The sequence below is a fragment of the Acinetobacter sp. 25-47-130 genome (assembly GCF_056779705.1).
In genome coordinates this window covers 1-57,671 of the sequence record NZ_JBWYII010000012.1, presented here as the reverse complement: position 1 = coordinate 57,671, position 57,671 = coordinate 1, and the positions used below count along the sequence as shown (strand labels likewise).

At 39.7% G+C, this 57,671-nt stretch carries 56 protein-coding genes and 2 pseudogenes (1 of these 58 running past the window's edge); 23 read left to right on the top strand and 35 right to left on the bottom strand.

Translation table 11 applies throughout. The features are described from left to right. The 6 genes from rplB to AC1M83_RS12770 form a co-directional block, all read right to left on the bottom strand. Positions 1–293, bottom strand: the 5' portion of a protein-coding gene (gene rplB / locus AC1M83_RS12795) for a 50S ribosomal protein L2 (protein ID WP_035265099.1). Its footprint begins 532 nt before the window's first position; the window shows 293 of its 825 coding nt (coding positions 1–293); it begins with the start codon at positions 291–293; its stop codon lies off the left edge, out of view. A gap of 11 nt (positions 294–304) precedes the next feature. Continuing rightward, positions 305–625, bottom strand: coding sequence for a 50S ribosomal protein L23 (gene rplW, locus AC1M83_RS12790; RefSeq protein WP_035265097.1), 321 nt, complete (start codon positions 623–625; stop codon positions 305–307). Next, positions 622–1,224 carry a 50S ribosomal protein L4 gene (gene rplD, locus AC1M83_RS12785; protein ID WP_035265093.1) on the bottom strand — a complete coding sequence of 201 codons (603 nt, stop codon included), beginning with the start codon at positions 1,222–1,224 and terminating at the stop codon, positions 622–624. Before rplD ends, rplW begins: the two co-directional genes overlap by 4 nt. Positions 1,225–1,235: 11 nt before the next feature. Beyond that, positions 1,236–1,874, bottom strand: coding sequence for a 50S ribosomal protein L3 (gene rplC, locus AC1M83_RS12780; protein WP_035265091.1), 639 nt, complete (start codon positions 1,872–1,874; stop codon positions 1,236–1,238). 59 nt (positions 1,875–1,933) lie between these two features. Next, the gene (gene rpsJ / locus AC1M83_RS12775) at positions 1,934–2,245 is read right to left on the bottom strand and encodes a 30S ribosomal protein S10 (RefSeq protein ID WP_004725677.1); all 312 of its coding nucleotides are present in this window, start codon (positions 2,243–2,245) and stop codon (positions 1,934–1,936) included. Between the two features lie 235 nt (positions 2,246–2,480). Beyond that, the gene (locus AC1M83_RS12770; protein WP_179999267.1) at positions 2,481–3,239 is read right to left on the bottom strand and encodes a type 1 glutamine amidotransferase; all 759 of its coding nucleotides are present in this window, start codon (positions 3,237–3,239) and stop codon (positions 2,481–2,483) included. A 152-nt stretch (positions 3,240–3,391) separates the two neighbouring features. Here AC1M83_RS12770 and AC1M83_RS12765 point away from each other — a divergent pair, with 152 nt between their 5' ends. From AC1M83_RS12765 to AC1M83_RS12740, 6 genes are all read left to right on the top strand, one after another. Next, positions 3,392–4,594, top strand: a complete 1,203-nt coding sequence (locus AC1M83_RS12765) for a PLP-dependent transferase (RefSeq protein WP_481590830.1) — start codon at positions 3,392–3,394, stop codon at positions 4,592–4,594. Between the two features lie 12 nt (positions 4,595–4,606). After that, positions 4,607–6,124 (top strand): helicase HerA-like domain-containing protein, encoded by a 1,518-nt coding sequence (locus tag AC1M83_RS12760; RefSeq protein WP_481590829.1) that lies wholly within the window; start codon positions 4,607–4,609, stop codon positions 6,122–6,124. Between the two features lie 149 nt (positions 6,125–6,273). Further along, positions 6,274–7,035: a globin domain-containing protein gene (locus AC1M83_RS12755; protein ID WP_481590828.1), complete on the top strand. Its 762-nt coding sequence runs from the start codon at positions 6,274–6,276 to the stop codon at positions 7,033–7,035. A 106-nt stretch (positions 7,036–7,141) separates the two neighbouring features. Next, on the top strand, positions 7,142–7,588 hold the full coding sequence (locus tag AC1M83_RS12750; protein WP_481590827.1) for an RrF2 family transcriptional regulator: 447 nt from the start codon (positions 7,142–7,144) through the stop codon (positions 7,586–7,588). Between the two features lie 86 nt (positions 7,589–7,674). Further along, entirely contained in the window at positions 7,675–8,529 is an 855-nt protein-coding gene (gene yihA / locus AC1M83_RS12745; RefSeq protein WP_180028257.1) for a ribosome biogenesis GTP-binding protein YihA/YsxC, read from the top strand. Positions 8,530–8,662: 133 nt separating this feature from the next. Further along, positions 8,663–9,607 carry a metal-dependent hydrolase gene (locus AC1M83_RS12740; protein ID WP_035265065.1) on the top strand — a complete coding sequence of 315 codons (945 nt, stop codon included), beginning with the start codon at positions 8,663–8,665 and terminating at the stop codon, positions 9,605–9,607. Positions 9,608–9,663: 56 nt separating this feature from the next. Here AC1M83_RS12740 and AC1M83_RS12735 read toward each other — a convergent pair whose 3' ends face one another. Further along, a complete protein-coding gene (locus AC1M83_RS12735) occupies positions 9,664–10,917 on the bottom strand; it encodes a dicarboxylate/amino acid:cation symporter (protein WP_481590826.1) in 1,254 nt (417 codons plus the stop codon). 168 nt (positions 10,918–11,085) lie between these two features. Further along, positions 11,086–11,958 carry an acyl-CoA thioesterase gene (locus tag AC1M83_RS12730; RefSeq protein WP_035265059.1) on the bottom strand — a complete coding sequence of 291 codons (873 nt, stop codon included), beginning with the start codon at positions 11,956–11,958 and terminating at the stop codon, positions 11,086–11,088. A gap of 301 nt (positions 11,959–12,259) precedes the next feature. Between AC1M83_RS12730 and plsB the strand changes: the two genes are divergently transcribed. Continuing rightward, entirely contained in the window at positions 12,260–14,833 is a 2,574-nt protein-coding gene (gene plsB, locus AC1M83_RS12725) for a glycerol-3-phosphate 1-O-acyltransferase PlsB (protein ID WP_035265057.1), read from the top strand. Positions 14,834–14,869: 36 nt separating this feature from the next. On the opposite strand, the gene AC1M83_RS12720 is transcribed toward plsB, so the two are convergent. Continuing rightward, positions 14,870–15,667: an NAD-dependent epimerase/dehydratase family protein gene (locus AC1M83_RS12720; RefSeq protein WP_481590825.1), complete on the bottom strand. Its 798-nt coding sequence runs from the start codon at positions 15,665–15,667 to the stop codon at positions 14,870–14,872. A 53-nt stretch (positions 15,668–15,720) separates the two neighbouring features. On the opposite strand from AC1M83_RS12720, the gene recG reads away from it, so the two are divergent. Together recG and AC1M83_RS12710 are read left to right on the top strand one after the other, a co-directional pair. Continuing rightward, positions 15,721–17,766, top strand: a complete 2,046-nt coding sequence (gene recG, locus AC1M83_RS12715; RefSeq protein WP_481590824.1) for an ATP-dependent DNA helicase RecG — start codon at positions 15,721–15,723, stop codon at positions 17,764–17,766. 67 nt (positions 17,767–17,833) lie between these two features. Continuing rightward, positions 17,834–18,466, top strand: coding sequence for a ComF family protein (locus tag AC1M83_RS12710; protein ID WP_481586779.1), 633 nt, complete (start codon positions 17,834–17,836; stop codon positions 18,464–18,466). Between the two features lie 17 nt (positions 18,467–18,483). Here the strand turns inward: AC1M83_RS12710 and AC1M83_RS12705 are convergent, their stop codons facing one another. Beyond that, on the bottom strand, positions 18,484–18,885 hold the full coding sequence (locus AC1M83_RS12705; protein WP_481590823.1) for an NUDIX hydrolase: 402 nt from the start codon (positions 18,883–18,885) through the stop codon (positions 18,484–18,486). Next, on the bottom strand, positions 18,882–19,481 hold the full coding sequence (locus AC1M83_RS12700; protein ID WP_092768108.1) for an LOG family protein: 600 nt from the start codon (positions 19,479–19,481) through the stop codon (positions 18,882–18,884). Before AC1M83_RS12700 ends, AC1M83_RS12705 begins: the two co-directional genes overlap by 4 nt. Before the next feature lie 155 nt (positions 19,482–19,636). Here AC1M83_RS12700 and AC1M83_RS12695 point away from each other — a divergent pair, with 155 nt between their 5' ends. Continuing rightward, complete coding sequence (locus tag AC1M83_RS12695) at positions 19,637–20,650, top strand: CorA family divalent cation transporter (protein WP_035265042.1); 1,014 nt, start codon at positions 19,637–19,639, stop codon at positions 20,648–20,650. Between the two features lie 110 nt (positions 20,651–20,760). On the opposite strand, the gene AC1M83_RS12690 is transcribed toward AC1M83_RS12695, so the two are convergent. The 8 genes from AC1M83_RS12690 to dxs form a co-directional block, all read right to left on the bottom strand. Then, entirely contained in the window at positions 20,761–21,048 is a 288-nt protein-coding gene (locus AC1M83_RS12690; protein WP_092768110.1) for an STAS domain-containing protein, read from the bottom strand. Between the two features lie 12 nt (positions 21,049–21,060). Continuing rightward, entirely contained in the window at positions 21,061–21,693 is a 633-nt protein-coding gene (locus AC1M83_RS12685) for an MlaC/ttg2D family ABC transporter substrate-binding protein (RefSeq protein ID WP_035265038.1), read from the bottom strand. Between the two features lie 19 nt (positions 21,694–21,712). Further along, the gene (gene mlaD, locus AC1M83_RS12680; protein ID WP_180028249.1) at positions 21,713–22,393 is read right to left on the bottom strand and encodes an outer membrane lipid asymmetry maintenance protein MlaD; all 681 of its coding nucleotides are present in this window, start codon (positions 22,391–22,393) and stop codon (positions 21,713–21,715) included. After that, positions 22,393–23,172 (bottom strand): lipid asymmetry maintenance ABC transporter permease subunit MlaE, encoded by a 780-nt coding sequence (mlaE, locus tag AC1M83_RS12675; protein ID WP_035265034.1) that lies wholly within the window; start codon positions 23,170–23,172, stop codon positions 22,393–22,395. The genes mlaD and mlaE overlap by 1 nt, the downstream gene beginning before the upstream one ends. Continuing rightward, positions 23,169–23,987 carry an ABC transporter ATP-binding protein gene (locus AC1M83_RS12670; RefSeq protein WP_035265033.1) on the bottom strand — a complete coding sequence of 273 codons (819 nt, stop codon included), beginning with the start codon at positions 23,985–23,987 and terminating at the stop codon, positions 23,169–23,171. Before AC1M83_RS12670 ends, mlaE begins: the two co-directional genes overlap by 4 nt. A 424-nt stretch (positions 23,988–24,411) precedes the next feature. Further along, complete coding sequence (locus AC1M83_RS12665) at positions 24,412–26,226, bottom strand: DEAD/DEAH box helicase (RefSeq protein WP_481590851.1); 1,815 nt, start codon at positions 26,224–26,226, stop codon at positions 24,412–24,414. 408 nt (positions 26,227–26,634) lie between these two features. Beyond that, complete coding sequence (locus AC1M83_RS12660) at positions 26,635–27,465, bottom strand: inositol monophosphatase family protein (protein WP_035265030.1); 831 nt, start codon at positions 27,463–27,465, stop codon at positions 26,635–26,637. Between the two features lie 118 nt (positions 27,466–27,583). Next, the gene (gene dxs, locus AC1M83_RS12655; protein WP_481590822.1) at positions 27,584–29,488 is read right to left on the bottom strand and encodes a 1-deoxy-D-xylulose-5-phosphate synthase; all 1,905 of its coding nucleotides are present in this window, start codon (positions 29,486–29,488) and stop codon (positions 27,584–27,586) included. Positions 29,489–29,805: 317 nt separating this feature from the next. Between dxs and ribA the strand changes: the two genes are divergently transcribed. Continuing rightward, positions 29,806–30,408, top strand: a complete 603-nt coding sequence (ribA, locus tag AC1M83_RS12650) for a GTP cyclohydrolase II (protein ID WP_180028265.1) — start codon at positions 29,806–29,808, stop codon at positions 30,406–30,408. 87 nt (positions 30,409–30,495) lie between these two features. Here the strand turns inward: ribA and hemN are convergent, their stop codons facing one another. Continuing rightward, positions 30,496–31,866, bottom strand: coding sequence for an oxygen-independent coproporphyrinogen III oxidase (hemN, locus tag AC1M83_RS12645; RefSeq protein ID WP_481590821.1), 1,371 nt, complete (start codon positions 31,864–31,866; stop codon positions 30,496–30,498). Positions 31,867–32,111: 245 nt separating this feature from the next. On the opposite strand from hemN, the gene hemF reads away from it, so the two are divergent. The 5 genes from hemF to AC1M83_RS12620 all read left to right on the top strand — a co-directional run bounded on the left by hemF (position 32,112) and on the right by AC1M83_RS12620 (position 37,365). Next, positions 32,112–33,053 carry an oxygen-dependent coproporphyrinogen oxidase gene (gene hemF, locus AC1M83_RS12640; protein WP_179999238.1) on the top strand — a complete coding sequence of 314 codons (942 nt, stop codon included), beginning with the start codon at positions 32,112–32,114 and terminating at the stop codon, positions 33,051–33,053. A gap of 245 nt (positions 33,054–33,298) precedes the next feature. Continuing rightward, positions 33,299–33,511 carry a hypothetical protein gene (locus AC1M83_RS12635; RefSeq protein ID WP_035265018.1) on the top strand — a complete coding sequence of 71 codons (213 nt, stop codon included), beginning with the start codon at positions 33,299–33,301 and terminating at the stop codon, positions 33,509–33,511. An 84-nt stretch (positions 33,512–33,595) separates the two neighbouring features. After that, a complete protein-coding gene (gene aroE / locus AC1M83_RS12630) occupies positions 33,596–34,384 on the top strand; it encodes a shikimate dehydrogenase (protein ID WP_481590820.1) in 789 nt (262 codons plus the stop codon). A gap of 380 nt (positions 34,385–34,764) precedes the next feature. Then, complete coding sequence (locus AC1M83_RS12625; protein ID WP_035265010.1) at positions 34,765–36,588, top strand: acyl-CoA dehydrogenase C-terminal domain-containing protein; 1,824 nt, start codon at positions 34,765–34,767, stop codon at positions 36,586–36,588. Between the two features lie 171 nt (positions 36,589–36,759). Next, on the top strand, positions 36,760–37,365 hold the full coding sequence (locus tag AC1M83_RS12620) for an SRPBCC family protein (RefSeq protein WP_481590819.1): 606 nt from the start codon (positions 36,760–36,762) through the stop codon (positions 37,363–37,365). Between the two features lie 59 nt (positions 37,366–37,424). On the opposite strand, the gene AC1M83_RS12615 is transcribed toward AC1M83_RS12620, so the two are convergent. Together AC1M83_RS12615 and hemW are read right to left on the bottom strand one after the other, a co-directional pair. Continuing rightward, entirely contained in the window at positions 37,425–37,838 is a 414-nt protein-coding gene (locus tag AC1M83_RS12615) for a hypothetical protein (protein WP_092768128.1), read from the bottom strand. Between the two features lie 125 nt (positions 37,839–37,963). Next, complete coding sequence (gene hemW, locus AC1M83_RS12610; protein WP_481590818.1) at positions 37,964–39,118, bottom strand: radical SAM family heme chaperone HemW; 1,155 nt, start codon at positions 39,116–39,118, stop codon at positions 37,964–37,966. A 112-nt stretch (positions 39,119–39,230) separates the two neighbouring features. Here hemW and AC1M83_RS12605 point away from each other — a divergent pair, with 112 nt between their 5' ends. The 4 genes from AC1M83_RS12605 to AC1M83_RS12590 all read left to right on the top strand — a co-directional run bounded on the left by AC1M83_RS12605 (position 39,231) and on the right by AC1M83_RS12590 (position 42,863). Continuing rightward, entirely contained in the window at positions 39,231–39,692 is a 462-nt protein-coding gene (locus AC1M83_RS12605) for a DMT family transporter (RefSeq protein WP_035264998.1), read from the top strand. 99 nt (positions 39,693–39,791) lie between these two features. Continuing rightward, positions 39,792–41,096, top strand: coding sequence for an MATE family efflux transporter (locus AC1M83_RS12600; protein ID WP_481590850.1), 1,305 nt, complete (start codon positions 39,792–39,794; stop codon positions 41,094–41,096). A gap of 144 nt (positions 41,097–41,240) precedes the next feature. Continuing rightward, complete coding sequence (locus tag AC1M83_RS12595) at positions 41,241–42,533, top strand: ABC1 kinase family protein (RefSeq protein ID WP_481590817.1); 1,293 nt, start codon at positions 41,241–41,243, stop codon at positions 42,531–42,533. A gap of 78 nt (positions 42,534–42,611) precedes the next feature. Continuing rightward, positions 42,612–42,863: a type B 50S ribosomal protein L31 gene (locus AC1M83_RS12590; protein WP_035264993.1), complete on the top strand. Its 252-nt coding sequence runs from the start codon at positions 42,612–42,614 to the stop codon at positions 42,861–42,863. Positions 42,864–42,936: 73 nt separating this feature from the next. Here AC1M83_RS12590 and crcB read toward each other — a convergent pair whose 3' ends face one another. After that, positions 42,937–43,317: a fluoride efflux transporter CrcB gene (gene crcB / locus AC1M83_RS12585; protein ID WP_035264990.1), complete on the bottom strand. Its 381-nt coding sequence runs from the start codon at positions 43,315–43,317 to the stop codon at positions 42,937–42,939. 119 nt (positions 43,318–43,436) lie between these two features. On the opposite strand from crcB, the gene AC1M83_RS12580 reads away from it, so the two are divergent. Continuing rightward, complete coding sequence (locus AC1M83_RS12580) at positions 43,437–43,769, top strand: HopJ type III effector protein (protein ID WP_035264987.1); 333 nt, start codon at positions 43,437–43,439, stop codon at positions 43,767–43,769. Positions 43,770–43,793: 24 nt separating this feature from the next. Here the strand turns inward: AC1M83_RS12580 and AC1M83_RS12575 are convergent, their stop codons facing one another. Both AC1M83_RS12575 and AC1M83_RS12570 read right to left on the bottom strand, forming a co-directional pair. After that, positions 43,794–45,020, bottom strand: coding sequence for a TIGR03862 family flavoprotein (locus AC1M83_RS12575; protein WP_180028246.1), 1,227 nt, complete (start codon positions 45,018–45,020; stop codon positions 43,794–43,796). Further along, positions 45,017–45,682 carry a class I SAM-dependent methyltransferase gene (locus AC1M83_RS12570; RefSeq protein ID WP_171260725.1) on the bottom strand — a complete coding sequence of 222 codons (666 nt, stop codon included), beginning with the start codon at positions 45,680–45,682 and terminating at the stop codon, positions 45,017–45,019. The genes AC1M83_RS12575 and AC1M83_RS12570 overlap by 4 nt, the downstream gene beginning before the upstream one ends. Before the next feature lie 84 nt (positions 45,683–45,766). Here AC1M83_RS12570 and AC1M83_RS12565 point away from each other — a divergent pair, with 84 nt between their 5' ends. After that, complete coding sequence (locus AC1M83_RS12565) at positions 45,767–45,946, top strand: DNA gyrase inhibitor YacG (RefSeq protein ID WP_035264978.1); 180 nt, start codon at positions 45,767–45,769, stop codon at positions 45,944–45,946. A 351-nt stretch (positions 45,947–46,297) separates the two neighbouring features. Here the strand turns inward: AC1M83_RS12565 and AC1M83_RS12560 are convergent, their stop codons facing one another. The 5 genes from AC1M83_RS12560 to AC1M83_RS12540 form a co-directional block, all read right to left on the bottom strand. Next, positions 46,298–46,942, bottom strand: coding sequence for an MBL fold metallo-hydrolase (locus AC1M83_RS12560; RefSeq protein WP_092768141.1), 645 nt, complete (start codon positions 46,940–46,942; stop codon positions 46,298–46,300). Between the two features lie 14 nt (positions 46,943–46,956). After that, the gene (gene hemH, locus AC1M83_RS12555) at positions 46,957–47,973 is read right to left on the bottom strand and encodes a ferrochelatase (RefSeq protein WP_481590816.1); all 1,017 of its coding nucleotides are present in this window, start codon (positions 47,971–47,973) and stop codon (positions 46,957–46,959) included. 125 nt (positions 47,974–48,098) lie between these two features. Beyond that, positions 48,099–49,061, bottom strand: a complete 963-nt coding sequence (locus tag AC1M83_RS12550) for a DUF4062 domain-containing protein (RefSeq protein ID WP_481590815.1) — start codon at positions 49,059–49,061, stop codon at positions 48,099–48,101. Positions 49,062–49,133: 72 nt separating this feature from the next. Continuing rightward, positions 49,134–50,018, bottom strand: coding sequence for a glutamate racemase (murI, locus tag AC1M83_RS12545; RefSeq protein ID WP_035264968.1), 885 nt, complete (start codon positions 50,016–50,018; stop codon positions 49,134–49,136). Between the two features lie 49 nt (positions 50,019–50,067). Further along, positions 50,068–50,679, bottom strand: a complete 612-nt coding sequence (locus tag AC1M83_RS12540) for a DUF1285 domain-containing protein (RefSeq protein ID WP_035264966.1) — start codon at positions 50,677–50,679, stop codon at positions 50,068–50,070. 183 nt (positions 50,680–50,862) lie between these two features. On the opposite strand from AC1M83_RS12540, the gene AC1M83_RS12535 reads away from it, so the two are divergent. Next, a complete protein-coding gene (locus tag AC1M83_RS12535) occupies positions 50,863–52,575 on the top strand; it encodes an electron transfer flavoprotein-ubiquinone oxidoreductase (protein WP_035264963.1) in 1,713 nt (570 codons plus the stop codon). 289 nt (positions 52,576–52,864) lie between these two features. Here the strand turns inward: AC1M83_RS12535 and AC1M83_RS12530 are convergent. From AC1M83_RS12530 to AC1M83_RS12510, 5 genes and pseudogenes are all read right to left on the bottom strand, one after another. After that, positions 52,865–53,729: pseudogene (locus tag AC1M83_RS12530) on the bottom strand (PoNe immunity protein domain-containing protein); the annotation flags it as partial. Next, positions 53,710–54,176, bottom strand: a pseudogene (locus AC1M83_RS12525) (hypothetical protein); the annotation flags it as partial. The pseudogenes AC1M83_RS12525 and AC1M83_RS12530, both read right to left, overlap by 20 nt. A gap of 382 nt (positions 54,177–54,558) precedes the next feature. After that, on the bottom strand, positions 54,559–55,347 hold the full coding sequence (locus AC1M83_RS12520; RefSeq protein ID WP_227554596.1) for a hypothetical protein: 789 nt from the start codon (positions 55,345–55,347) through the stop codon (positions 54,559–54,561). Positions 55,348–55,465: 118 nt separating this feature from the next. Next, positions 55,466–56,590, bottom strand: a complete 1,125-nt coding sequence (locus AC1M83_RS12515) for a DUF2515 family protein (protein WP_035270925.1) — start codon at positions 56,588–56,590, stop codon at positions 55,466–55,468. Beyond that, positions 56,590–57,671: DUF2345 domain-containing protein (locus AC1M83_RS12510; protein WP_481590814.1), on the bottom strand; the 1,082-nt coding region annotated here is incomplete at its 5' end. The genes AC1M83_RS12510 and AC1M83_RS12515, both read right to left, overlap by 1 nt.

Below are 57,671 nucleotides of genomic sequence, written 5' to 3'. Positions count from 1 at the left end.
TCAGCATACAAAACTAATGCAATGTGTGCAGTACGGTTAGGATCGTATTCGATACGCTCTACAGTCGCAGGAATGCCATCTTTGTTACGTTTAAAGTCAACAATACGGTAATGTTGCTTGTGACCACCACCAACGTGACGTGTAGTAATGTGACCGTTGTTATTACGACCACCAGTACGTTTTTTAGCTTCTACCAACGGAGCATAAGGCGCACCTTTGTGAAGATGGTCGTGAACGACTTTCTCTACAAAGCGACGTCCTGGAGACGTTGGCTTACATTTTTGAATAGGCATAATTCTCGTCCTTATTCCGCTGTGCTTTCAGCGGTATCGCCCAAGTCAGCCATTTCTACATCTTGGCCAGCTTTCAGGGTGACGTATGCTTTTTTAACATCAGAACGACGTCCGATAGTTTTACCAAAGCGTTTAGTCTTACCTTTAGTGATAGTCGTGTTAACTTTAACAACTTCTACACCAAATAATTGTTCAACTGCTTTTTTGATTTCAAGCTTGTTTGCATCGATAGCAACTTTAAACACTTGAACACCAGCAGTTTCACCTAAAACTTGTGCTTTTTCTGAGAATACAGGTCCTTTTAGGACTTGATAGATACGTTCGTTGTTCATCCGAGTTCTACCTCAATTTTCTTAGCAGCAGCTACAGACATAACAACTTTATCGAACGCGATCAAGCTAACAGGATCGATAGCAGCAGCATCAACCACATCAACGTGTGGAAGGTTACGAGCAGCTAGATACAAGTTCTCATCAACAGCATCAGTAACGATTAATGCACGAGTAGCATTCAAGTCGTTAAGTTTTGCAAGCAATTCTTTAGTTTTTGGAGCAGCTACAGCAAACTCTTCAACTAAAACTAAGCGATCTTGACGAACAAGTTCAGCCAGGATGCATTGCATAGCACCGCGATACATTTTACGGTTTACTTTTTGAGACCAGTCTTGTGGACGAGCAGCAAAAGTTTTACCACCGCCAACCCAGATTGGGCTACGAATAGAACCAGCACGAGCGCGACCAGTACCTTTTTGACGGAATGGTTTTTTACCACCGCCAGAAACGTCTGCACGTGATTTCTGAGCTTTTGAACCTTGACGACCACCAGCTAAATAAGCTGTAACAACTTGGTGTACAAGAGCTTCATTGAATTCACGACCGAACGCAACTTCTGATAATTCAACAGCAGAGCCGGAAACAGTATTTAAATTCACGTTATTTCCCCTCAAGCCTTGATAGTAGGACGAACAGTTACGTCACCACCGGTAGCACCAGGAACCGCGCCTTTAACTACAAGAACTGAACGCTCTGTATCGATAGCAACGATTTCAAGACCCTGTGTAGTTACGCGTTCAGCACCTAAATGGCCAGCCATTTTTTTGCCTTTGAATACGCGACCAGGAGTCTGGTTTTGACCTGTAGAACCTAGAACACGGTGAGAAACAGAGTTACCGTGAGTAGCGTCTTGAGTACGGAAGTTCCAACGCTTAACACCACCTTGGAAACCTTTACCTTTAGACTGACCAGTTACGTCAACGATTTGACCCACTGTGAACAAATCTACACCGATAGTTCCGCCAACTTCACGACCTTCAAGATCAGCTTCTGTAACACGGAACTCTTGAACTAAACGACCAGCAGCAACACCCGCTTTAGCGAAGTGACCTTTCTGAGCATTAGTAACGCGAGATTCGCGACGTTCACCAGTAGTGATTTGAATCGCTTGATAACCATCAGTTTCAAGCGTTTTGATTTGAGTGATGCGGTTAGGATCAACCTCAATCACTGTAACAGGTACAGAAACACCAGCATCTGTAAAGATACGTGTCATACCGCACTTGCGACCGACTAAACCAATAGCCATGTGCATAAACCTCTAAAAAAGCGGCTTAATTAACTTAGAGTGTTAATTAACCGAAAGCCTTAACCCAATGCGATCTGAACGTCTACACCAGCTGCAAGATCTAATTTCATCAATGCATCTACAGTTTTGTCTGTAGGTTGAACGATGTCGATCAAACGCTTGTAAGTGCGGATTTCATACTGATCACGCGCGTCTTTGTTAACGTGCGGTGAAGTTAGAACGTTAAAACGCTCGATGCGAGTTGGCATCGGGATTGGACCACAAACTTGTGCGCCAGTACGTTTTGCTGTTTCTACGATCTCTTGAGAAGATTGATCAATTAAACGGTGATCAAAAGACTTCAAACGGATACGGATTCTCTGGTTAGACATACCAGTAAACTCCAAGCCAAATATATAAAGAATCACCCATGACGCATCTCCCCCTGTCCGAAAACAAGGCAAGTGTCAGAGGCAGTGAAAATCACTAAGGTCGTGATCGATGCCACGACTGTAACGATCTAAACAACAATCAACGTTGTTTAGCCCTTAATATCAAAGGGTCGCCCATTATAACGATTGTTTAACTGTTAAGCAAACCTATTTATCATTTTTTCTCAATTTACGGTTAAGCGTTGGCGGCTTTCTTTTGCACACCCTGCCCGAACCCCAATACGTAATTAATTGCATCGATCAGCAATTCATTCCCTTTTTGGAACCTCGTTTTTTTTGTTTGTTTTAAGGTATCTAAAGATTGTACATAAGCGCCAGAAAATACCTTCTCATGCTCTTCATTCTCAATATACATTTGTAAAACTTTCGGCGTTATTTCTGGATGAAACTGAAAACCCAGCACATTCTTTCCAATTTGGTACATTTGGTTTGCACACACATTATTTTCAGCCAGTCTGACGCCTCCTTTAGGAATCTCAAAAGTCTCACTGTGCCATTGCATTATTTCCAATTCTTTAGGTATTTCAAAGTAATCTGATAAACCATGTTGAGTTCTGAAGACTTTAGTCCAACCTAACTCTTGTTGTTCATTTAAACGTACACTTGCTCCCAAAGCATTGGCTATAAGCTGACCTCCGAGACACAAACCAATTGCAGGCTTGCCTAGTGATAAATATCGACGGATCCATCTTTTTTCTATTTTTAGCCATGGATAATTTGCCTCATCATTTACACTCATTGCTCCGCCCATGATGATTAGTAAATCAATATCTTCAATTGCTGGTAACGCCTCGATTTCTAATGCCATCTCAACAGGTAATGCAAAAAACTCCGTAGCACTAATTTGTGCTCCAATTGATTTTAAATATTCATAACAACTTCCGAACCCTTCACCAGCAATATGCTGAAAGTAATGCACTTTTAATGGCTTCATTTTCCAACCCGAACTTTTCTTATATTGCACTAGCAGTTGCAAAAATGAAGCCAACCTATAGGTTGTTAAATAATTTTAAACAAAGCACAGCTATGCAGTTTTTTAGTAGTATGTTTTGTTAGTTATAAAATGACGGTTTATACAGGTAAATTGTGAAAATAAATACGCAAACTCAACTCATACATAGCCCTAGAAAAGCACCTCAACTTTTAAATAGTATTCAACCCCCTATTTATCGTGCATCAACGATCATTTTTGAAAATACCGATGCTCTTTTCAATCGCCATTGGACCGATGCTTATGACTATAGTTACGGAACGCATGGCACCCCCACTACGTTTACGCTAGGCGACAATATTGCACAATTAGAAGGCGGAGAATACTGTCTACTTGCACCAAGCGGACTCTCTGCAATCAACTTGGTGAATTCTTGTTTTTTAGCACATGGTGATGAAGTTTGGGTCGCGGACAATATTTACGGTCCAAATATGGAGCATTTGCGAAACCTAGAATCACGTTATGGTATTGCCGTTAAGGTCTATAACCCAATTGATGTTGAGAGCTTTAAACCCAGTGATAAAGCTAAGTTAATTTGGTTAGAGGCTGCAGGATCTGTAACACTCGAATTTCCAGATTTAACGAATCTGGTCAAAAAAGCTCAAACGCATAAGATCCTTACCGCACTTGATAATACTTGGGGAGCGGGTCTAGCTTTTAATGCTTTTGATTTTGGTACAGAACACTTAGCAGTCGATATCACCGTCCATGCACTCACCAAATATCCAAGCGGTGGTGGTGACATTCTCATGGGGAGTGTCGTAACAAAAAACAAGGATTTATACCACAAGCTATTTCGCATGCATGCAATTCAAGGGATTTCTATATCAGGCGATGACACCGCACAGATTCAGCGCAGCCTATCCTCAATGGAACTCCGTTATACGCACCAATCTAAATCAGCGCTAACTTTATTAAGCTGGCTTCTACAGCAAAATGAGTTTGCACAAGTATTGCACCCTGCCAATCCAAAATCTGCAGGTCATACTTTTTGGAAAGAAGTTTGCCTATCAGAATTGAGCGCAGGTTTGATCAGTGTAATTTTTGATAAAAAATATAATCTTCAAGATATACGCAATTTTTGTGATGCGCTTAACCTGTTTAAATTAGGTTTTAGCTGGGGTGGCCCAGTGAGTTTAGTAATGCTCTATCAAATTGATCAAATGCGTGAGCTTGCACATACACATTTACAAGAAGGAATATTGGTTCGTTTTTGTATAGGACTGGAACATCCTCACGATTTGATAGAAGATATTCAACAAGCACTCAAAATAATGCAACAACAAAAGATCGAATAAAAAGGAATAATTATGGGCACACCAATTGTCATCGCAAAAAAAACCTCAGATACATCCCAAGAGATTGTTTTACATTCGCAACTGGCAAACCGACATGGCTTGATTGCCGGCGCAACAGGAACAGGCAAAACAGTCACTTTAAAGGTCTTGGCAGAGAGCTTTTCTCGTATTGGTGTGCCAGTATTTTTAGCCGATGCAAAAGGTGATGTCTCTAGCCTTGCCAAAGCAGGTGAAAGCAATTCAAAGTTTGATGAACGCATCAAAAGCCTCAAAATTGAATCAATCCCATTTAACGCATCACCTGTGGTTTTTTGGGATTTATTTGGCGAACAAGGTCATCCGATTCGGACTACAGTATCAGAAATTGGTCCATTGCTTTTAGCCCGAATGCTGAATTTGAATGATACCCAAGAAGGTGTGCTTTCTGCGATTTTCCGCATTGCGGATGATCAAGGTTTATTACTGATCGACTTTAAAGACCTCAAGGCGATGATCACTTATGTGACTGAGCATGCAGCTGACTTTAAAGCAGAATACGGCAATCTTTCTCCTGCCAGCTTGGGTGCAATCCAACGTAATTTGCTAGCACTGTCCGATCAAGGCGGTGATCAATTTTTTGGTGAGCCTGCATTAGACCTCATGGATTTTATCCAAACCGATGCACAAGGTCACGGCAATATTAATTTGCTCGCTGCCGATAAATTAATGAACACACCAAAGCTTTATGCTACTTTCTTACTGTGGATGCTTTCCGAACTGTTTGAACAATTACCTGAAGTCGGTGATATGGATAAACCGAAATTGGTATTTTTCTTCGATGAAGCTCATTTACTGTTTGACAATGCCAGCTCTGGTTTGCAAGAAAAGATCGAACAAGTGGTACGCTTAATCCGCTCTAAGGGAGTAGGTATTTATTTTGTCACCCAAAATCCGCTGGATTTACCTGAAAGTGTTTTAGGACAACTGGGCAACCGTGTTCAGCATGCACTTCGCGCCTTCACACCAAAAGATCAAAAAGCAGTAAAAACTGCAGCTGATACTTTTAGACCCAATCCTGCATTCAAAGTACAGGACGCCATTACGGAGTTGGCAGTTGGTGAAGCGCTAATTAGCTGTCTAGATGAGAAAGGCACGCCACAAATGGTTGAACGCGGTTGGGTTATGCCCCCATATTCATCTTTTACACCTATCACGCTTGAAGAGCGTAAGATGCTCATGACAAACAGTGTGGTTGCGGGTGTTTATGAGCAAGTACTTGATAGAGAAAGTGCTTTTGAAATACTGCAAAACAAAGTAGTTCAGCGTCAACAACAAGCCGAACAAGAGGCCTACGCGAAGCAAATTGCTAAAGAACAAGAACGCCTTGCCCGTGAACAACAAAAAGAAGCAGAACGTGCAGCCAAACAACGCGAAAAACTCACCCAAGATATTGTCGGTACGTTTGCTAAAAGTGCTGCACGAAGCCTCGGCGGAAGCACTGGGCAAAAAATCGTACGCGGTCTACTGGGCTCATTATTTGGAAAAAAATAGTCCTCCCTTTACCCATCATTTTTAACTTCATTATGGGATATTTTAATATCCCATAATTATTTTAAGGTTTTCTATGCAAGTCATATTGCAGCTCGACCCTAAAAGATGTATTTTAAATATATCTTTTAATAAAGCCAAAGTTGAAGCTCATGACGCCACAACATATTGAACTTGTAAAAGCGACTGTTCCCGTTCTGCGTGAGAATGGTGTTGCCCTTACGACCTATTTCTATAATCGCATGCTGAACAACAACCCCGAGTTAAAAAATACATTTAACATGGATCATCAAAGTACTGGTCGTCAGCCACGTGCTTTAGCTGCTGCTGTTTTGGCATATGCTGAAAATATTGAAAATCCTACAGTTTTGGCAAAAGCGATTGAGCGAATTACCACTAAACACGTAAGTTTAGACATTCAAGCGGATCAATACTCGATTGTGGGTGAAAACCTTCTGCATTCAATCAGCGAAGTATTAGATGTGCCAATGGACTCTGATCTGATTGCTGCTTGGAAAGCCGCGTATATGCAATTGGCAGACATTTTAATTGGTGTTGAAAAATCAAAATATGAAGCTTTGACTGCACAAAATGGCGGTTGGGCTGGCTGGCGTGAATTTAAAATTACAGCGATTGAAGCTGAAGCTAACACCAAAACCTTAACTTTAGCTGCCAAGGACGGTCTCACCATTGCGACGGCTGAAGCAGGTGAATATATTTCGGTACGAGTCCAAGTACCGGGGCAAGAGATGCGCCAACCACAACAATTTAGCTTTGATGCTGCACAAGCTGACCAGTATCAAATCACAGTAAAAGCGGTAGATGAAGCAACTGAATATTCTGTGGCAAATATCTTATTAAACCACTATCAAGTAGGTGATGTGGTTGAGGTATCTGCACCACTAAAAAATTAATTCATCTAAATCTTTAACCGAAATAAGATTTTAAGAGATTATTGAAAGCTCCGTTCACGGGGCTTTCAATGTTAAGATGGAAATAAGCTATCTTTTATGATGATCTATGCAACTGAATAAATTTACCGACTATGCGCTGCGTATATTGATGTATGTCGCACAACCTCGCGACTTGCCTTATACCATTGCAGAACTGGCAAACCAATTGCAGGTCTCAGAAAACCATGCCATGAAAATCGTTCACTTTATGGCAAAACAAAATTGGCTAATGACCAGTCGAGGCAAAGGTGGCGGTATACGTCTAGCCCCTCAAACTCTGAATATCTCATTAGGGACTTTAGTGAGAACACTTCAAAGCGATCAGCAAATTGTAGAGTGTCATAACCCGCCATGCGTATTAAGAAGTGACTGTGGCTTGAAAGGCATTTTAGATCATGCAGTCCAACAGTTTTATCAGCATTTAGATCAATTTAAACTGAAGGATGTTATACCCACCTCAGGTATAAAATTCAATTCAGATTCACCCATTCCTTTCATTCAAGTTACACCATAGATTGACTCAATTCGATTGAGTATTCGCTTGCATGCGCGACTTCCTTTATAATAGCTGATTGTAAATTGAGTTATTGAAGTTGAGCTATGCATCACAGCAGAGGAAAGTCGAAAAACAGTAAGGCGTCAAATGCCCCAAAGCAAAAGATCAGCTATGAGAAAAAAGCCGATCCAGCGATTACTGAATATTCGGTTCAAGCGCTCAACTGGTTGCGCAAAGCCGAATTCTTAATGAGTGCACCAAAACTGAATTTATGTGTCGATGACACAGGTTATGAGATTGCTTTTGCAGGTCGTTCGAATGCTGGTAAATCGAGTGCGATTAATGCATTAACCAATCAAAAACAACTTGCACGTGCGTCTAAAAAACCTGGTCGCACACAAATGATTAACTTTTTTAGCATGGGCAATGCCGAACAAAGATTAGTTGACCTTCCTGGATATGGCTATGCTGCTGTACCTGAAAGCATGAAAATCGTTTGGCAAAAAGAGCTTGAAAACTACCTCATTCATCGTGAAAGTTTACAAGGGCTTGTATTGTTAATGGACATACGACACCCTTTACAACATTTCGATGTCATGATGTTAGAATGGGCTTATTCACGTAAATTATTTGTCCATGTTTTATTAACAAAATCAGATAAGTTAAATCGTGGTCCAGCTTCAAAAGCATTGCAAGAAGTCAAAGCTCAATTAAAGAAAATGAAGCTTAACTTCTCTATCCAATTGTTCTCATCCCTCAATAAGCAAGGTCTTGAAGAACTCGCAAGCGTTATTGCTGGTCGTTTAAATTTTACGCTTGAGCAACCTAACGGATTTGATCTAAGTGCAATTCCTGAAGTAAGTGAATCAGACATCGATGAAGATTTTGATCATGATATTCAACAAGATGATGAATCACCAAGCGAAACAACCGAACTAGAATCCAACAAAGCCGAATAGTATCTACCCTACTGAATGGTTAAATCATTACATTCACTAATTGATACATCAATGTCCTCAAATGCTAAGGTTATTTGAGGGCATTTTTTTATACTGAAAAATGATAATCACAACAAAAATTCAGGAAAGTGTGATGAAATTATTGTCTCGATTAAGAAATAGTAAGATTGGATCTTCTATTGAGTATCACATCAAACCTCGTAAAGTTAAATTTGAGTGGGCGGATACACCAGTAGATTGGGTTCCAAATCAGCCTTTCGTTAGTTATTTTATCAATGAAATTAACAATATCTTACCAGCAGGCGAATTTTGGTTTTGTCGTCTGTACAACAAAGTATTACCCAAAATTACTGATGAAAAACTTGCAGAAGATGTGAAAGCTTTTATTCGCCAAGAAGCGATGCACGCTCAAGCACATAATTCAGCAAATAAAGAATATCTCAGCGCACGTCATATCGATATTCAACGTAACCTCGATATCATGGACTTTCTTTTTGGAAAACTTTTAGCGGATAAACCTTTAGGTCTAAACGTCCCAAAAGCCTTAGATCATCAGTGGGATTTATTTAGATTAGGTATTATTGCTACTGTTGAACATATGACTTGTGTCCTCGGCAAATATGCCTTGTACAACAAAAAATGGGGAGAATTGGGTGCTGATGCCAATATGCTCGATCTCGTAAAATGGCATGGTGCTGAGGAAATTGAACACCGTACCGTTGCATTTGACTTATATCGTCATCTTGGCGGTGGTTATATTTCTCGCTATTATCAAAGTGTAGTTGTGATTGCTGCTGTATTAGGTTTATGGGTTGATGGTGCTGCTCATATTATGGGTCAAGACCCTCGCTTTAAATCAATTAAACCAGCTGTTTACAAACCTTGGATTTGGCGTGAATGGGCACGAATTGCCCAAAAAGACAATGGTTTACTTCCTCACCCATTCTGGCTTGTTTCTCAACAACTCGGCTATTTAATGCCTTGGTATGACCCTGTTCATGAAGCAAAAACTGAAGATGCGATCAACTATCTAAATCAGTCACCAGCAGCGGAACGTGCAGCACTGAAAGTTGCATAATGTATTCAATAAAAAAGCAGGGTGATCCCTGCTTTTTTTATATCTGATCTAATCTTTTAAGCTATATTTTTTTCAATAGGTTCATGATCAGGATTCGTGTAACGATCTACAACAACACTAATCATCATATCCCCCTGCACATTCACCACTGTTCTAACGGTATCTAACAAACGGTCAATCGGCAATAATATCGCGATTGCTTCTGCCGGGAGTCCAACTGATTGTAAAACCATAATCATGGTAACCATACCTGCGCTAGGTATACCTGGTGCCCCTAAAGATGCAATCATTGCTGTCGCACACACAATCAATTGTTGTCCTAACGTTAAGTCAAGCCCCATTAAATTCGCAATAAACAGCGCCGCCGCAGCCTCATACAATGCCGTCCCATCCATATTCAATTGTGTCCCGAGAGGGATCACAAATCCTGCAGTCTGGGGTCTTACTCCTAAATTTTCCTGAGCACACTTCATTGATAGCGGCATGGTTACGGAACTTGAGCTAGTAGCAAACGCCGTAATCAAGGCTGCTCGTGTTCCCTTAAAAAATGTAATTGGATTCATTCTCCCGAAAATCCAGAGCAACAAAGGCAAAACAACAAGACCATGAAAGATGGTCGTTCCCGTGACTACTGCTGCAAATTCTGCTAATCGACTCAGAACAGATAGGTCCTCCGTCGCGATTAACTTTGCCAGTAACGCAAAAATCCCTATTGGTGCGAGCTTCATCACCCAACCAATCATCAACATCATGATTTCAAAAAATTGCTGACTCAACGCTTTCACTGTTTCAAATTTTTCACCACCTTTAACAAGAGCCACCCCAATTAAAAGTGCAAAAACGACAACGGCTAACACATTACCTTCAGCAAATGCTTTAAACGGGTTTATTAGTGTATTTTGGATAAAGTTGGTAAAAAAACTCGAGGGCGTCAAAGTATCAGGCGTCTGATGCTGATTCATGGTCTCTTGAAAAATAGTGATGTCTACACCCTTCCCGACCTCAAAAAGATGCGCACACGCAAGCCCCAAAATCAGCGCCAACGTTGTGGTTGTGACACAACAAGCGAGGGTAATTTTCCAAGTTCTACCAAGTTGGCCACCAGTCTGTAGATTGGAAACTCCGACAACAATAGAACTAAAAATGAGAGGAATCAGTAATAGTTTCAGTAGGCCGATAAAGATACTACTGGCAATCCCTAAGCCATATAAACTTCCGTTAAAAAATGCTGTATGAGGGAATACATTTAACAAGAAGCCAAAAGCCACACCTAAAATTGCAGCAATTAAAATTTGCGTATTTAGACTCATGTCATGTGCTTTTCATTTTGATTTATTAGTCGCACTATGCCATGAGCGCCCTCAAGAATCGATCATTTTTTCTTGTTAGCTTTGCAACCGAAACGAATAATTTATAAATACAAATATGAAGTAAAAAGCCAAATCTGAAGATTTGGCTTGAAGCATGGATCAATTATCTTATTGCGTTTCGATTTCACGAATTCGAATTAGACCTTCTTGCACTGTACTACAGACCAATTGTCCATTTTGCCACATTCGTCCAAAGTTCAATCCTCTAGAACTTGCACTAATCGTTGCTTCCATGTCATAGAGCATCCAATCATCTACACGAAATGGTTTATGAAAGTACATGGTATGGTCAATACTGGCACATTGTAAACTCGGTGAAATATAACTGAGTCCGTGTGGTCGTAGTGCAGTTGTCATCAAAGTAAAGTCTGAATAAAAAGCAGCGATCGCCTGATGTAATGCATTTTCATCTACATCATCAGCCAAACGATCGTGTGTACGAATATAGTGCGCGTAAGACGGCGCTTCAGGTTGTGGTTGGAATGGATTGACTGGCATTACAGGCTTAATTTCAACATGACGATCACGCATAAAGCTGGCACGCACATTCTCTGGTACAAAATCCACAATCATTTTCTTGAGTTCAGCTTCAGATTTTAGCCCATCTACTGGCGGGTATTCTGGTTCAGCAACTTGATAATTGAGACCCTCTTCTTGGTCTGCAAAAGATACCATACACATGAATATCGTTTTGCCATGTTGAATCGCACGAACTTGGCGACTCACGAAACTACGTCCATCACGGATTCGATCTACTTCATAAATAATGGGTGCATTAACATCCCCACCAAATAAGAAATATGCATGCAATGAGTGTGCAGGGCGATCAGTTGTATATGAAGCAGCACGTAACGCTTGACCTAGAACTTGCCCACCAAAGACACGTTTGCCAACCAAATTTTGGCTTTTGCCTCTAAAAATGTTTTCTTCAAGTCTTTCTAGCGTGAGTAAATCTACGAGTTCTTGCGTGAGCTGATTCATATCGGACCTATATATTTCATTGCTACGACATTAAATTGGTCCTGTTGAATTTAAACAGATTTTCCAATTTAATGACTCAATCTCTATCTTGCCATAATTTCCGAGTAAACAACTAAACTTTGCTTGACTATATTGTCATAAAACAAATTTGATATTTTGGCTAAAAATACGATTATTAACGAAAATTCATCCAAATTCTGTGCATTTTGTTAGAAAATGACATATTGTTTTGATCACAGATTTAAGAAAATAATTGCCTTCATTCGCGTCATGCGAAATTCGTCTTTGGCTAGGAGTATGTATGTCCAAGAATGGCTTTGGTCAAATGTATCGTCGACTTTCCAGTAAGTTGCTTGACCTCGTAGTAACACCGCATGTTCTTGGAGAGGTTCCTACTGAAACCCAACCTTCAACACCACCCACTGAAAATAACACGACTCACAAAAAAGTGGTGTGCTATGTATTACAAAATTACTCGCGTAGTAATGCGTTAGTGGTTGACGGCGAAACTCGTCGATTAAATCTCGCGCCAGCACTTGACCCACTCATGATCGGGGACCATAAAGAGAAAGCTGCTGTATTATTTTTACAACACCAAGATGAAACAAACTTACTTAATCCGCCACCCCATGCATTTCCACCTCGTCTCCTCAGATTGATCGAGATATTGGATAAGCATCCAGATACTGACATTGAACTTATACCTGTGACTGTATTGTGGGGCCGCTCACCGGACAAAGAAGATTCATTATTTAAATTGCTATTTACGGACACTTGGGCAACGCCAAGTACTGTTAAACAACTGATGAATATTGGTTTACATGGTCGCCAATCTTTTCTTGAATTTCATGAACCAAAATCACTGCGCGAATTGGTAGATTACGCACGTGTAACACATCCAAACTTGTCTCCTGCAACATATATCGTCAATCAACTCAATGATTATCTAGATCGTCAGCGTGAAGTTGTATTAGGTCCAGATTTGTCAGATCGTCGAAACGTGATGCAATCATTGATTAAATCTCAAGATGTTCAGGACGGAATTCGCAAAGAAAGTATTCGCTCTAAAATCAGTTTGATTGAAGCTGAGCGCCGTGCGATCGGCTACGTGAATGAAATTGCATCAGACTATTCTCATGCAACAGTACGTTTTGCAGAACAAGCCCTGACGCGTCTTTGGACTCAACTCTATGACGGCGTAGAAGTACATAATTTCAATACAGTTCGTGAATTAGCGAAAGACTACGAAATTATTTATACACCTTGTCATCGTAGCCATATTGACTACCTATTACTCTCTTATGTGATTTATAAGCGTGGGATGATGGTACCGTACATTGCTGCAGGTGATAACCTGAATATGCCATTCGTTGGTCAGCTTTTACGTGGTGGCGGTGCATTTTTTATACGTCGAACCTTCCGTGGAAATGCGTTATACACCACTGTATTCAAAGAATATCTATACAGTATCCTATCGCGAAACACGCCATTAGAATACTTTATTGAAGGTGGACGTTCACGTACTGGACGTTTATTACCGCCGAAAACAGGTATGTTGGCAATGACTGTGCATAGTCATTTGCGTGGTCGTGCTAAACCTATTGTATTTGTCCCGACCTATTTTGGTTATGAACGCCTGATGGAAGGTGCAACTTACGTCGGTGAAATGAATGGTAAGCCTAAAGAGGCCGAATCTATCTTTGGTATTTTACAAACCTTAAGAAAGATTGAACGCATCTTCGGTAAAGTACACGTAAACTTTGGTGAACCCGTCTTCCTTGATGAGATTTTGAAACAGCATGGTGCTGAACATATCAAAATTGAGAAGAATGATGACCCGATTCCTCAAGAAGTTTCTGATGCAGTCAACACCTCAGCAAATGCAATTCTTGAAAATATTAACCGTGCTGCTGTTATCAACCCAGTTTCGTTATTGTCACTTATTCTTTTATCGACTTCCAAGCACACGCTTGATGAAGAGATTTGTATTAAACAGTTAGATACCTATCGCAATCTTCTAACAGCTTTACCTTATGATCATCGAGTTCAAATCACACCACTGTCTGGTAAAGAAATCATTGCTTATGGTTTAAAACTCAAGTTGATTAAGCGTGTAAAACATGTCCTTGGCGACATCATTGCGATTGAAGATGGTCAAGCAGTATTACTGACATATTTCCGCAATAATATTTTGCATGCTTATGTCTTGCCATCACTGATTGCTGCGATGGTCGAGCACAATGGTAAAATTTCACAGGGCGATTTGATTAATGTCATTCGTACACTTTATCCATTCTTGAAAGCTGAACTTTTCCTTAAGTGGAATACGGATGAGCTTAAAGAACAGATCTGTAACTATGTTCAAGGTCTGGTAGAAGCACAGTTGATTACGATTGATGAACATGGAAATTTATGTAGCCCTGCACCTAACTCTGAACAACACAATCAGTTAGTCGTGCTTGCTGCTCCAGTGAAGCAAAGTATTGAACGCTACTACATGACACTTGCCCTAATTACTCAACGTGGCTCTGGAAATATTACGACCAAGCAGGTCGAAGATTTAAGCCATCTATTAGGTCAGCGTTTATCTGTACTTTATGAGTTCAACTCACCTGAATTCTTTGATAAAGCGCTCTTCCAAAGTTTTATCAAAGTTCTGACTCAACAAGGCTATATCAGTAATAACGAAGAAGGCGCAATAGTCTTCGATGCACAATTCAAAGAGGTTGCTCAATATGCCAACTTGGTACTAGATGATGTAACCTTACAAATGTTGCAACATATCACTTCATTTAACGATGAAGAGCTCAAAGAAGCTTTGGATGCAGTTGCTGATCAACAAGCCAAAAAACGCTTAAAACGCAAGAAAAAATAGTATCTAAAACCCTCCCCAGCGAGGGTTTTTTTATGCCTAAATGAGTTCTCGATAATCCTTAAAAAATTGAGCATGTTTCAATTTAAAACCAGTGCTTAACATTCGAGAGGCATAAATTTTCTTTCCACGCTGTGCCTCACTCAATAATTTTAATGAAGGGATGTTTAACTGCTTTTGGAACCACAGAATAATTTCATGTAATGGAATGGGTTGATTATTACTACAAATATAAGTTTTTTCTGGATGTTCCACGTGAAGTAAATGGACAAGAAAACCCGCTAAATCTTCGATATGAATTCGATTCGACCAATGCACATTGGGATAGTCCATTGTATTTTGAGCAAGCTGCATCATTCTCTTCACGGATACGCCATAAATACCAGTGGGTCTCACAATGATACATTGCTGTGGAAAGGCTTCTTGCCAAAGCTTCTCCATTGTGGCTAACACTAATGCTTTCTCATCTTGCGGATTGATCTCTGTTTGATCATCAATCTCCTCCCCTTGATCTTGTCCGTAAACGCGTGTCGATGAGACAACAATAATCTTTTGGATGGGATGCAATGCAAGCTGATTTCTCATATGTGGAATCGCATCTATGAAAGCTGCTTTATACCCGTTTAGTGATGGGTCTTTGGGTGCAATCAACACGTATACTGCATCAATAGGCGACAATGTCGATAAATCAAGTTGGTGTATATCTTGTTGAAGATGCATAGCACCTGCTTGATCTTTCCTGCTTAAACTGACTGTGGTAATTTGATGTCCTTGTTGAAATAATTGTTTAGCAACATGTTGCGATGTTTTACCATAACCGATAAATAGAATATGCATGTAAGACCTATTCTCTAGTGTTATAAATTCAATTTAAGCAAAGTTGAGGGGACATGACTGCAGTCCATCAGTTGCAAGGTGTAGGAAACGCCGCTGCCGCTTTACTCGAAAAATTAAATATCTGGAATACGGATGATCTTTTGTTTCATCTGCCTCGAGATTATGAAGATCGCAGTACTATTGTGCCCATGAATCAACTTCAAGTAGGTCGAAGCTATTTACTTGAAGGCACTGTCGCATCAATGGATATGCCGCCCGGTAAACGCAAATCCATGGCTATATTATTACAAGATGATTTTGGAAAAGTCACCTTACGTTTTTATCATATTTATAAAGCATTGATGGATCGCGCAAAGCCTGGAAATCGTTTAAGAGTGTTTGGTGAAGTCCGAGTAGGCGCTCGTGGCCTAGAAATGTATCACCCAGAAATTCAATTGATTACGGATCATACACCACTTCCAAAAACGCAGCTAACCGCAATTTACCCATCAACGGAAGGACTCACTCAACCTAAACTGCGTGAATATATTAAACAAGCTTTAGCACAACATGCCCATGATTTACCAGAACTGATTCCTGCAAAATTTACCAATGGGTATGCTTTAAAAGAAGCACTAGAATATATTCATCACCCTCCCACCAATGCCAATATGTTGCAACTGGCTGAAGGGCAGCATCCTGCACAGCAACGTCTCATCTTTGAAGAATTAGTCAGTCATCAAATTAGTTTGTTGACTCGTCGTGCATACATTCAACAGATCTCCGCACCTGCATTTTCAGCCAGTCGAACATTTGCCAAACAACTTCTCTCCATACTTCCCTTTGAAATGACGAATGCTCAAAAACGTGTTTCAAATGAAATTGTGAAAGATCTTAAACAAAACAAACCGATGCTCAGACTGGTGCAAGGTGATGTAGGTGCAGGCAAAACCTTAGTAGCAGGCATTGCGGCATGTCATCCACTCGAAGAGGGATGGCAAGTTGCTCTTATGGCACCGACTGAAATCCTCGCAGAACAACATTATTTAAATTTTAAAAAATGGTTCGAACCACTCGGCATCCAAGTTTCTTGGTTATCAGGCAAACAAAAAGGGAAAGCACGCGCTGCTGCAGAACAGCAGATTAGAGAAGGTTCTGCCCAATTGGTCGTCGGCACTCATGCACTATTTCAGGATAACGTCCAGTTTCGTAAATTGGGTCTTGTCATCATTGATGAACAGCATCGGTTTGGAGTTGACCAGCGTCTAGCATTACGAAATAAAGGGGCACAGGATACGACACCACATCAGTTAGTAATGACCGCCACGCCTATCCCACGTACATTAGCAATGTCAGCGTACGGCGATTTAGATACTTCTGTGATTGATGAGTTACCCCCAGGGCGTACCCCAATCCAAACAGTCACTATTCCACTCGATCGTCGTGAAGAGGTCCTGCAGCGTATTGCGACAAACTGCGCTGAAGGTAAGCAGGCTTATTGGGTCTGTACATTAGTGGAACAATCAGAGACGTTAGATGCCCAAGCTGCTGAAGCGACTTATCAGGAGATTAAAGAATGCTTTCCGCACCTCAATATTGGTTTGGTTCATGGCAAAATGAAAGCTGATGAAAAACAAGCCGTCATGCAACAGTTCAAAGACAATCAATTACAACTGCTGATCGCAACAACCGTGATCGAAGTTGGAGTGGATGTACCAAATGCATCCATCATGGTCATTGAAAATGCGGAGCGACTGGGTCTATCTCAACTACATCAATTAAGGGGCCGTGTGGGTCGAGGTGCTAAAGCAAGTTTTTGCGCATTATTATATAAAAGTCCTTTATCGCAGAATGGACAAGAGCGTTTACGCATTATGCGTGAAACCAATGATGGCTTTTTAATAGCAGAAAAAGATTTGGAAATCCGCGGCCCAGGCGAACTGTTAGGAACGAAACAGACTGGAGACATGGGCTTTCGCGTGGCTAAATTGGAACGGGATGACCATCTGCTAACTCAAGCGCACTATGTCGCGACTCAAATTTTAAAAGATTACCCACATCAAGCGGATGCTCTTCTTAAACGATGGTTACCAGAAGCACCTAGATATGCGTATGTTTAATATGTTCCTTAATCAACGAGCTCAGTTATAATCATAGGTACTCACAATAAAAATAACTTGAGCCATGATGCTGAGCCCTATTCATAACCTCTATCACACATTATTATCACGACGCGCTTGCCAATTATGCGGATTCTCTCCAACTCAAACCCACAGATTATGTGATGACTGTTGGACAATGCTCCCATGGAAAAGCCCTTCACTCATTCATCGACATGAAAGAAATATTTATGCTTGTTTCGACTATAGCTTTCCTATAGATCGCATTATTCACTTATTCAAATATGAACAACAACTTCATTATCAAACTTTTCTAGCACACACATTGCTAGAACTTAAACTGAAACGTTTTCAAGCGATTGTACCTATGCCTATTTCAAACGAGCGCTTGAAAGAGCGTGGTTATAATCAAATGATGGTCATCGGAAAAATTCTTTCCAAAAAACTGCAAATACCCATTTGGCAGCCAATTGAGCGTTCAGCACAACACTCACAGAAAGGCTTAACACGTGTAGAAAGAATCGAGGATATTCAATCTCAATTCAAACCAATACGTTCAGAAAAAGGAAAGTTTAGAAATATCCTGATTATTGACGATGTCGTGACCACAGGGAGTTCAGTCAATGCGTTGGCCAATGCACTAGAAAAGCTCGGCTGTCAGAACGTTCAGATCGCATGCATTGCAGCCGCAGAATATTGACACAGTCACTTTAAGTTTTAATTGGCATTAAAATGCTGCCTACACCAAGGAATCACGATTTCTCGAGTTAACGGTGCTAAAGGCGTAGCATCATCATCTAAATCGATCCATTTCATTTCAGCAATTTCTGCATGAATGTGAGGCTCTTGTTTAAGCTGAACTCGATAGAGATAACTAATCAACTGATGATCCGCTTCATTTGCAGCTTTGGTTTCAAAACGACCTATATATTGATCTATTACTGCCTCAGCGCCAATTTCTTCTTTAATTTCTCGCAGAATCGTGTCCTCAGAAGGCTCATTCTCCTCTAACTTCCCACCAACTTGCATGAAAAACTGGGTATTCTTTTTTCGAACCAACAACAACTGCTGATCCTCATTGGAAATAATCGCTGCTGCGACAGTAATGATTTTGCTCATGTATCTAGTTTCACCAAATCTTCTCGATCTTGGACACCCCATTTCGGTTGTGGTGCCTGATAAGACTCGAATTTTGACACAATATCCTCGATTGAAGTTGAATTGATTAATGCATTGGTAAAGCGAGCTCGAGTAAACTCTTGATCTGTCGTATGTTGAATGAATTGTAATAAACCATCATAAAACCCGTTGATGTTTAAAAATGCGCAGGGTTTAAGATGAATACCGAGTTGCGCCCATGTCCATTGTTCAAAAATTTCTTCAATTGTTCCTGCACCACCCGGTAAGGCAATAAAACCATCCGACAAATCTGCCATCAGCGTTTTACGCTCATGCATACTGGTAACAACGTGAAGTTCAGTCAAATTTGGATGTGCTAATTCACGATCCACCAATCCTTGTGGAATCACGCCAATGACCTTTCCACCAGCCTCTAATGCACTATCCGCAACAATCCCCATTAATCCTGAACGACCGCCACCATACACCAAGGTCTTGCCTTGTTGCGCTAAATATTTCCCTGTTTTCTTTGCTGCATCAGCATAAACAGGATCGGAACCTAATGTTGAACCACAAAATATTGCAATAGAATTCATTTAAAATTAGCCTTAAGTTTTTATAACAACAATTAAAATGATATGTTCTGTGTTTTTTAACCCAATTAATGATGGAATCGGTTTTTTTTCATGGCATCCTTGTCTAAAATACACCCATCGTTCACACACAAACTGCGCAAGGGAGAAAAGATAAAATGCTTGAAGCCTTTTATGCCACAGAGCGCGGTAGTCTAGAAGATGCAACGATCAATGGTGGGTTTGATTTACACCCTGAATTGGTTTGGATCGATTTAATTGCACCCTCTCAAGATGAGCAAGAATGGGTTTTAGATGCCTATAAACAAAATCTTCCAACACTAAAATCATTAGAAGATATTTCTTCATCTGCACGATTCTACCGTGATGATGATGGCATTTTACATATCAGTACGTATTTTTTAACGAAAAATAAAAACTACCAAGTCGATGGTGACCCTGAAGAGTCATCCAATATGCTAGGAACGGTTCAAACCGTTGCATTTATTTTACATAAAGATCGACTATTTACTTTACGTGGTGAAAAGCTCGTTGCTTTCCGTGCCTTTCGAGCACGTGCTCGCCGTAATGATTACGACATTGACTATAAAGATCCGACTTGGATACTTTTGGGTTTACTCGAAGCTAAACTCGATGAGCTTGCGGATATCTTAGAAGATATCCACAAGGATTTAGAACTCTACTCTACAGAAGTATTGAATGTTCGCCACCGTGAGCAAATTCTTGATCTCGATGATATGATTACCCGTCTTGCTCAAAAAGAAGATATGTTGGGTAAAGCGCAACTCTGTTTAATTGACTTACGCCGCGTTCTGACCTTCTTAGCAAGACCCCGTGCCTTAGGCAGTCATATTTATGATGCTGATATTCGAGAACTCAGTGAGGATGTTCGCTCATTAGTAGAACATGATGCATTCTTGTTCCAAAAGGTTCGATTCCTATTGGATACCACTTCGGGTTTCATTAATACTGAACAGAATGATACGATTCGTCGATTCTCGATTTTACCTAGCATGCTTGCTCCCCCGATGTTGGTGGCCAGTATTTATGGTATGAACACTGATGTACTGCCCTTTGCTCAAGGAACGACGAGCTTTGTTGTTGTCAGTCTGATTATCCTAGTATTCTTATTTGGACCACTGATTTATTTTAGATGGAAAAAATGGATTTGAGCACGCTTGGATGTTGTGTTTTTTAAACAACGTATGAAGTACCTTCTGTTGAGTAAATTACTATTTTAAAGCGATAAAAAAGCACCCTAAGGTGCTTTTTCATTTTTCAATCAAATCAATTTTAAATCATTTTCTAAATGGCAAGATTGAATGATTTTCATCATTTTTTCTGGCACAGATTTAAACTGTAAACTCGATGTTCCAGGTGCTTGACGCAATAAACGCACTAAAACAGCTAGCGCCAGAGTACTACCATGTTCAAGACCTGATAAATTTACAGTAAGTGGAAACTGATTTGCCTGCTGAATCAACATTAAACCTTGTTGATAATACTGTTCAGCATTGTCGAAACTAATTTTTCCAGAAACTATAATTTCTTGATCTTTGAGTGAAATCACAATTGTTCTCTGTTATTTTTTCTCAACTGCAGCTTCAGCATCAGGCTTAAAGTTTGCAATTGCTTTATTGATATCGCCACCATTACGCTTCACAGTAGCAGCAAACTGATTACGGAATTGCAAACCTAAGTCAATTCCAGAAACGTTGATATTGCGAATCTTCCACTGATCACCTTTATCAGCCAATTGGAACGATACAGGGATCTTCTCACCCTTGTTAATAAAATCAATCGTTACAACAGGGTTTTTAGTGTTAGATGCTTTATACGGACGAATTGTATATGTCTGATTAGAAAACTTAGAGAAAGCACTGCCATAGTTTTCAATCAATGTTTCACGGAAGTTCTTCTCAAACTGTGCGCGTTGAGCAGCATTACTATATTGATTCGTCGCATAAGTTCCCATCACGATACGAGTAAATGATTGCGAATCAATATATGGATCTAAATTTTGACGAACAATTGCGCGTACCGCAGCAGGGTTATTTTGTAACTTAGCTTGGTCTGCTTTTAAACGTGAAATTAAGCCATCAGCTACTTTTTTGATAAATGCAGGAGGAGTCTCCGTAGGTGCAGCAAATGCTGTACTCGCAATCATCGTCGATAAAACGCTAACAGTCAGTGTTTGCTTTACGAACGTATTCATTTATTTTTCCTCTATTTAATCATTCAACAAAAGAAGCAGTTTCATCTGTGAATTCTACAGTTTCTGCATCTGATGAACCATTTGAATCTTTTTTCGCAGCTGAATCACCAGCACCACCAGTCACAAATTTAGACACTAAGTCTTCAATTTCCATTGTGCTTTGTGTGTTGCCAATTTGATCACCACGTTTTAAATAATTTAAACCACCACCTGGAACAATTTTGAGATACTTCTCGCCCAGTAAGCCATTTGTCGCTACCATAATGTAAGCATCTTCATCAATATTGGTGATGGAGTTCATGTTAGCGATCAGTTGCTTTTCCATTTCTTTTTGTTGCGATGGCGTCGCAGCTTCATAGTCACTGCTATAACGCAACTCTTCTAAAGCACCTTCTTGCACAGTTTTAAGTTGTTCATCATTGAAAGATGTCAGCTCACCATCTAAATTAATTTTCACTGTTGCAAGACGTGTTAACGGATCTAATGTGATTGACTCAACTTCACCTACTTTTACGCCGCTTAGTGCAACTTTAGCACGTGGTTTAATACCATTCACGTTATCAAAAGTTGCCGTCATGCTATAACTATCTTTTAAATTTGTCCCAGCTAAGCCACTTACTTTCATTGCCAAGAAAAATAATGCACAACCAAATAGAATCACGAATATTCCAACTGCGAGCTCACTCGTACGTGATTTCATTACACACCTCCAAACATGACCGCAGTCAAAACAAAATCAAATCCTAAAACACATAGTGATGAATACACTACCGTTCTTGTTGTTGCTGTCGCAATGCCTTCTGATGTAGGCTCGCATGAATACCCCTGATATACGGCAATCCACGTACAGATTAAAGCAAATACAAAGCTTTTGATGATCGTGCCATTAAAGACATCTTTATAAAATTGAACGGCACTTTCCATACCACTCCAATACGAACCTTCATCAGCACCTAAAAAATCCACACCGACCATTTTTCCGCCCATGATCCCCACAGCAGCAAAAATTACGGCAAGCATAGGCAAACTAAATATACCCGCCCATAAACGTGGTGAAATAATGCGTTTAAGTGGATCAACACCGATCATTTCCATACTAGACAATTGCTCAGTCGCTTTCATCAAACCAATTTCGGCGGTTAAAGCAGATCCTGCACGCCCCGCAAAAAGAAGGGCTGCAACCACTGGCGCAAGTTCACGCAACAAGGTCAACGAAACTGCTGCTCCAAGCATCGCTTCACTGCCGAAAGTGACCAAAATGCTATACATCTGTAAACCCAAGACTGCACCTATAAACAGCCCTGACACCACAATGATAAGCAATGATAATACGCCAACACGATACATTTGATAGATAAAGAGTTTGACTCCAATCCAAGTCGGCATCGAAAATAAAATTTGAACTAGCATAATGGCTGCAACGCCAATACCTTGAACACGTTCTATAACGCGTCTACCTAGTGAGGCTATCGCATTCATGTACGCACCTCATCACTTAAATATGCTTGATGACTAAATTGATAATCCACAGGACCTTCGACCGAACCTGTTAAGAATTGACGGACGAAAGGCGAACTATGATTCTTTAACTGATCAGGTGTGCCCTCGCCTTGTACTTTACCTTCCGCAACCACATAAATGTAATCTGCGATCGATAATGTTTCAGCAACATCGTGAGACACGATAATGGTCGTTAGGTCTAACGCTTCTCGTAAAGAACGAATCAATCGGGTTAAAACCCCCATTACGATGGGATCCTGACCAGCAAATGGTTCATCGTACATAATCAAATCTGGATCTAGTGCAATTGCACGAGCTAACGCCACACGGCGATTCATCCCCCCTGAAAGCTCAGAAGGCATCATTTGCTCAGCGCCACGTAATCCTACAGATTCGAGTTTTAAAGCGACCAGTTCTGCAATCAAATGTTCAGGCAATTGAGTATGGGCGCGGATAGGGAAAGCTACATTTTCATAGACAGTCATATCAGTGAAAAGCGCACCACTTTGAAAGAGCATCCCCATACGAGCACGTGCTTTAAACAATTCCTGACGACTCATTTGGCTAATATTTTTGCCATCCAACAAGACCTCGCCTGCATCAGGTACAAGTTGCCCCCCAATGAGTCTAAGAAGCGTGGTTTTCCCCGTCCCTGAAGGCCCCATAATGGCAGTAATTTGACCCTTACGAATCTTTAAATTGACTTGGTCGTAAATAACACGATCACCACGATTAAAGCTTAGATTTTTTACTTCGATCAACGCTTGCTCATCGATTTGTATTTGATTATTCATAGCTGAGCGTGTTCCTACAATTTTTCAGCTTGCATACTATACTCTGAAATAACTGAATTTAAATGTTATTTATAAAATACAAGGTTAAGCGGACATTGTAGCATTATTGATCATTTTTATTAATTTTGCTTATAGAAAGATGTGTTTTATTTATGAAACAATGATTTGAAATTATTCTTTTTTATAAATTTATAATGTGATACTAAAAAAGTAATAGGCAAGATTAAGTAATACCAATAAAAAGAACACGTACATCATGATTGCACCAACATTCATTTGCTTCGTCTCAATCATTATAATCTTATTATTCATATTTTACATTTACCATAAATAATGTGAACTTATTCACCTTTATTCTAACAGATTTTTTTATATGAGCAATAAAAAACCAGCCCGAAGGCTGGTTTTTATTTAGCTTTACCGATTAGTCGTTAAATTTACGACGTGGGCGATCGCTATTGAATTCACGCTTTGGACGGTCATCACCTAATGTACGTTTTGGACGATCAAAACCACCTTCACGACGTGCTGGACGGTCACCGAAATCACGTTTTGGGCGGTCACCAAAACTGTTTTCACGAGGTTTATAATCTACACGGTTACCACGATTGTCATCGTTAGAACGAGGGCGATCACCGAAATCACGCTTTGGACGATCATCAAATGAACGTTGCGGACGGTCACCGAAATCGCGACGTGGACGATCTTCGCCATTAAACTCACGACGTGGACGGTCATTGTTAAACTCGCGACGTGGACGATCTTCACTATTGAATTCACGACGTGGACGATCGTTGTTGAACTCGCGACGCGGACGATCTTCGCCATTAAATTCACGACGTGGACGGTCGTTGTTAAACTCGCGACGTGGACGATCCTCACCATTGAATTCACGACGTGGACGATCTTCACCAAACGAACGGCGTTCGCCATCACGGTTACCTTCGCGACGTTTGAAGTTTGATTCACCTTCAAAACGACGACCACCACCGAAACCACCACGGCCACGGCCTTCACCACCACGGCCACGACCGCGACCAGCGCCATCACGACTACCGCGTGCTGGAGGTGGAGATGGCTCAAGACCTTCAATTTCAGAAACTTCTAGACGTGCATCTAAGTAGTCTTCTAAAGCACGAATTTTACCACGTTCACGGTAAGTCGCTAATGTGATTGCTTTACCAGTACGACCTGCGCGACCTGTACGACCAATACGGTGTACATAATCTTCGTTCTTCATTGGAAGACCAAAGTTAATCACGTGTGAAATTGTTGGTACATCTAGACCACGTGCTGCAACATCAGTTGCAACTAAAATTTTTGCGCGACCTTCACGGATGCTGCGCAAACGACGGTTACGTACAGTCTGTGGCATTGCACCATGAAGTGCTACAACTGAAAGACCAGCTTCAGACAGTTCTTCTGCAAGCATATCTGTATCTTCTTGCGTAGAAGCAAATACAACAGCTTGATCAAGATCTTCTTCATTTAACCAATGTGTTAAAAGCTTTTTCTTGTGCTCAAAACCATCAGTCCAATGTAGAGTCTGAGTGATGTCAGTATTCGTCGTGTGACCAGTTTCTATCGCAATACGTTCTGGCTCATTCATCATACGTTCTGCCAACGTAATAATACGTGGTGCGAACGTCGCAGAGAACATTAATGTTTGATCACGGTTACCCGCTAAATCACTGATCGCCTCTAAATCTTCAGAGAAACCAAGATCAAGCATACGGTCTGCTTCATCTACAATTAATGATTTAACTTTGTCCAATTTGATTTGACGACGGTTTACTAGATCAAGTAAACGACCTGGAGTCGCCACAACAACTTGTGCACCTTTTAATTGTTGGATTTGTTTACCAAAAGGCATACCACCCATAATCGCAGCAATACGAACACCTTTCATGTGACGTACAAATGCAATCGCATCTTGGCTCACCTGTTGAGCCAATTCACGTGTTGGGCAAAGTACTAAAATTGTAGGTGCAGTTACAGCACGCATACGCTCTTTGAAAGAAAGCAACGTATCTTCACTACCCGCTAAAGCGTGAAGTGTAGGTAATAAGAATGCAGCAGTTTTACCAGAACCTGTTTGGCTTGATACTAAAAGATCTTTACCATCTAAAGCAGCAGGAATTGATTGTTCCTGAACAGGAGTAGGCGATGTAAAGCCTAATGCTTGTAATGCTTGTTGAAGTGATTCGTGTAGTGGAAAATCAGCAAAAGTTTTGCTCATAGAGTTTTTCACCCGAAAATTGGGTGCTCCATTAAATAAAGTCTGATGGACATCGGCAAAAAGCGGTACAGCAATAATCGCTGAAAATATAGAATCAGCGGCGATCCGAGAACGACGATGCGTATAACGCACACATGATTACAGCCTGAACCTGAAGGAATCGCTTTTAGCGATTGGGTGGGGCGCGAAATAATGTCCTCTCTTTGGACCGGACGCGCATACACAATATAGAAGAGAAATGTTCAGGTAATGAACGAAATTTAGTGCGTGCGCGGAGTATAACAGATTTTTTTATAATGTCATTAAGTTTAATTGCTTTTTGGTGCATTCAAGTACAAATATTCAGATTTATCATGTTTTGGACATAAAAAAGCTCCCAGTTAGGGAGCTTTCATAAATTTGATCTGCTTATTTAGCAGCAGCACCCCAAGCTGGGACAACTGCTTGCATCAATGGTTTCAATAATTTCATAGAACAAGCCAAGACTTGACCATTTTCCATTGAATTTGAACCACCGCGCGCATCAACTACTGTACCACCAGCTTCTTTTACAATTAGTTCACCCGCTGCAATATCCCATGGTTTCAAACCAAGTTCGAAATAACCATCGTAACGACCAGCAGCAACATAAGCTAAGTCGAGTGCTGCTGAACCTAAACGGCGGAATTGAGCACCTTGCTCAGATACTGCCAACAAAGAATCGAAGTGATTTTTTGCATAAGAAACTACTTCGCCATCGCGTTTAGCACGATATGCATGACCAACAGCCAAGAATGTACGATCTAAACTATCTTTTACATTCACACGAATACGACGTTGGTTCATCATTGCACCGCGACCGCGACTCGCAGAGAACAATTCATCTTTGATTGGGTCATACACAACACCGTGTTGAGTCACGCCTTTGTGTTGAACTGCAATAGAAATACAGAAGTGTGGGACACCGTTAATGAAGTTTAAAGTACCATCTAAAGGATCGATCACCCAACACCAATCAGCATCGTGACCTTTACCTTCTTGCATACCAAACTCTTCACCAAGGAAGCTGTGATTTTTATAGCTTTTGCGCAAGATATCGATCGTCAACTCTTCAACATAGCGATCAACGCGAGTCACAGGACCTTCGATACCTTTTTCTTCAACTTGCAGATCAAGTTTATGACGATTCTGATGCGCTTTTAAAAGCTCTTGACCAACTGTTTGAGCCGCACGCGCAGCCATCACCACCATAGGTTCCATTGAACACCCACTACAAATTTGAAGATACTGATAAAGAATAATGCATAAAAGCGCCGACATTTTATCAAATATCGACGCTTTTAGGTAAAAAATGTTTCTAAAATTTTATGACTTGTATTTAAACCACCTGTACAAGCTTTAACCAAGCTTGTTGAATTGAAGATTGGATACCTTCTGCATCTAATCCACAATCTTTAAGCATCTCAGCATGACTGGCTTGCGCTAAGAATTGATCAGGTAAGCCTATGTTCAAAACTGGCTTAAGAATGTGTTCGGCCATTATAAATTCATTCACAGCACTTCCAGCACCACCCATGACTGCATGCTCTTCAACCGTTACAAAAAGTTGGGTTTGATCTGCATATTGTCGAATGATTTGACCATCTAGGGGTTTAACAAAACGCATATTCACAACGCGTACTGCAACATCCAATTGATCAACTAAAAGCTGAGCAGCATGTTCTGCAACACTCACGCGGCTACCGAAAGCTAAAATAGTAATCACTTCTTCGGCTTTTACATTCAGCTCCAAAGTTAACTCAGCTTTACCAATTTCAAGCGCTGTCAGTTCTTTTTGAATTTCAACACCTAAACCATTTCCGCGTGGATAACGTACTGCAGCAGGACCCGGGTGCAAATAAGCGGTATGTAGCATTTGACGGCATTCATTTTCATCTTTTGGTGCCATAATCACGATATTCGGAACTGTACGCATAAATGCGTAATCATATGCACCAGCATGAGTTGGTCCATCCTCACCTACTAAACCTGCACGATCGATACCAAATGTGACATCAAGGTTTTGTAATGCCACATCATGAATGAGCTGATCATAACCACGCTGTAAGAAGGTTGAATAAATTGCCACTACTGGTTTTAAACCTTCACATGCCATACCAGCAGCTAAGGTCACTGCATGTTGTTCTGCAATTGCCACATCAAAGTAACGATCAGGATATTGTTTGGCGAATTGCACCATACCTGAACCTTCACACATGGCAGGTGTAATGGCTAACAACTTATCATCCAACTGGGCTTCATCACACAACCATTGCCCAAAAACATCAGAATATTTGGGTGCTTTTGTTGAAGCTGATGCAGCATTTAATTTAGCAATTGCGTGATATTTTATTTGATCTGCTTCAGCAGGTGCGAAGCCCTTACCTTTCTTGGTATAGATATGAATTAAGCGCGGCCCCTTACGTTTTTTTAAGGCACTAAATACATTAACAAGTTCATCGACATTATGACCATCGAATGGACCAAAATAGTCAAATCCAATCGCTTTAAATAAGTTATCTGCAGCCTCTGTAGCAGCACAATGTAAGCGTGAAGTGTAGTCCCACTCAGGATAATCCCGAATAAATGGATTACCCTGCTCATCAATGTGTACAGATTGCCCTTTTTCCCAAATCGCAGCCAAATGTTTTGCAAAACCACCCGTGCTACATGAAATCGACATATCATTATCGTTCAGTACCACCATGAGATCAGCATTATGTGCAACAGCATCATTCATGGCTTCGAATGCCATCCCTGCTGTCATTGCACCATCACCGATAATTGCAACCACTTCACAAGGATCTTTTTGATAACGACGAGCTAAAGCCATTCCCAAACCCGCTGAAATAGCAGTTGATGAGTGGCCCACACCAAAAGTATCAAACTCAGACTCTTCACGAGCGGGGAACGCCGCTAAGCCATTTTTTGCACGAATTGTTGTTAGTTGCTCACGACGTCCAGTCAAAGCTTTATGTGGATATGCTTGATGACCCACATCCCAAATAAGACGATCATGTGGTGTATTGAAACAATAATGCAAAGCAACAGTTAATTCGATTACACCCAGATTGGCACCGAAATGCCCACCACTTTGTCCAGCAGCATACAAAATAAATTGACGTAGCTCGTCCGACACTTGACTCAATTGTTCTTTGGCTAGTTGACGCAATTGCATTGGATGATCAATCGCATCCAACAAAGGCGTAACAGGACGTTGACTAGGTATTTCGGTATACAACATATGTGGCAATGCCTTCTAAAGCCTGGCAAATCCTAAGCTAGGTAAATGGGTTAGCTCGATTCTTCTTATTGATCGAGAAATCGAAAAAAAACACCTTAAATCAACCACATTTATATTGGTCCAGTGTTAAGCTTTCGCTAAACGGGCGTTGTTAGGTAGCTAGATTATCCTGAATATCGATGCTACTTATCAACTATTATCTTGTGCTTTGCAAAAAAAAGGAAATCTTCTGTGTAAATTTGCACAATGATACTCAACTATGGTCTGATCATTCAGCTATACTTTAGCCAAATTATGAACATGTAATGGAAGTCGCTGTGCCTATAGAGTTTGTTGCCACATCTAAATTACCCACTGCCTTTGGTGATTTTAAAATCACTGTTTTTCAAGATCCTAAAACAGGTGAAGAACACGTAGCATTGTCAAAAGGATTAGATACAGCACCCACCTCTCCTGTCTTGGTAAGAATCCATTCCGAATGTTTAACAGGTGATGCTTTTGCTTCATTAAAATGTGATTGTGGCCCACAACTTCAAGCAACTCAAAAACTGATTAACGAAGCAGGACAAGGCGTAATTTTATATTTACGTCAAGAAGGTCGTGGTATTGGTTTAACCAATAAAATTCGTGCTTATGCCTTGCAAGATCAAGGGCATGACACAGTGGATGCCAACCTGATGCTCAACTTACCCGCTGATGCGCGTAAATACGATATGTGCAGTATCATGCTGGATCACTTACAAGTGAAAAAAGTCAAACTGGTTACGAATAATCCTCTCAAAATTAAAGCTTTAACTGATTTAGGAATTGATGTGGTTGATCGTGTCCCGTTAACGGTCGGTTTGAATAAATTCAATGAAGAATACTTAAAAACCAAACATGAGCGCATGTCACATATGTATCAAAAGGATGATTTTTAACTACAGCATAATTTAATCGTTGTAAAAAAATACCCCGATGCTTAGGGGTATTTTTTCACTTAGACTCAATCTAATTTGTGAAGATGACTATATCGTCATAGAAAATATCCGATTTTCAGGTTTGTTTCTTTTTAACCTTAAATCGAAAGCCATACAGATATTTCGTACAAATGGTTTTCCAGCTTCCATTACCTTCAATCCATATTCACTCATCTTCACAAGTTGGTCATTTTGCATTTCAGCTAAATCTTCTAAAACTTGTGGTCGCTGTGCAAAATCCATGTCACCTTGCCAATTCGTCTCAAAGTGGCACATGAGATTTAAAATGTGTTTTCTGATTTTCAAATCTTCTTCTGTTAAAAGATGACCTTTAAAAACTGGAATTTCATTTTGTTCTAATCGAGCATAATAATTTTCAAGCGTCTTTTCATTTTGGGCAAAACCTTGCCAACAATCGCCAATAGCTGACATCCCTAAGCCAATCATCACTTCTGTTTTTGAAACGGTATATCCCATAAAATTACGATGTAACTGTTGGGCTTGAAATACCTGATACATATCATCATGCTCAAGCGCAAAATGATCCATTCCTATTTCATGATATCCAGCAGACAATAATTTTTGTTTTCCTTGCTCATAACACTGTCTTTTCTCTTCATCGCGCGGAACATCATGGTCTTTAAAACCACGTTGCCCATTGCCTTTGATCCATGGTACATGCGCATAACTGTAAAAGGCTAAACGATCTGGCTTAATTTGAATGGTTTGATCAATTGTGTTTAAAACATCATCTAAATATTGAAAGGGCAGCCCGTAGACCAAATCATGCGAAATAGAGGTATAACCAATTTCACGCGCCCATTCTGTAACCTGCTTTACGTGTTCAAAAGGTTGAATTCGGTGGATCGCTTTCTGCACGGTTTCATTATAATCCTGCACGCCAAAGCTAACGCGTCTAAAACCCAATTCAAACAGCGTCTTTAAATGATCGTAAGAAGTATTATTAGGATGTCCTTCAAAACTAAATTGATGATCTTCAGCTACTTGTGATAGCGCTAAAAGCCCATCAATCAACTGTTTAAGATGCTGAGGAGAAAAAAATGTAGGTGTCCCCCCCCCTAGATGTATCTCTTTAATCAAAGGACGCTCTACAAATAACTCACAATACAATTTCCATTCTTTTAACAAAGCCAAAATATAGGGCTGTTCCATTTCATGTTTTTTAGTGATTTTTTTATGACATCCACAAAAAGTACATAAGGACTCGCAAAAAGGTAAGTGAATGTAAAGGCTAATACCATGTTGGCTATTCGATTTATCAAAACGTATTTTTAGTTTTTGCTGCCATAGTACTCGATCAAAAGTCGACTGCTCCCAATACGGAACTGTGGGATAGCTCGTATATCGAGGACCTGGAACATTATATTTTTGCACCAGTGAAACAACGTTTTCGAACATATCCCCACCTTTAAAATCACCACATATTAAAAGCTTAACTGCTTTCAGTCGTCCTATTTTGAGGAGCTTATTCTTTTAATTCAACCTAGTATCTTGGTCAGGATTCATAAGTAAATTCAAATCACAAAGTACGTTTACCCTGACTAAACTTAAATCTCGATCTGCTATATCGATAAAATCACCTTAATCTTTCATACAATTTATGTTTTGATGTAGCTAGTTTTTCATTGCCCAAGAGGCTTGGTATGTCACACCCGACTTCTGCAGATATCCAACGTGTCCGTGAATTTTTACTCGACTTACAAACTCGAATTTGTGCTGCGCTTGAACAACAAGAACAACAAGGTGGCGGTAATGCTCAATTTGAGATCGATGATTGGGAACGTCCCGAAGGTGGTGGTGGCAGATCACGCGTATTGCAAGATGGTACAGTGATCGAAAAAGGTGGTGTGATGTTCTCACACATCAATATTTCAAAGTTACCAGCATCTGCTACCGAACGACATCCACATATAGCTGGCGCACGAGCACAAGCCATGGGGGTTTCTTTAGTGATCCATCCTAGAAATCCAAATGTGCCGACCTCACATGCCAACGTAAGACTATTTGTCGCAGAAAAAGAAGGACAAGATCCTATTTGGTGGTTTGGCGGCGGTTTTGATTTAACGCCATTTTATCCGAATGATGAAGATGTTAAATCATGGCATCAAACTGCGCACGATCTTTGTGCACCTTTTGGCGATCATGTCTACCAAGATCATAAAAAATGGTGTGACGATTATTTTTATTTGAAGCATCGTGATGAACAACGTGGTGTCGGTGGGTTATTTTTTGATGACTTAAATCAGTGGGATTTCGAAACTTGTTTTAAATACATGCAAGCTGTAGGCAATGGATATCTCAATGCGATTCTACCAATCTTCCAACGTAATCAAGATAAACCCTATAGTGAAGCTCAACGCGATTTCCAATTGTATCGTCGTGGGCGCTATGTGGAATATAACTTAGTTTACGATCGAGGGACGTTATTTGGATTACAAACTGGCGGTCGAATTGAGTCTATTTTAGTAAGTCTTCCTCCATTAACGGGTTGGAAATACAGACCTGAATGGGATGAAGGCTCTGCTGAAAAAAAATTAACCGACTACTATTTAAAACCGAGAGATTGGCTCGCTGAACTGCATTAAATGTAAATCACTCGCCCTGTTAAAACAGGGCTTTTTTGTGGAGCAATATATTCATCCCATTGTCTAACGAAATTGAATAATTCCATTACATTCTCTTAGAAAAAAAGGCACAATAGATAAAATTGATTAAATTTTGTCACACTTCTGATGACACAGCTCTTAAGTTTAATTTAAGCAAAGTACTGTACAATCAATTTTTACTTGTATTACTCATGGAAGTTTTTACTTCTGCATAAGGAATCGATATGCAACACAACTCTATTCGCGCACGTGTTGTCGTATTTTGGACACTGGTTATTGCTCTTTTGAGTGCAATCAGTACCACTATATTTTCAGAAACACTACTCAATGATAGCTTTGGTTTTAGCTTGATGGTGTTTGCAGCTGTTGGTCTACTGCTCAACATTGCGCATATTTTACTTCATACCCTATTTGAAATTTGTAACCCAAGTCATTAATACACTTCATTAAATATGTTCATATTGGGAACTTTCTGCATTTGACGTATATTGTTTGCCACTTCTTCATCAGGAATTAGAGCAATGCGCAAACAATTTGCCGTAATTGGAAATCCCATTGAACAATCTCGATCTCCAGAGCTTCATCATGCGTTCGCACAAAAGACTGGGGTGATCCTTGAATATAGCAAACGCCTTGCTCCTCTCGATGGTTTTACACAGAGTATCAATGAATTTTTTAAGGCTGGTGGTATTGGTCTGAATGTCACGGTACCGTTTAAAGAACAAGCTTTTGCACAATGTGATATACTCACTGAACGTGCCAAAATTGCAAAAGCAGTAAATACACTATGGATGAAAGATGGTGTATTGCATGGCGACAATACCGATGGCCAAGGACTTGTTGCAGCCATTCAACATTTAAATTGGCCTCTTGAGCAAGCAAGCGTGCTTATTTTAGGCGCAGGTGGTGCAACACGTGGCGTGATTTATCCACTGCATAAAGCTGGTGTAAATAAAATCATGATTGCTAATCGAACGGTTGCTCGCGCAGAGCAATTGATTCAGGACTTACAACCTGCTGTCCCAGATCTAGAGCTAAACGCTTGTGGTCTTGATCACATAGCAGGTGAATTTGATATTGTTATTAATGCTACCTCGGCAAGCTTATCTGGCGATGCAATCAATCTACCTCAACAGTTAAAATTCAAATATGCCTATGAAATGGCCTATGGCAAACCTTCCACTTTCCTTGATCAAGCGAAACAGCGTGGAATTCCGACTGCAGAAGGATTTGGAATGCTCGTTGGACAAGCGATTGAATCTTTCGCGATTTGGAATGGTGTGCGTCCAGAATTAAAAGATTTTATTTAGTTTTTGCACACGTTTAGTGCCTTGTGAATAGTGCAATTTTTTAAATTGCACTTTTTTCTCTCTATAATATCGATTAAATCTATTCGAATTGATTTTAGTGACATATTTTTAGTGCATATTCAAATTGAATAAATTCAAATTAAACATATGATCATCCACACAACAAAACCAACCTAAGCTTATGTATTAATAATATTATTTTTTCTAATAAACTCCTACTACAACAAATGAATTCAGTTTATATTCATTCAAGAGCCTAAACACTAATTCGCAATTCTGACATTTATTTCCGTGACTTACATCAATGTTTTTTTAGTGTTGTAGGTCAATAATCGGATCATCTAACAAGTATTTTCTCTATTCAAATTAGGAAAAGTTCAATGCCTGCATATAAAGCGCCCGTACGTGATATTCGTTTCTTAATGAACGAAGTTTTTGATTATCCTGCGCACTATAAAACTCTAAGCAACGGCGAAGCTGCTGACTCTGATACTGTCGATATGATTATCGAAGGTGCTGCAGATTTCTGTGAAAATGTATTATCTCCACTTAATCAGTCTGGAGATGAAGAAGGCTGTCATTTTAAAAATGGCGAAGTCAAAACACCTAAAGGTTTCAAAGAAGCTTACGAGCAGTTTGTACAAGGTGGCTGGCAAGGTCTTTCGTATCCTGAAGAGTTTGGTGGTCAAGCACTGCCTATGTCGCTGAACCTGATCAAATCAGAAATGATGGGTACAGCAAACTGGTCTTTCACGATGTATCCGGGCTTAAGTATGGGTTGTATGAATACCATCATGCAATTTGGTACTGAAGAACAGAAAAACACCTACATGCCTCACCTCACTGCTGGTACATGGTCAGGCACAATGTGTTTAACTGAACCACAATGTGGTACAGACTTGGGTCAAGTTAAAACTAAAGCTGAGCCTAAAGGTGACGGTACTTATGCTATCACAGGTACTAAAATCTTTATTTCTGCGGGTGAACACGATTTAACTGAAAATATCATTCATATTGTGTTGGCACGTCTTCCAGACTCTCCAGCTGGTACGCGTGGTATTTCATTATTCATCGTTCCAAAATTCATCCCAACTGCTGATGGTGGTGTAGGCGAACGCAATCCTGTGACTTGCGGTTCTATTGAACACAAAATGGGGATCAGAGCATCTGCTACTGCCGTACTGAACTTTGATGCTGCAACGGGTTATCTGATTGGTGAAGTCAACAAAGGCTTACACGCAATGTTTACCTTCATGAATACGGCGCGTATCGGAACTGCTGTTCAAGGTTTAGCACATGCAGAACTTGCATTCCAAGGTGCATTACCTTATGCAAAAGAACGTATGTCAATGCGCGCACTCTCAGGTAAAAAAGAGCCTGAAAAAGTAGCTGACTCAATTATCCATCATGCTGATGTTCGCCGTATGCTTTTGACTCAAAAAGCCATTGCTGAAGGTGGCCGTGCAATGATCTATCATGCTGCACAGCTAGCTGACAAGATGACTGATGCTTTAGCTCAAGGTGATCAAGCGAAGTTTGATGATTACGATGATAAATTAGGTTTCTATACCCCAATTTTGAAAGGCTTCTTAACAGAGTTAGGCTTAGAAGCAGCAAACCACGGTATGCAAGTCTTTGGTGGCCATGGCTATATCAAAGAACATGGTATGGAGCAGATCGTTCGTGACGCGCGTATTTCAACGCTTTACGAAGGTACAACTGGTGTTCAAGCACTAGACTTAATCGGTCGTAAAGTACTGTTATCTTCTAAAGGTAAAGTCGTTCGTGACTATACAGCTGAAATCTTAAAATTCTGTGGCCAGCACGCACGCAATAAATACATGCGCCGTTTTGCTTGGGACTTAACTAAGATTTGTGCACAATGGAATGCATTAACTGTACGTATTATGCTTGCTGCACGCAAAGATCGCGACATCGTTTCAAGTGCTTCTGTGGATTACTTAATGTTCTCTGGTTATGCAATGATGGCATATTACTGGGCTCAACAAGCAGCAGTGGCATCAGCGAAGTTAGCATCAGGTGATGGTCAAGAAACTCCTGAGTTTTATAAAGCGAAAATCAAAGTTGCAGATTTCTACTTTGAGCGTTTACTTCCACGTGCTCAAGGTCATGCTGAATCTATGGTTAACCCTTCGAAAACTTTAATGTCTTTAGAAGCTGAACACTTCAGTTTTGATTACTAAGATTTCATAGAAAAAAGACCGCCAAGGCGGTCTTTTTTTATTAATTCAATAAACCATTGTACTTTAAGAATACGAAATTACATTTAGAGCAAGAATACAACAGTGGTATCTTGATCAAGCGATATAAATATTCCAAATGAGCTTTTATCAATATACAAAAAGGAAAATAATATGCATAAGACATTGATCTCCTTCTCTTTACTCAGTGCAGTCTTTCTCGCTACAAATAGCTTCGCTGAATCGGATATTAAAAATCACCAAAAAACCACGACGTATTCAACAAAGAATTTGAATTACTCGACGAGTGGATCTGCTGAGGTCATTATTCATCGCCCTGTGAGTGAAGTCTTCAATATTTTAACCAATGTGAATCTTTGGCCAAAAATTAATGTGGGTGCAACTCAAGCCATTGAGTCTAAGAATATTCGTGTTCAAAAAGGTACGACTTTCAAAGAATTTATTAGCAGCCCAATTCCAGGCATAAAAGATTGGAGTAATGAATGGCATGTGATTGAGTTTGAGAAAGATAAGAAGTTTGTTATCGCAACCATAGAACAATTTGCTCAAGTCCCAATCCATTCAAAAATTACCTATGAATTTGATCGTATCAACGCCAATAGCACAGAATTTGAACGAACTATTGAAGTAACTTTAGACGATAAATTTATTCAAGACGCGACAAAACAAGAAGTTGAAGCCCTGTATCGTTTTATTGGTTCTCAGTGGGAAATGGCCAATCATTTAAAAAAATATGTTGAAGATCAACGCTCAAATTAAGGGATTAAAAAACACCTGATTGAACAACCAATCAGGTGTTGTAAATTAATGCATATATTTTAATGCTCACGGTACTCTTTAATCTCTATTGGCTTATCTTTCACGAGTTCAACTGTTCCCTCATTCAAACCATTGAAATTTTTAAAATGAATTGAAACACCATCTCTATTTGCAAGTTTTACACCACTTGCAGCAACCGCGCTCTTCAAGTGATAAACCGCATCCGAGTTATCCCTGAGTTCTGCCGTCTGAAAATTGTCTTTTGTTTTTAGCTCTAATGTTAAATCCATTGGTCCAGTAAAATGGATCACCTGTTCACCTTCAGCACGAGCAACTTGATCAACAGGCGCTGAAGCTTCAGCATTTAAATACGCTGGTCTCTCTTGTTCTGACATTTGCTCACTATTTTTGTTTTTATCAGTACAACCAACGAATGCCAATCCCAAGATTGAAGCCACTAGAACTAATTTCATTTTTATTACCTATCTTGATGAGAACCATTAAAAAACTCATCATTATTTTCACAGTAAAGGAGCGAAATAAGTATGGATTTAACAGTTTCGCTGTTAAAAATTACATTGGAGTTTAACTATAGAACTTACAGAAACTCCTCAAGCAATGAGTTCAAATATAAATGTCCTTGAGCAGTGCATGACAAACGGCTTGGATCATCTACCATTAATTTTCTGTCAATCAATGACTGAATTTGAACTTGGATTGATTTCAAAGATAAACCTGTACGAGCTTCATAATATGAGGTTGGTACACCTTGATTAAGTCGCAGTGCATTCATCATAAATTCGAATGGCATTTCATCAGCTTCAATTTTCTTAAACTGCAAATGCTCTGCAGGGACTTTCGCTAGATAATCTTTCGGTAATCGTGTTTTTTGGTAACGATATACACCATCACTTAGCGTCACTTTAGCATGCGCACCAGCACCAATCGCTAAGTAATCGCCAAATTGCCAATAATTTAAATTATGTGCTGAGGGTTTTTCTTTACGCCAAGCCGACACTTCGTAGTTAGTAAAATCATTTTCGATTAAATAGGCCTCACCCTGTACCTGAATTTCTTCTAATACATCATCGACAGGCAATATAGGTTGAGTTCGAAAAAATACGGTATTGGGCTCAATGGTTAACTGATACCACGAGATATGTGTAGCACCGTGCTCCACGGCAAGTTTTAAGTCAAGTAATGCTTGTTCAAGCGTTTGTTCAGGTAAGCCGTGCATTAAATCGACATTAATTCGCTTAAAGCCTGCATCTTTCGCCAAACCAATTGCTGAAATTGCATCTTGGTTGGAATGAATACGCCCCAGTTTTTGAAGATGATTCGAGTTAAAACTTTGGACACCTAAAGACAACCGATTGATCCCCGCCTTTAAATAATCTGCAAATGGATCATGTTCTACCGTTCCCGGGTTGGCTTCTAAGGTAATTTCACAATCATCCTCAAACGGAATCAAAGCGCTTAGCTGAGCAAATAGCCATTGATACCCTTGAGCAGAAATGAGTGAAGGAGTACCTCCACCTATGAACACGCTATGAATTTGACGACCCTGAGCAAAATTTATCTGTGTTTTGAAATCCTCAACCAATGCTTGTAAATATTCTTTCTCCAACGCCATGGACAATGCCCCATTGGGTACTGCATGCGAATTAAAGTCGCAATATGGACATTTACGCACACACCACGGCATATGAATATAAAGTGACAATGGAATATCTTGTGGATTCAAAGTAGCCAAACGTACAGCTCAAAACTTAAAAAACTTATTTTAACATGACTACACCATAACGCTCAGAACTGATTCAGTTTTTACTTTACACTCAATATAAAACAAGGACGTGGGTGCATTTATGTTTAAAGTCGCGAGCCAATTTTTATTCTTTATCCCTTTAGCGCTGGGGATCGGAATCGCAATGACCTTCCAAACTGCGATTAACACACAATTACGTGAATATTTATATTCTCCATTACAAGCTGCACTTTTATCATTTTTGATTGGTACAATAGTTCTCGCAATACTGGTTTTTTTTCAACAGACTGAAAAACCACAATTGAGCGAAATTGTACAAATTCCTTGGCATCTTTGGCTTGGCGGTTTTTTAGGTGTTTATGCCATCAGTATTAGTATTTATTCCGCACCTAAATTAGGTTTCTTAACCTTATCGGCATTAATTATATTTGGACAGATTGTTATGTCCATGATAGTCGACCATTTTGGAATTTTAGGTACAGAAAAAATTGCCATTAATTGGCAGCGCATTTTGGGTGGCGTGGTGATTTTTATAGGTGTGCTTCTCACTTTACAACGCTAAACCTTCATTCTAAGCACATAAAAACGATGAGTAATTTTTGTGTCTAATGTGACTGCAACTTCCAACATCAGTTATGAATTAAAAAAACTATTTCATCTCATGATCCCAATCTTGATTACGCAATTTTCGCAAGCAGGATTAGGACTGATTGATACTATTATGGCAGGACATTTATCTGCATTAGACTTAGCGGCAATTGCTGTCGGGGTCGGTCTTTGGATTCCTGTCATGTTGCTATTTAGCGGCATTATGATTGCAACAACGCCGTTGGTTGCTGAAGCAAACGGTGCGAGGACTCCAGAGAAAATTGCCACTATTACACGACAAGCATTATGGGTTGCTTTAGTTCTCGGGATTATTGCTGGTCTAGTCTTACAGATTCTCCCCTATACGCTTCCTCTTCTTGGCGTTCCAGAGTCACTTCACCCTAAAGCTGGCCTATTCTTACATGCGATTGGATTCGGTATGCCAGCAGTCACCATGTTTGCTGCACTACGAGGATACTCTGAGGCGATTGGTAATCCACGCCCAGTGACTGTGATCAGTTTAATGGCCTTAGTCGTACTTATTCCGCTTAATTTTGTGTTTATGTATGGTTTAGGTCCAATTCCTGCATTAGGAAGTGCTGGATGTGGATTTGCAACGGCAATTCTACAGTGGCTGATGCTGATCACGTTGGCATTGTATATCTTGAATAATCAGGCATATCAAAAAACCCAACCCTTTAGTCATTTTGAAAAAATTGATCGCTACTGGTTAAAACGCATCCTTGCTTTAGGTTTCCCAATTGGCTTGGCTATCTTCTTTGAGGTCAGTATTTTCAGTACCGCTGCAATTGTATTGAGTCCATTGGGTGAAATTACGGTTGCAGCGCATCAAATTGCCATCTCCATTACGTCACAATTATTTATGATCCCAATGTCTCTGGCGATCGCACTTACCATCCGAGTGGGAACATATTATGGCGAAAAGGATTACCAATCTATGCGTAAAGTCCAATGGTTGGGTTTAGCAACAGGCACTGTACTCGCATTGATGACCATGATTTTATTGTGGGTCTTCCGCCATCAAATTGTCGCGTTGTACACCTCTGATGTATTGGTGACTCAAATTGCGGTTTACTTGGTGCTATTCGCTGTTGCTTACCAACTGATGGACGCTTGGCAAATCAGTGCTGCAGGATGTCTACGAGGCATGCAAGATACGAAGGGTCCTATGTGGATTACTATGCTTGCCTATTGGGTGATTGCGTTTCCTGTAGGCGTATATCTCTCTAGATTTACCAATATTGGTCCTGCGGGTGTATGGATTGGATTGATCGTGGGCTTAAGTATTGCCTGTGTACTCTTACTCGGACGTTTATATATGAATAATCAGCGGCTTGAGCGTAGTCAATCATCATGAACTATAAATCCCGAATGATCGGGATTTATTTTTTTATGCCAATCATTTACTTACAACTCATTAACAATTTCAAATATGCATCTTTTGATTTGTCGCCTATGATCAGATCAGAAGATGAAAATAATGAATCGAGGTTCTTAACTCATGGCAAACAAAGCGAGCTCTCCCGGCCGTCGTTTCATGAAACTCGCAGGTATGACTGCAAGTATTGCTACTAAAACCGTGTCCAACTCTATCCGCACCTTTAATGCAGATGATGATAAAAAAAACGAAGCACGCAGTAAGCTATTTCAAGACATTGGTGTTCAAATTGCAGATACCCTTGGGGAAATGAAAGGTGCTGTAATGAAAGTTGGTCAAATTGCATCACAATACAAAGATATTTTCCCGCCTGAAGTCGCGAAGGCTATTGCTAAATTACAACGTCAAGCCCCTGCGATGCCCTTCCAACAAATCAAGCAACAAGTAGAAAAAGAACTTGGTCAGCCACTGTTAGATGTTTTTAAAACATTTGATGAACAACCTTTTGCAGCAGCTTCGATTGGGCAAGTTCATAAAGCCACCTTAAAAAATGGCCAAGAAGTCGTTGTAAAAGTACAGTACCCAGGCGTAGATGAAGCATGCGAAAGCGATCTAAAACAAGTTCGCTTGGCCTTACGTTTGATGGGTGTACTAAAAGTCGATAAAAAATTACAAGATCGATTATTTGCAGAAATTCAAGACAGCTTACACGAAGAGCTCAACTATGAAATTGAAGCGCAGAATTTAGAGGTATTTAGAACCTTCCATCAAGCATTGGATTCTAAAATTATTATCCCACAAGTGTTCAAAGATTATTCCAGCAGACGAGTTCTTACCTTGAGCTTGGAAGCAGGTGACAATATTGAAACCGCAAGCACTTGGCCGCTTGATACACGCAACGAAATTGGTCGTCGACTAATTCAAGCTCTTGGTCATCAGATTTTCTATCTAAAACGTTTTCATTGTGATCCGCATCCTGGCAATTTTGCTTTCCGCTCAGATGGTAGTGTCATCATCTATGATTTTGGTGGTGTTAAAACCTTATCTGCTGAACTGGTGGATCGATTTAAAAAATTAGTTCGCGCTGGTCGTGCTGAAAATATCCAAGAGATTGAACAACATCTATTCGCGTTGGATGCTCTTGCTGAAACAGGAAAATTCCCTGAGGAACTTTATAAACAATGGTTAGAAGTGTTGCTCAGACCCCTTACCACTCAATACAATTTTGCTGAAAACTCATCTCATCATGATGGCGTCATTTTAGTGAAAAAATCACTTAAGTATTGGGATACATTTAAGCCCTCTCCAGACACATTAATGGTCAATCGTACGATTTCTGGACACTATTGGAATCTGATTAACTTAAAGGTCGATGACAATCTCAATGATTTGTTTGAAACGCTCGTTCCGATTTGAAAAAACTAACAAGACCTTACAATCCTCATTATTGTTATGTTATATTATAACATTATATAAATAATTCGGAGTGTTTTCATGCGTCCCAATATTCATCCTGAATACCATGAAGTACTATTTCATGATACCAACGCAGATCAGTATTTCATCATCGGTAGTACGATTCAGTCAAAGCAAACAAAAGAATATCAAGGGAAAACTTACCCCTATGTCACGCTAGATATTTCAAGTGCTTCGCACCCTTTCTATACTGGTGAAGTCCGTCAAGCTAATAATGAAGGACGTGTGGCAAGTTTCAATAAGCGTTTCGGTCGCTTTAAACGTAAATAATAAAATTTTCGACTCTCACTATTTTAAAGCCTAAATTTACTCCTCCAATTTAGGCTTTTTTTTATTCTTATCGTTATTTATGGGTTAAATAAAATTGAGTAAAGAAAAAACTCAAAACCAATCCCAAGAGTCCAATCATGATACTACTCACAACATACATCAGTGCCAAATTGTATTGCCCAGATTTTATCAATTGAAAAGTTTCCAAGCCAAAACTTGAGAATGTGGTAAAACCACCTAATATGCCAACCATAAAAAATAGGCGAGCCTCATGTTGTAATACAGGATATTGTAAACTGAATGCAAAAAATCCCCCTGCTAGAACACAGCCCAAGATATTCACAATCCAAGTTGCCCATGGAAATTGATCTGCATTTTGCATGAACCACATACTGGTCATATATCGAAGTGTTGCACCAATCGCTCCACCACATGATACCCATAACCAACTCATATTATGTCCGTTCTCGTGTATTGATCATATTTTTACCTTAAAAAGTAACGAATTATTGTCTTGGATTCACGCGTTTTTTCGTTAAGATGTAGCAAATTTAAACGTGTAAGGACTCAATTATGGCTCAAGCATTATTGGAACAATTAAAAAATGGCGAAGCAAAATTTGCCGACGTAATTTCATTTATTGAAGCAGGTTATACACATACGCCAACCGCATTTAGTAATGGTCAACAATATAATGCCAGTAATGAAAATCAAGGGAGTGCTAAAGTTTTTTCCTTTGCCAAATTAAATGGTCTTTCTCAAGAACAAACATTACAGCTTTTTGCAGAACACTACGCTTCTGTTCTGGCGACACCTGAAGCATCAGATCATCAAAATATCCGTCAATTCATGATTCATGGATGGGATGGCATTAAATTTGAAGGAAATGCACTCACTGCGAAATAATCATAAATAAAGACTAGCGCTTGGCTAGTCTTTTTCAACAGTTTTATTTAGGTATTCAATTACACCTAATCCTGCTGCTCGACCTGTTGCAAAACATGCTGTAAGTAAATAACCACCTGTCGGGGCATCCCAATCCAACATCTCTCCACAGCAGAAAACAATTGGATTACTTTTCAACTGTAACTGTTTAGTCAAGGCAATTTCCCGTACACCACCTGCGCAGCTAATGGCTTCTTCAATGGGTCTAAAACCATCTAGTTTGATAGATAAATGTTTAATATGCTGAGCCATTTTCTCTGCAATCGCCCAATCATACTTTGGGGTCAATTCACGTAATAAATTTGACTTTGCAGTGTCTAATCCCAATTTTCGCCAAATATTATTCATGCTTTGTTTCTTAGCATTCTTAAGTTTAGAGATGATTTCATGCTCAGATAATTCTGGCAGTAAATCTAAATTTAAAACCATGGAATCTTGATATTGCAATTGTGTTCGAAGTGCCCGACCATGCTTATAGACCAACCCACTCTCCAAACCATAATGGGTGATCACGATATCCCCCTTAGCTTTGGGCTGATGATCCACCCAAGCTTCAACTCGTTTGAGTGGCGAGCCAAATATAGGTTCCATATACGAAGACCAAGCTCTGACTACACCAGCATTACTCGGGGAAAACGCTTTTAACTCTTCTTTAGCCAACCATGACTGCCAAGCCCCATCACTACCCAACTGCGCCCATGACACAGCGCCACACGCCAATACAATCGCATCAAATTGCTCAGTTCGTATTGAATTGGATTGAGTATCAAAAACTGTCAGTTCATTTTGATTAAGCGCGGTAATTTGATGCCGATAATGAAAATTGACCTTGGTATCTACTAAACTTTTTAACCAAGCACGCAGTAATGGAGCTGCTTTCATTTCATTGGGAAATATACGACCAGAGCTTCCAACATAGGATTCAATCCCAAGGTTTTTCATCCAATTTCGAATCCAACGCGCATCCCATTTTTTTACCCAAGGTGCAAGCCATTCGGCATGATCATAACGACCAATAAATTGATCGATAGGTTCGGCATGAGAAATATTTAAACCTGTTTTACCTGCCATCAAAAATTTACGTGCAGCTGAAGGCTTTTGTTCAAAAATATGAACTTCAAATGCAGGATGAGCAGATAAAACTTCAGCAGCCATTAAACCTGCTGGACCTGCGCCTACGATTGCGATTCGCTTTGAATATTCCAAATTCATAGATTATTCGTTTGTTGATTTTCAGAAGAGATCGGCATTTGCCCTTGCAGAGGCATAAAGTGATCGAAGCGAGTTTGGTACGCTTCAGGTTTTTGAATAATCAACTGCTGGCATAATTCACCACGCTCTAGATACTTTACTTCAAAATGCGTTCTTGCCGAAGTTGAAGAGATTCGTTCTTTAACATAAGAAAGGTTCCAAACATTAAGCAGTTGTTGCTCTGCCTCGTCAATATATTCAGGAATATTGCTGGCTAAAGTGATCGTACCATTCGGTTGCAATCGAGACAGTAAAAATTCAAAAAAAGGCATATTCAACCAACGTTGCGCTGGATTATGAGGTTCAGGATTCGGATATAAAATAAAAAAATCTTCAACTTGCTGTGGAAATAGCGCATGTACGATCCAAGGGATTGCATCTGCATGTACAGGTCGCAAATTGGTTTGTCCCTCTAGTTGATGCTGTTTTTGCATCGCTAGAAATTTTTCTCTAGTTCGTTCAATCGCGATTAGTTGTCTTTGCGGATTTTGTTGCGCAAACAATAAAGCATGTTTACCTTTACCCGCCCCAATCTCAACACATAGTGGTTCAGCTAGAATCGGTTGAAAGTCGCGTGGCGCATGCATACGCTGTGCTTGAAATTGACGAATCGGCATAATCAGATCAAACTTATGAAAACGCGACAAGTCTAGCAACTCTAGATGCTTTTGCCTATTTTAGCTGTTTTATTTTACTAGGATTCATTTATGCCAAAAACATTTCCGTGCCCACGCTGTGGACAGCCTAGTCAATGGACTGGCAATGAATTTCGTCCATTTTGTTCTGAACGATGTAAACTTATCGATTTAGGGGCTTGGGCAAATGATGAATATCGCCTTCCGACACAGGATTCTCCTCAAGCTGATCAAGGGGAATATCATGAATAATGCCAACTTTGCTCAATATTAAAAGAATAATTCAATTATATTTACACAAACAAAAAAATTAGCTTTTTTAAGAAAACTCAATAAATGTGATTTTATTTAAGTTTATGTTGTGATATTGTGATTACAATCACATTAAAACAACAATTCTACTTTCATAAATACATGAGACTTTATAAATTCACATTCACACTCAGTATAATTTTATCTTGCCTAGGCCTCCTTTTTGCAGGTCTAGGCATTTATCAACATGATTTCGTCTTGATTTTAATCTCTGCACTATTTGTGTTAGCCGCTGCCCTTCTCTTTTGGGAATTGAATGACATCAATCGAGATCACTTTTTTCGTTTTTAATTAACCAGCTTTACCTGCCACAAACGGGTTAAACTTTTTCTCATAGCCAATGGTACTGATTGGACCATGCCCTGAAATAAACTGTGTTTCATCTGGCAAACTAAAACATTCTCTCTCAATCGAATCCAGCAACTGTTGATGATTTCCCTTGGGAAAATCTGTTCGACCAATTGAACCCTTGAAAAGAACATCGCCAGTCCATAACAAGCCATAGTTAGCATTATAGAACATGACGTGGCCAGGCGTATGACCGGGAGCGAATCGAACCTCAAAGGACTCATCCCCCAATTTTAAAGTTTCACCACCTTCAAGCCACTGATCAACCACAACAGGTTCAGGTATCGGAAACCCATATCGTGCTGAAACTTCCTGAATCATATCTAACCAAAATGCATCTTCTTTATGAGGACCAATTACTGGAATACCCCACTCTCTCGCCAATGCTCCGACCGCACCAGCATGATCAAGATGACCATGAGTTAACCATAGCTCCTTCACGGTTAAGTCTAACTCTTGCACAACTTGCATAATTTTTTCAGGCTCACCTCCAGCATCAATTAACACAGCTTCTTTGGTCTCTTGATCCCAAACCAATGAACAATTTTGCTGAAATGCTGTCACAGGAATAATTTTAACTTGAAGCATAGGAACCTTTAAATTTATGCAGAATGTTGAAGGGTAATCTTGAGTGCATCCAGTTGAGCTTCTACTAAATCGACCAACAAATCAATATGTGCTGCATCAGTGTTTAATGCTGGAATATAGGCATAGTCTTTCCCACCCGCCGTTTTAAAGGTTTCGGCATTTTCCACAGCCAACTCTTCTAAAGTCTCCAAACAATCTGCTGAAAAAGCAGGGCTGAGCACATGGACAGATTGAACACCTTGTTGTCCCCACTCAGTCAGCAACGCATCTGTATATGGCTTGACCCACTCTTGTTTACCGAATCGTGATTGGAAGCTGATAGCCCATTCATCGTCACGTAATCCCAGAGCCTCTGCGACTTTTTTCGCTGTAACTCTACAACGGTCGGCATATGGATCACCTTTATCTGCATAAGGCTGAGGAATCCCATGGAAAGACATTAATAATTTTTCCGCTTTACCGTGTTGCGCCTGAAAAACCTGAACACTCTTTGCCAAAGCCTGAATAAATTTTGGATGTTGATAATAATCACGTATTAAACTTAAGCCAGGTAAATTTCTCTGCGTTAAAACCCATTTCGCCAATGCATCATACAAAGGTGCTGTAGATGTCGCTGAATATTGAGGAAAAAGTGGAAATAAAATGACGTGATCTTGCGGTGTCTGAGAAAGTTTTTTTAGAACCTCATGAATACTAGGATGACCATAAGTCATTGCAGGAACGACCTGAACATCAAAATCTGGATAATCTTGAATAACTTTTTGACGGATTAAATCTGTTTGCTTCAACAGAATTTCACGCATAGGTGAATCTCCATTCCACACCTGCGCATATGCTTCAGAAACATGCTTTGGTCGAAATGGTAAAACAAAACAATGTAAGATAATTTTCCACAAAAACGATGGAATCTCAATCACACGCTGATCAGATAAAAACTGTTTTAGAAAAGTTCGTACCGCAGGCACTGTCGGGGCATCTGGTGTTCCCAAGTTGGCAATAATTACGGTGATTTTCGGCTTTAACTCAGACATCTGATCCACATCAATTCACTGTTTAATTGAGAAATACTTTATCAGAGTCTAAGTAAATTCGGCGTGATTTTATGATTGCTTTTTAAAATGTGAATGACAGAGAAAAACTATCATATGAACTTGATCTATTTATTCATGCATTTCCATAACATCCGCTGACGATCATCTCGTCCTACAGGAACGATCCATTCATTATTACGCATTTGTTGCTTGATGGTATGCAATGCACGTACATTAATCTGTGCTCTAGATACCATATGTGCCTTAGGAAGTTGCAATTGAGCATCGACCAGCCCCGTATCAGTCAAATACTGATTCAACACTTTAGAATAAAAATCTTCTGGTGTTGCTTGGGAAAATTGAGACTTAAGAACAGTATAAATTTCATGCCATCGCATGGATCGTATACAAATAATTTCTTTAAAATGACTATCAACATAAGCATGCATACGATAATCAAAACTGAATTGATCATCCCATTCTATTTTAGGCAAAGATAGAAAAGGATCGACTTCAGATTTGGCTTGTTCCATTTTTGTTTGTGCCAGCTGAGCTCTTAATCGATCAATCTCATCTTGTTTTGCTTGAATGCTTTGTGGTCTTACCCAACCCAAAACAGGGTAACGTTCAAGCATTTGAGGCATATGAGACCTGAGTGCTAGCTCTAATTCACGAGCACTTTTAAAAAATACGACCTGATCAACTTCTTGAATGATCTGTTCACGGAAATTTTGAAAGCGCTGTTGAAGATCCACTTCATGCTCTCGTAAATGCTCCTCACGCGATTCTGGCTGTTCATGCATAAATACAATAATGGGCTTTTGCTTAGTCACGGCATAGATATATTCCAAGTGCATGTAACTAATACCAGAGACAGATTGCTCACCATACTGGCTTCCTAAAAGCAGAAGTACATAATCACAATCATCAATTTGACGGCGTGCAAAAGCGGTTGTTACAGGTGTTCTTTGTTCTAAACCCCAGGAAAAAAAACCCATACCGATCAGCGTTTGAGACACAACCATACGCTCTGGCTGCATCTCTTTACCAGAAGTTGTAATAAACACTTGGTAACGCTTATCTAGCATGCCTTAATCCAATCCTGCATCTAGGTAAAAATGCCTTACTCATAAGGCTTAAAATATATAGCTTGATATTGATCATTCTTCTTCGAATGTATCAGTTAAATTTTCAATTGACCATAGTATTTCATGCCCGATCATATTTTGAAGTACAGGCTGAAGTTCAAGCGCATTTCCGCCACTGACGACACAACGCAACTGCACTGATTTGTCATATGGTTGAGTTGCATTGAATTTATTTTTGATAAGGACTCTTGCTGTTTGGCGTGCAACAGCAAATCCAGAATCAACCAAAGTCAGTCGCTCTGCATAAAGATGCTCAATTGCAGATTTTAAAAATGGATAATGCGTACAACCCAACACCAAATAATCGGCTTGATCTTGCATGACGGGATCAAGTATCCGTTGTAATGTTGCAATACAGGCTTGCGAATTTTGTTGCCCTGCTTCCACGAAAGGAACCAAATCCAAACTGGTGACTTGATGAACTTTAACACCTAAAGGATCTGCAAAATTCTGCATTACATCCTTGATTAACTGGCCTCTAAAAGTCGCTGGAGTCGCCAATACAGCCACCACTTTAGACTGTGTCTGTAACACTGCAGGTTTTAACGCAGGAACCAACCCAATGATCGGAAATCGCTCACCATAATGTGTCCTTAAGTAATCCAGACTAAAAGCTGATGCCGTATTACACGCAACAACCGCAACTTTACATCCTTGACGATACAACCACTCAATTGCATGTGCTGTGAGCTGACGAATATCTTGATCTTCGCGCGGACCATAAGGGACATGAGCTGTATCTGCATAGTAAAGGATATGCTCATTGGGTAAATATTTTGCTATTTCCAATGCAACTGATAAACCACCAATACCCGAGTCGAAAATCCCAATAGGGGCATGTTCAAGTGCATGAGGCATAGGCTCATTAGAGCTCGGTTGGGGTAAAATTGCAGACATCTCAACGACTACTTTTATAATGCTTAAATGAATGGGCTAAGCTTAAACCTCAAGTCCCTAATTGCAATAGCAGATTACCACTTTTTAAATTCAAAACTGATTCACCTTGCTCATTTTCGCTCAACTCCCCCATTTCAACTAAATGAAAAAAAGTTGATCGTTGTATCAATGCGTTGATGCCGAAACGCACATGCACATAAGGACGCATCTCTCCTTGAAAATCACGCATAAAGATTGGATGATCTTGATCCACAATAATGAGATCTTGAGTGGTCGTTGTTAGCTGTAGATAAGAAAGCCCTTGAATCTCGACTTGATCTACCTGATTGACCAATAAAGGTTCATCTTCGACTTCAATTTCGATTTGCTCAACGGGTGTTTTTAAGTAAAATTTGTTGTCTTCTTTCCACAGTACTGTCGAGAATAGGTCAATGAGGCTTTGTCTTTTAATCAATTGACCTTCGTGCCACCATTCACCATTCGCTTTTACTTTCAAATCCATTGAGCCACAATGCTTTGGGTTCCATTGTTCAAGAGGTGGGATTGACCTTTTGTGACTTGACTGTGCATCTTTTAGATATTGTACGATATTGATTAAGTTTTTATCATCAGGTACAAGTGAATCAGGCTGTGCTGTTATAGAATCATTTTGTTTTACCATGGTTTATGCCCTGCTGACGGAAAATAAAGCGACTCAGCCAATTGGCTTGATCAAGGTTTGAACCTATACTAGCGCAAAATATATAAAAGGTACGAGAGCAAAATTGTACCTGCAACTAAGAACACTCATGGCAGCACCGTCGGAATTATCGGTTGCCACCCTTTACTTTATGAGGAGTCCTTTATGGAACACATCGAACGTGAATCGATGGAGTTTGACGTTGTAATCGTTGGAGCGGGCCCTGCGGGTCTTTCAGCTGCGATCAAAATCCGTCAACTTGCAATTGAAAACAACCTCAACGATTTATCTGTATGTGTCGTTGAAAAAGGCTCTGAAGTAGGTGCGCATATTCTTTCTGGTGCTGTGCTTGAACCACGCGCTATTAATGAATTGTTCCCAAATTGGAAAGAAGAAGGTGCGCCTTTAAACGTACCTGTTACAGAAGATGAAACATACTTCCTTCTTTCAGATCAAAAATCTCAAAAAATGCCTCATGCTTTTGTGCCTAAAACAATGCACAACGACGGCAACTATGTCATCTCTCTGGGTAACGTTGTACGCTGGTTAGGACAAAAAGCTGAAGAGCTTGAAGTATCCATTTTCCCGGGCTTCGCAGCAGCGGAAATTCTGTATCATGCTGATGGTACTGTAAAAGGTATCCAAACAGGTGATATGGGTATTGGTAAAGATGGTGAGCCAACACATAACTTTACCCCAGGCTATGAGCTCCATGCGAAATACACGTTATTCGCTGAAGGCTGCCGTGGTCATTTAGGTAAACGCCTAATCGCTCAATTCGGCTTAGATAAAGACGCTGATCCTCAACATTACGGTATCGGTATTAAAGAACTTTGGGAAATCGATCCAGCGAAGCACAAACCAGGTAAAGTCATGCATGGTGCGGGTTGGCCTTTAACTGAAACTGGTTCATCTGGTGGTTGGTGGTTATATCACGCTGAAAATAACCAAGTATCATTGGGTATGATTGTCGACTTATCTTACCAAAACCCTCATATGTATCCATTCATGGAAATGCAACGTTGGAAAACACATCCATTAATTAAAGATGTATTGGAAGGCGGTAAACGTATTTCTTACGGTGCACGTGCAGTGGTTAAAGGTGGTTTTAACTCTCTTCCTAAATTCACCTTCCCAGGTGGAAGCTTAATTGGTGATGATGCTGGCTTCTTGAACTTTGCAAAAATTAAAGGTTCACACACTGCTATGAAATCAGGCATGTTATGTGGTGAAGCTGTATTTGAAGCAATTAAAGCTGGTGTAGAAAAAGGCGGCGACCTTGCAATTGCTCGTGTGACAGAAGGCGAAGATTTCTTTGCTAAAGAGTTAACGTCATATACAGAGAAATTTAACAACAGTTGGTTAAAAGAAGAGTTATATAATGCTCGTAACTTTGGCCCTGCAATGCATAAGTTTGGTACATTCTTCGGTGGTGCATTCAACTTTATCGATCAAAATGTATTTAAAGTTCCGTTCACTTTACGTGATTTGACACCTGACTACAGTGCTTTAAAAACTGTTGATGTTGTGAACTTCAAACCAAATTATCCAAAACCAGATGGTAAGCTTACATTTGACCGTTTATCTTCAGTGTTTGTTTCAAATACAGTACACGAAGAAAACCAGCCAGCACATTTAAAATTAACTGATCCATCAATTCCAGTAAACGTTAACCTTCCTCAATGGGATGAGCCTGCTCAGCGCTACTGCCCTGCTGGTGTATACGAAATCATGGAAAATGATGATGGTTCTAAGCGTTTCCAAATTAATGCTGCGAACTGTGTTCACTGTAAGACTTGTGATATTAAAGATCCATCACAAAACATTACTTGGGTTGTACCTGAGGGTGCGGGTGGTCCGAACTATCCGAATATGTAATCTCGTTTGAGATCAAAAAACCCGCGTAAGCGGGTTTTTTATTAAACTTCGATAAATACGAAAGTTTCCCCTTGAGCGATATAGTTTTATTCTTCACCATCAAAATACCAATATACTTGACCCCAATCTTGTTCTAAAAACGTTGGTAAAATCTCACCTTTATTAAATTGAAGACGTTGATTTGGATGAGCAGGTGTCGTCCAATAACCTGTTTGTGGACATTTATCCCCACCTTTGATTTTAATTTTTTCTACCGAATCTTGTGCTTATACTTTTTCTGATTGTGCTTTAGAAAAATCAACTAAATCTTTCGGATAAAATTGATGCTCTCGATAAGTTGTATCATCAATATCTAACAACCATGTAACAGCTGCCGCTTCCCATGACCAATAACCAAAATAACTGATACCTGATCTAATATCAGGTTGTGGATGTTGATCATGATAAGGTTCACGACGACTGGCTTCATACCAATCTTCTAAGTATTGCAACATCATCGCTGGACGTTTTTCAGGTGCAGCATCAAAAACTTTAATGAGCTTGCGATAAGGCAAATGTCGACGTGCATCATTCGGTGGTATGCCTCGATCTGTTACAAATGGAGCAACCAATCGCTCGATTAAGCCATCTTTTTCTTGTCCTTCAGGTGTTGCTTCTGTGTAGTCGATAATCGTCATAATTCGACTCATTTGATCTGCATACCCTGTCAGTAAACCAAAGCATATCAATCGTAAAGCAATATACCAATAATCTTCAGTTCCCAAGGAAATATGCCAGACATAACGTCCACCTGCATCAGGGCTTAAATTATAAAGATGACTCGTTTCAGCATATTCTTCTGCCCAATGAAGAAGATATGGATAAAGTTCTTTTATATAATTTAAATCTCCACCTGCTGAATATTGTAAAGATATCAAGTTCAGAGCATCTTTTAATCTTTGATGACCAGATGCTATATATCCACCAAATTTAGAATCATTTTTATAATCGCTAAATCCATCAACAACTGTATATATACCATTAACAAACGTATCAAATCTCTTGTGATACATTTCTTGCTCAAGCAGCTTATCTCTAAATAAACTTGTATCTTTTACTTCTAAACTCAACCATTTTTGCCAATCTATTTCTTGATCATCTACTTGTGTTGACATTCTTTAATCTCTCCAACATCTCTTTTGGTAAAACAAATTCTAATTTAATACCGTGTGCAGTTACTGTCCGTGTACACTTAGGTTTATTTAAGCCTTTACATTTTATGATGATCGAATTTATCACTAGTAATAGTAACCAAACTTTGATCATATGGGCATCGAATTGCGATGGTTTTACCTAGTTTTCTTTCTATGGATGGTTTGAATTTAACTCGTCGCCAATCTTCTATTTGTAAAATCAATTTTTCTTCATGTAACTCAATAATTTTGAGCTTTTTATCTTATTAGCAATCCATAAATGTGACATTTGCACCCCATCACTCACCGTTGTACCGACTGAACGCTTAACCTTATCATCTTGGTCTGATGCCATATAAACATCTAACCCTTTCTTAATACCATCATGGCTGCTTTAGGTATCATCAGTGTTCGCTGGCTCAGTGCATTTTGTCAGCTTATCTATATTTGATGCGATGTATCTTGGTTTCTACCAAACTGCGACGATGATAAACCAACCATTATTTTCATAGGTTTCTGCCTAAACCTAAACAGTGAATTATTCGAAGTAACTCATTACGTTCTAGGAACTCAGTTTTATCTTTCCAAGGTTTGCATTTTTTCTTAGCGGAACTACTGCAGTAATTTTGTGCACCATTGAGTCTGAAGATCGAAACAAATCGAAATATTTCCACGATTAATTAAAACTTTTTATTGTAATTAGGCCAGTTGGATGTCGAATAGATTTTAGGTGTGGGCTTACTCGTCTCACAATTATATTGCTAAATTAAACCTAACAAACAACTTTGTGAAACAAAGCCGACCAAATATCCTATCTCATATATTGCCAAACATCAGGGTCTACATAGCTGCCATCAATATGATAGCCTTCCAGTTTAATTTTTTGTTCCTTAAATTTACGATCTTTTTCATTTTCCCTCCTTTCATCTAGAAAGGCTTGTTTTAACTGTTCTGCTGTCATTTCATCTGAGTTAGAAATAGCATTAAAACCAGTATATCTAAAATGCTCAAAACTGTATCTCAGCATATACTGTTCTTTTTTATCATCTTTATATGTTTTAGAAAGAGATATCCCCAAATTAATATTACTATTATATAAATTAAAATACATATGGCCATTAGTCAGATCCATCATTTCTTGCCACTCTTTAAAACTTAAAATATAGCTAGGGTCAATAACCTCTCCCATGTTTTGACTCATATATTTTAAATTATCTTTTTTATCTATACGTTCCGAATAAGGTAAAAAATACTGCTTCCAGTTTTTCTCACTCATTTGCTTCATAAGTTTTACATAAGCCTGATATGCATCTTCTCTAGTCGTATATTCATTAGCATGTAAACTAGCGGTTACATCCATAATCAAAACACCATCATTGCCCATTCGTGCAATTTGCGTCCCCATTACACTAATAACATTATCAATTTCAAAGTTACTTTGTTCAGTTACAATTTTAACCTGTCCCAGTTTGGGCGGTCTCCAATCTAGTGACAAAAAATTCATCCCCGCAGGTTGGCGGTCTATTGGCGCATTACTATATTGAATAAAATCTTTTAATCCTTGCTGTCCAAAATGTAAAATAGCACTTTGTGGTGGCATGATTTCATTTCCTTTACTTTTCGTATTTGGAGTACAAGCCAATAATAGGCAACATATCGAAAATCCAAAAATTAAACTCAGATAATTTTTCATATTGAAACTTTTGTTAAAAAAATCGTTATTTTTTCCCTTCATTACTACTTGGATGTATTCCAAAGAGAAAGTTTGCTTTGCTCTGACTCCACCCCGTTATTGTTTTTAATTCCTGATGTAAAAAGGCACGCCCTTTATCATCCAACATTAAACGGTGATATTTTTCAGCGGCTTTTTTAATCCAAATCATACGACTATCGTAATTCTCCGCCTTTGTATCACTAAAAGGTGAAATATAAACTTCTTCAGGCAGTTCGCTAGCTCGCTTAGCCTTATCACTACTAGAGAACCAGCCCTCTTTAACTTCATCCACATCATAATCACTTGATAAAACTAAGGTTGCATCTGGCATAGCCCAGCCCATATACCAGCTTCTTTGTTTCTCTGCTCCCCATTGCGCAGAAGCCTTATTCCAAACAACCGTTTGCAAGATATTAAATTGCTCTTGAACTGCAATAAACATTAAGTGATCAAATAAATATTTCTTAGCTGCATTGTATTTTCCCTTTTCTGTTCTTTCTCCCAAAAAGATTTTTTCTATTTGAGGTAACAAAGCAAAAGCATCTTTGATTTGTTCTGTACTTCCTAAGTATTTAATCTCTGGCAAACAACTTGACCATGGTAGATTCATGACTTCTTTTTTTATATGAGTAAATTTTGAAATATTTCTTTGGGTTCTACAACTATCAAATGTTTTTGATGAAGCACTCCAAGCATAATGCCAAGGGGCAATATCCATAAATAGCCACAAATTCCCTAATGCAAAAAGATCGATTGGTTCTTTTATAGTATTTACAATAATAGGAGCAGAATAACCAGTCTGACTTCCCCAATGATCAAAAACATTAGCAACTGTTTTAGATGCAAATGCACCCAAACCCATCCAGTAATAACGACCTTTTAAATTTACATTACCATTTATCTCTTTTTCTAAGAAAATTTTAGCGTATGCTGCCGCTATTCTTCTTGCTCTTGCTTCATAACCTTCTTCAAGTCTATATAAGTTTTGTTTAGCATCTTTTAAATTTGAAAGACGCTGCATCGCTACTTGCTGATATACTTCCCAAAAAGTCAAACAATCACACTGTGCTATTTTGCAACTATTTTCAGTCGTATTGGTATTACTTTTCCAGTCTAGATCACCTCCCATTATTCCACATCTCCTTCGCTCTCAACTACCTCTAAAGTCATCCAGTTTAAACTCAATGTTAAACCTTCTTCGCCTTTGGTATTAATACGTTTAGATTTACCTTTATTATCCGCTTGTGCAATAAATTCTTGATCACTCGTAGAAACCTTATAGTCAATAAACTTCATAGGCTCACCCGACGGCAAAAGGATTTGGAATTTTTCATTATATATTTCATATGCAGGTAGTCCTTGCATATTAAATCCAACGTCTGCTCCCCCCACAAACAAATGCTGTCCTGCCTTAACCTCAAACTTACCGCCAGTCGTAGGAAATACCCCTGAAGCATTTATTTTTAGCTGTGAACCACCTGCGGTCAGTACGATTTCTTTCGCACTCGTGATGTCGACATTCGCCTCCGTCGAAATAATCTGCACACCCTTTCTTGCAATCAGATCAGCACCATCCCCTTGAGCTTGAATCTCGATCTTGCCTTTGCCTGCATACAGTCGCGCTCCCTCTTGCGCTGCAAATAAACTGATCTTTTTGCTGGCATGTCCGATGATGCTGTCTTGCGTGCTGGTGTTAATGCTTCCTTGTGCAATTTGGTTGATCTGCCCATCTGCACTGAGGTGGATGTCTTCGTTACTTTCTACGGCAATTGAACTTGGTGAAGCCAAGAGCATGATCGCTTGTTTAAAAGCCGCGGCTTTGCTTTGGTCTTCGCTCTCTAAGTTTTTGAGATAGCCTTGTAGGTTTTCGAGTAAGTTCAGTGGATCAGTTTGTTGGTTTTTTGCCACTTCACTGAGGGCTTTGGCGTTGTTTAAGCTACTTTCGAGTTGTTGTTTGGCTTCGCTTGCATCTAAATGGTTTGCTTTGGCTTGTTCTTGTTTGTAGGTGGAGATGAGTATGCCTTCGCCCGCTCGTACTGCACCCCATTGGTCAGTTCTGAGTTCGAAACCTTCACCACGTCCTTCACTTTCTGCGGTTGCTTTGGGATGACTGAGATTTCCTAGGTTGAGTTGGCTCGCCCCGTGGGTGTTTTGCAGTTGGGTGGAGATTTGTCCTGTGGTGTCATCAAAGCGGAGTTGTCCATAGCCTT

Excerpts from the sequence above, each read along its gene's own strand:
- rplW (WP_035265097.1), bottom strand. The coding sequence starts at position 625 with ATGAACAACGAACGTATCTATCAAGTCCTAAAAGGACCTGTATTCTCA.
- rplC (WP_035265091.1), bottom strand. The coding sequence starts at position 1,874 with ATGGCTATTGGTTTAGTCGGTCGCAAGTGCGGTATGACACGTATCTTT.
- rpsJ (WP_004725677.1), bottom strand. The coding sequence starts at position 2,245 with ATGTCTAACCAGAGAATCCGTATCCGTTTGAAGTCTTTTGATCACCGT.
- AC1M83_RS12770 (WP_179999267.1), bottom strand. The coding sequence starts at position 3,239 with ATGAAGCCATTAAAAGTGCATTACTTTCAGCATATTGCTGGTGAAGGG.
- AC1M83_RS12760 (WP_481590829.1), top strand. The coding sequence starts at position 4,607 with ATGGGCACACCAATTGTCATCGCAAAAAAAACCTCAGATACATCCCAA.
- AC1M83_RS12755 (WP_481590828.1), top strand. The coding sequence starts at position 6,274 with ATGACGCCACAACATATTGAACTTGTAAAAGCGACTGTTCCCGTTCTG.
- AC1M83_RS12750 (WP_481590827.1), top strand. The coding sequence starts at position 7,142 with ATGCAACTGAATAAATTTACCGACTATGCGCTGCGTATATTGATGTAT.
- yihA (WP_180028257.1), top strand. The coding sequence starts at position 7,675 with ATGCATCACAGCAGAGGAAAGTCGAAAAACAGTAAGGCGTCAAATGCC.
- AC1M83_RS12740 (WP_035265065.1), top strand. The coding sequence starts at position 8,663 with ATGAAATTATTGTCTCGATTAAGAAATAGTAAGATTGGATCTTCTATT.
- AC1M83_RS12735 (WP_481590826.1), bottom strand. The coding sequence starts at position 10,917 with ATGAGTCTAAATACGCAAATTTTAATTGCTGCAATTTTAGGTGTGGCT.
- AC1M83_RS12730 (WP_035265059.1), bottom strand. The coding sequence starts at position 11,958 with ATGAATCAGCTCACGCAAGAACTCGTAGATTTACTCACGCTAGAAAGA.
- plsB (WP_035265057.1), top strand. The coding sequence starts at position 12,260 with ATGTCCAAGAATGGCTTTGGTCAAATGTATCGTCGACTTTCCAGTAAG.
- AC1M83_RS12720 (WP_481590825.1), bottom strand. The coding sequence starts at position 15,667 with ATGCATATTCTATTTATCGGTTATGGTAAAACATCGCAACATGTTGCT.
- recG (WP_481590824.1), top strand. The coding sequence starts at position 15,721 with ATGACTGCAGTCCATCAGTTGCAAGGTGTAGGAAACGCCGCTGCCGCT.
- AC1M83_RS12710 (WP_481586779.1), top strand. The coding sequence starts at position 17,834 with ATGCTGAGCCCTATTCATAACCTCTATCACACATTATTATCACGACGC.
- AC1M83_RS12705 (WP_481590823.1), bottom strand. The coding sequence starts at position 18,885 with ATGAGCAAAATCATTACTGTCGCAGCAGCGATTATTTCCAATGAGGAT.
- AC1M83_RS12700 (WP_092768108.1), bottom strand. The coding sequence starts at position 19,481 with ATGAATTCTATTGCAATATTTTGTGGTTCAACATTAGGTTCCGATCCT.
- AC1M83_RS12695 (WP_035265042.1), top strand. The coding sequence starts at position 19,637 with ATGCTTGAAGCCTTTTATGCCACAGAGCGCGGTAGTCTAGAAGATGCA.
- AC1M83_RS12685 (WP_035265038.1), bottom strand. The coding sequence starts at position 21,693 with ATGAATACGTTCGTAAAGCAAACACTGACTGTTAGCGTTTTATCGACG.
- mlaD (WP_180028249.1), bottom strand. The coding sequence starts at position 22,393 with ATGAAATCACGTACGAGTGAGCTCGCAGTTGGAATATTCGTGATTCTA.
- mlaE (WP_035265034.1), bottom strand. The coding sequence starts at position 23,172 with ATGAATGCGATAGCCTCACTAGGTAGACGCGTTATAGAACGTGTTCAA.
- AC1M83_RS12670 (WP_035265033.1), bottom strand. The coding sequence starts at position 23,987 with ATGAATAATCAAATACAAATCGATGAGCAAGCGTTGATCGAAGTAAAA.
- AC1M83_RS12665 (WP_481590851.1), bottom strand. The coding sequence starts at position 26,226 with ATGAGCAAAACTTTTGCTGATTTTCCACTACACGAATCACTTCAACAA.
- AC1M83_RS12660 (WP_035265030.1), bottom strand. The coding sequence starts at position 27,465 with ATGGAACCTATGGTGGTGATGGCTGCGCGTGCGGCTCAAACAGTTGGT.
- dxs (WP_481590822.1), bottom strand. The coding sequence starts at position 29,488 with ATGTTGTATACCGAAATACCTAGTCAACGTCCTGTTACGCCTTTGTTG.
- hemN (WP_481590821.1), bottom strand. The coding sequence starts at position 31,866 with ATGTTCGAAAACGTTGTTTCACTGGTGCAAAAATATAATGTTCCAGGT.
- hemF (WP_179999238.1), top strand. The coding sequence starts at position 32,112 with ATGTCACACCCGACTTCTGCAGATATCCAACGTGTCCGTGAATTTTTA.
- AC1M83_RS12635 (WP_035265018.1), top strand. The coding sequence starts at position 33,299 with ATGCAACACAACTCTATTCGCGCACGTGTTGTCGTATTTTGGACACTG.
- aroE (WP_481590820.1), top strand. The coding sequence starts at position 33,596 with ATGCGCAAACAATTTGCCGTAATTGGAAATCCCATTGAACAATCTCGA.
- AC1M83_RS12625 (WP_035265010.1), top strand. The coding sequence starts at position 34,765 with ATGCCTGCATATAAAGCGCCCGTACGTGATATTCGTTTCTTAATGAAC.
- AC1M83_RS12620 (WP_481590819.1), top strand. The coding sequence starts at position 36,760 with ATGCATAAGACATTGATCTCCTTCTCTTTACTCAGTGCAGTCTTTCTC.
- AC1M83_RS12615 (WP_092768128.1), bottom strand. The coding sequence starts at position 37,838 with ATGAAATTAGTTCTAGTGGCTTCAATCTTGGGATTGGCATTCGTTGGT.
- AC1M83_RS12605 (WP_035264998.1), top strand. The coding sequence starts at position 39,231 with ATGTTTAAAGTCGCGAGCCAATTTTTATTCTTTATCCCTTTAGCGCTG.
- AC1M83_RS12600 (WP_481590850.1), top strand. The coding sequence starts at position 39,792 with ATGATCCCAATCTTGATTACGCAATTTTCGCAAGCAGGATTAGGACTG.
- AC1M83_RS12595 (WP_481590817.1), top strand. The coding sequence starts at position 41,241 with ATGGCAAACAAAGCGAGCTCTCCCGGCCGTCGTTTCATGAAACTCGCA.
- AC1M83_RS12590 (WP_035264993.1), top strand. The coding sequence starts at position 42,612 with ATGCGTCCCAATATTCATCCTGAATACCATGAAGTACTATTTCATGAT.
- crcB (WP_035264990.1), bottom strand. The coding sequence starts at position 43,317 with ATGAGTTGGTTATGGGTATCATGTGGTGGAGCGATTGGTGCAACACTT.
- AC1M83_RS12580 (WP_035264987.1), top strand. The coding sequence starts at position 43,437 with ATGGCTCAAGCATTATTGGAACAATTAAAAAATGGCGAAGCAAAATTT.
- AC1M83_RS12575 (WP_180028246.1), bottom strand. The coding sequence starts at position 45,020 with ATGAATTTGGAATATTCAAAGCGAATCGCAATCGTAGGCGCAGGTCCA.
- AC1M83_RS12565 (WP_035264978.1), top strand. The coding sequence starts at position 45,767 with ATGCCAAAAACATTTCCGTGCCCACGCTGTGGACAGCCTAGTCAATGG.
- AC1M83_RS12560 (WP_092768141.1), bottom strand. The coding sequence starts at position 46,942 with ATGCTTCAAGTTAAAATTATTCCTGTGACAGCATTTCAGCAAAATTGT.
- hemH (WP_481590816.1), bottom strand. The coding sequence starts at position 47,973 with ATGTCTGAGTTAAAGCCGAAAATCACCGTAATTATTGCCAACTTGGGA.
- AC1M83_RS12550 (WP_481590815.1), bottom strand. The coding sequence starts at position 49,061 with ATGCTAGATAAGCGTTACCAAGTGTTTATTACAACTTCTGGTAAAGAG.
- murI (WP_035264968.1), bottom strand. The coding sequence starts at position 50,018 with ATGTCTGCAATTTTACCCCAACCGAGCTCTAATGAGCCTATGCCTCAT.
- AC1M83_RS12540 (WP_035264966.1), bottom strand. The coding sequence starts at position 50,679 with ATGGTAAAACAAAATGATTCTATAACAGCACAGCCTGATTCACTTGTA.
- AC1M83_RS12535 (WP_035264963.1), top strand. The coding sequence starts at position 50,863 with ATGGAACACATCGAACGTGAATCGATGGAGTTTGACGTTGTAATCGTT.
- AC1M83_RS12520 (WP_227554596.1), bottom strand. The coding sequence starts at position 55,347 with ATGCCACCACAAAGTGCTATTTTACATTTTGGACAGCAAGGATTAAAA.
- AC1M83_RS12515 (WP_035270925.1), bottom strand. The coding sequence starts at position 56,590 with ATGGGAGGTGATCTAGACTGGAAAAGTAATACCAATACGACTGAAAAT.